Origin of the sequence: Desulfovibrio oxyclinae DSM 11498, assembly GCF_000375485.1 — a bacterium.
Lineage (GTDB): Bacteria > Desulfobacterota > Desulfovibrionia > Desulfovibrionales > Desulfovibrionaceae > Pseudodesulfovibrio > Pseudodesulfovibrio oxyclinae.
Window position 1 is genome coordinate 111910 of record NZ_AQXE01000008.1, and the last position, 57332, is coordinate 169241.

53 protein-coding genes, 1 tRNA gene and 1 pseudogene (2 of these 55 only partly in view) are annotated in these 57332 nt (G+C 60.0%); 21 read left to right on the plus strand and 34 right to left on the minus strand.

All coding sequences use genetic code 11. The annotated features are described in order from the left end of the window. Window positions 1-661: the 5' portion of a Bcr/CflA family efflux MFS transporter gene (locus B149_RS0110150; RefSeq protein WP_018125083.1), read on the minus strand. The gene continues 494 nt to the left of window position 1, outside the view; only the first 661 of its 1155 coding nucleotides appear in the window; the start codon lies at window positions 659-661; its stop codon lies off the left edge, out of view. A gap of 239 nt (window positions 662-900) precedes the next feature. On the opposite strand from B149_RS0110150, the gene B149_RS0110155 reads away from it, so the two are divergent. Further along, a tRNA-Arg gene (locus B149_RS0110155) sits at window positions 901-977 on the plus strand. An 85-nt stretch (window positions 978-1062) separates the two neighbouring features. Here the strand turns inward: B149_RS0110155 and B149_RS0110160 are convergent. The 3 genes from B149_RS0110160 to B149_RS18860 form a co-directional block, all read right to left on the minus strand. After that, window positions 1063-1515, minus strand: coding sequence for a hypothetical protein (locus B149_RS0110160; protein WP_156816800.1), 453 nt, complete (start codon window positions 1513-1515; stop codon window positions 1063-1065). 56 nt (window positions 1516-1571) lie between these two features. Continuing rightward, window positions 1572-2270, minus strand: coding sequence for a polymorphic toxin type 44 domain-containing protein (locus B149_RS17955; RefSeq protein WP_018125085.1), 699 nt, complete (start codon window positions 2268-2270; stop codon window positions 1572-1574). Window positions 2271-2948: 678 nt separating this feature from the next. After that, window positions 2949-4931, minus strand: a complete 1983-nt coding sequence (locus tag B149_RS18860) for a methyl-accepting chemotaxis protein (protein ID WP_018125086.1) — start codon at window positions 4929-4931, stop codon at window positions 2949-2951. A gap of 252 nt (window positions 4932-5183) precedes the next feature. Here B149_RS18860 and B149_RS16955 point away from each other — a divergent pair, with 252 nt between their 5' ends. Beyond that, window positions 5184-7139 carry a HAMP domain-containing methyl-accepting chemotaxis protein gene (locus B149_RS16955; protein WP_018125087.1) on the plus strand — a complete coding sequence of 652 codons (1956 nt, stop codon included), beginning with the start codon at window positions 5184-5186 and terminating at the stop codon, window positions 7137-7139. A 61-nt stretch (window positions 7140-7200) separates the two neighbouring features. Here the strand turns inward: B149_RS16955 and B149_RS17965 are convergent, their stop codons facing one another. Then, window positions 7201-7545: a hypothetical protein gene (locus B149_RS17965; protein ID WP_018125088.1), complete on the minus strand. Its 345-nt coding sequence runs from the start codon at window positions 7543-7545 to the stop codon at window positions 7201-7203. Between the two features lie 54 nt (window positions 7546-7599). After that, window positions 7600-8388: a substrate-binding periplasmic protein gene (locus B149_RS0110185; RefSeq protein ID WP_169332916.1), complete on the minus strand. Its 789-nt coding sequence runs from the start codon at window positions 8386-8388 to the stop codon at window positions 7600-7602. Between the two features lie 253 nt (window positions 8389-8641). Between B149_RS0110185 and B149_RS0110190 the strand changes: the two genes are divergently transcribed. The 7 genes from B149_RS0110190 to B149_RS0110220 all read left to right on the plus strand — a co-directional run bounded on the left by B149_RS0110190 (window position 8642) and on the right by B149_RS0110220 (window position 17272). Continuing rightward, entirely contained in the window at window positions 8642-10150 is a 1509-nt protein-coding gene (locus B149_RS0110190) for a sodium-dependent transporter (RefSeq protein WP_018125090.1), read from the plus strand. Between the two features lie 3 nt (window positions 10151-10153). Next, window positions 10154-10255, plus strand: coding sequence for a MetS family NSS transporter small subunit (locus tag B149_RS18555; protein ID WP_018125091.1), 102 nt, complete (start codon window positions 10154-10156; stop codon window positions 10253-10255). Between the two features lie 157 nt (window positions 10256-10412). Then, window positions 10413-11357: a phosphate/phosphite/phosphonate ABC transporter substrate-binding protein gene (locus B149_RS0110200; protein WP_018125092.1), complete on the plus strand. Its 945-nt coding sequence runs from the start codon at window positions 10413-10415 to the stop codon at window positions 11355-11357. Continuing rightward, complete coding sequence (locus B149_RS0110205; RefSeq protein ID WP_018125093.1) at window positions 11354-13366, plus strand: ATP-binding protein; 2013 nt, start codon at window positions 11354-11356, stop codon at window positions 13364-13366. Before B149_RS0110200 ends, B149_RS0110205 begins: the two co-directional genes overlap by 4 nt. Window positions 13367-13396: 30 nt before the next feature. Then, window positions 13397-13762 carry a response regulator gene (locus B149_RS0110210; RefSeq protein WP_018125094.1) on the plus strand — a complete coding sequence of 122 codons (366 nt, stop codon included), beginning with the start codon at window positions 13397-13399 and terminating at the stop codon, window positions 13760-13762. A 31-nt stretch (window positions 13763-13793) separates the two neighbouring features. Then, window positions 13794-16223: a PEP/pyruvate-binding domain-containing protein gene (locus tag B149_RS0110215; protein WP_018125095.1), complete on the plus strand. Its 2430-nt coding sequence runs from the start codon at window positions 13794-13796 to the stop codon at window positions 16221-16223. Window positions 16224-16225: 2 nt separating this feature from the next. After that, window positions 16226-17272 (plus strand): protein-tyrosine phosphatase family protein, encoded by a 1047-nt coding sequence (locus tag B149_RS0110220; protein ID WP_018125096.1) that lies wholly within the window; start codon window positions 16226-16228, stop codon window positions 17270-17272. 23 nt (window positions 17273-17295) lie between these two features. Here B149_RS0110220 and B149_RS0110225 read toward each other — a convergent pair whose 3' ends face one another. From B149_RS0110225 to B149_RS0110295, 16 genes and pseudogenes are all read right to left on the minus strand, one after another. Then, window positions 17296-17934, minus strand: a complete 639-nt coding sequence (locus B149_RS0110225) for a hypothetical protein (protein ID WP_018125097.1) — start codon at window positions 17932-17934, stop codon at window positions 17296-17298. A gap of 60 nt (window positions 17935-17994) precedes the next feature. Then, a complete protein-coding gene (locus B149_RS0110230; RefSeq protein WP_018125098.1) occupies window positions 17995-19119 on the minus strand; it encodes a sulfite exporter TauE/SafE family protein in 1125 nt (374 codons plus the stop codon). Window positions 19120-19143: 24 nt separating this feature from the next. Next, window positions 19144-19683, minus strand: a complete 540-nt coding sequence (locus B149_RS0110235; protein ID WP_018125099.1) for a 4Fe-4S dicluster domain-containing protein — start codon at window positions 19681-19683, stop codon at window positions 19144-19146. A gap of 49 nt (window positions 19684-19732) precedes the next feature. Next, on the minus strand, window positions 19733-21157 hold the full coding sequence (locus tag B149_RS0110240) for an NADH-quinone oxidoreductase subunit N (protein ID WP_018125100.1): 1425 nt from the start codon (window positions 21155-21157) through the stop codon (window positions 19733-19735). A 12-nt stretch (window positions 21158-21169) separates the two neighbouring features. Beyond that, complete coding sequence (locus B149_RS0110245; protein WP_018125101.1) at window positions 21170-22714, minus strand: complex I subunit 4 family protein; 1545 nt, start codon at window positions 22712-22714, stop codon at window positions 21170-21172. Window positions 22715-22727: 13 nt separating this feature from the next. After that, window positions 22728-24563: a Na(+)/H(+) antiporter subunit D gene (locus B149_RS0110250; RefSeq protein ID WP_018125102.1), complete on the minus strand. Its 1836-nt coding sequence runs from the start codon at window positions 24561-24563 to the stop codon at window positions 22728-22730. After that, window positions 24550-24813, minus strand: coding sequence for a PIN domain-containing protein (locus tag B149_RS0110255; RefSeq protein ID WP_018125103.1), 264 nt, complete (start codon window positions 24811-24813; stop codon window positions 24550-24552). Before B149_RS0110255 ends, B149_RS0110250 begins: the two co-directional genes overlap by 14 nt. Window position 24814: 1 nt before the next feature. Beyond that, window positions 24815-26299, minus strand: a complete 1485-nt coding sequence (locus B149_RS0110260) for a monovalent cation/H+ antiporter subunit D family protein (protein WP_018125104.1) — start codon at window positions 26297-26299, stop codon at window positions 24815-24817. A 4-nt stretch (window positions 26300-26303) separates the two neighbouring features. Further along, window positions 26304-26612, minus strand: a complete 309-nt coding sequence (nuoK, locus tag B149_RS0110265; protein ID WP_018125105.1) for an NADH-quinone oxidoreductase subunit NuoK — start codon at window positions 26610-26612, stop codon at window positions 26304-26306. Further along, entirely contained in the window at window positions 26609-27109 is a 501-nt protein-coding gene (locus B149_RS0110270; RefSeq protein WP_018125106.1) for an NADH-quinone oxidoreductase subunit J family protein, read from the minus strand. The genes nuoK and B149_RS0110270 overlap by 4 nt, the downstream gene beginning before the upstream one ends. After that, the gene (locus tag B149_RS16965) at window positions 27110-27724 is read right to left on the minus strand and encodes a 4Fe-4S binding protein (RefSeq protein ID WP_018125107.1); all 615 of its coding nucleotides are present in this window, start codon (window positions 27722-27724) and stop codon (window positions 27110-27112) included. An 8-nt stretch (window positions 27725-27732) separates the two neighbouring features. Then, complete coding sequence (nuoH, locus tag B149_RS0110280) at window positions 27733-28716, minus strand: NADH-quinone oxidoreductase subunit NuoH (protein ID WP_018125108.1); 984 nt, start codon at window positions 28714-28716, stop codon at window positions 27733-27735. Beyond that, a complete protein-coding gene (locus tag B149_RS18865) occupies window positions 28713-29858 on the minus strand; it encodes an NADH-quinone oxidoreductase subunit D (protein ID WP_026167563.1) in 1146 nt (381 codons plus the stop codon). Before B149_RS18865 ends, nuoH begins: the two co-directional genes overlap by 4 nt. A 183-nt stretch (window positions 29859-30041) precedes the next feature. Further along, window positions 30042-30491 (minus strand): annotated as a pseudogene (locus B149_RS18870) (NADH-quinone oxidoreductase subunit C); the annotation flags it as partial. After that, window positions 30452-30988: an NADH-quinone oxidoreductase subunit B gene (locus B149_RS0110290; protein ID WP_018125110.1), complete on the minus strand. Its 537-nt coding sequence runs from the start codon at window positions 30986-30988 to the stop codon at window positions 30452-30454. The pseudogene B149_RS18870 and the gene B149_RS0110290, both read right to left, overlap by 40 nt. Further along, window positions 30967-31344 carry an NADH-quinone oxidoreductase subunit A gene (locus B149_RS0110295; RefSeq protein ID WP_018125111.1) on the minus strand — a complete coding sequence of 126 codons (378 nt, stop codon included), beginning with the start codon at window positions 31342-31344 and terminating at the stop codon, window positions 30967-30969. The genes B149_RS0110290 and B149_RS0110295 overlap by 22 nt, the downstream gene beginning before the upstream one ends. Window positions 31345-31660: 316 nt before the next feature. Here B149_RS0110295 and B149_RS0110300 point away from each other — a divergent pair, with 316 nt between their 5' ends. Then, window positions 31661-33742 carry a molybdopterin-containing oxidoreductase family protein gene (locus B149_RS0110300; protein WP_018125112.1) on the plus strand — a complete coding sequence of 694 codons (2082 nt, stop codon included), beginning with the start codon at window positions 31661-31663 and terminating at the stop codon, window positions 33740-33742. A gap of 119 nt (window positions 33743-33861) precedes the next feature. Here the strand turns inward: B149_RS0110300 and tdh are convergent, their stop codons facing one another. Both tdh and B149_RS0110310 read right to left on the minus strand, forming a co-directional pair. After that, the gene (tdh, locus tag B149_RS0110305) at window positions 33862-34905 is read right to left on the minus strand and encodes an L-threonine 3-dehydrogenase (RefSeq protein WP_018125113.1); all 1044 of its coding nucleotides are present in this window, start codon (window positions 34903-34905) and stop codon (window positions 33862-33864) included. Window positions 34906-34926: 21 nt separating this feature from the next. Next, on the minus strand, window positions 34927-36117 hold the full coding sequence (locus B149_RS0110310) for a glycine C-acetyltransferase (protein ID WP_018125114.1): 1191 nt from the start codon (window positions 36115-36117) through the stop codon (window positions 34927-34929). A 207-nt stretch (window positions 36118-36324) separates the two neighbouring features. On the opposite strand from B149_RS0110310, the gene B149_RS0110315 reads away from it, so the two are divergent. Next, window positions 36325-36792: an Lrp/AsnC family transcriptional regulator gene (locus tag B149_RS0110315; protein WP_018125115.1), complete on the plus strand. Its 468-nt coding sequence runs from the start codon at window positions 36325-36327 to the stop codon at window positions 36790-36792. On the opposite strand, the gene B149_RS17970 is transcribed toward B149_RS0110315, so the two are convergent. Further along, window positions 36787-39654 carry a PAS domain-containing sensor histidine kinase gene (locus B149_RS17970; RefSeq protein WP_026167565.1) on the minus strand — a complete coding sequence of 956 codons (2868 nt, stop codon included), beginning with the start codon at window positions 39652-39654 and terminating at the stop codon, window positions 36787-36789. The genes B149_RS0110315 and B149_RS17970 overlap by 6 nt on opposite strands. A 143-nt stretch (window positions 39655-39797) precedes the next feature. Between B149_RS17970 and B149_RS0110325 the strand changes: the two genes are divergently transcribed. The 5 genes from B149_RS0110325 to B149_RS16975 all read left to right on the plus strand — a co-directional run bounded on the left by B149_RS0110325 (window position 39798) and on the right by B149_RS16975 (window position 44832). Beyond that, the gene (locus B149_RS0110325) at window positions 39798-40646 is read left to right on the plus strand and encodes a tetratricopeptide repeat protein (protein ID WP_018125116.1); all 849 of its coding nucleotides are present in this window, start codon (window positions 39798-39800) and stop codon (window positions 40644-40646) included. A 215-nt stretch (window positions 40647-40861) separates the two neighbouring features. After that, window positions 40862-41605: a glutamine ABC transporter substrate-binding protein GlnH gene (glnH, locus tag B149_RS0110330; protein ID WP_018125117.1), complete on the plus strand. Its 744-nt coding sequence runs from the start codon at window positions 40862-40864 to the stop codon at window positions 41603-41605. Between the two features lie 82 nt (window positions 41606-41687). Beyond that, complete coding sequence (locus tag B149_RS0110335) at window positions 41688-42359, plus strand: amino acid ABC transporter permease (RefSeq protein ID WP_018125118.1); 672 nt, start codon at window positions 41688-41690, stop codon at window positions 42357-42359. Window positions 42360-42369: 10 nt separating this feature from the next. Then, window positions 42370-43098 (plus strand): amino acid ABC transporter ATP-binding protein, encoded by a 729-nt coding sequence (locus B149_RS0110340; RefSeq protein WP_018125119.1) that lies wholly within the window; start codon window positions 42370-42372, stop codon window positions 43096-43098. A gap of 141 nt (window positions 43099-43239) precedes the next feature. Then, window positions 43240-44832: a methyl-accepting chemotaxis protein gene (locus tag B149_RS16975; RefSeq protein WP_018125120.1), complete on the plus strand. Its 1593-nt coding sequence runs from the start codon at window positions 43240-43242 to the stop codon at window positions 44830-44832. 210 nt (window positions 44833-45042) lie between these two features. On the opposite strand, the gene B149_RS16980 is transcribed toward B149_RS16975, so the two are convergent. The 8 genes from B149_RS16980 to potA all read right to left on the minus strand — a co-directional run bounded on the left by B149_RS16980 (window position 45043) and on the right by potA (window position 52580). Then, entirely contained in the window at window positions 45043-46650 is a 1608-nt protein-coding gene (locus tag B149_RS16980; protein WP_018125121.1) for a methyl-accepting chemotaxis protein, read from the minus strand. Window positions 46651-46881: 231 nt separating this feature from the next. Next, the gene (locus B149_RS16985; protein ID WP_040372589.1) at window positions 46882-47328 is read right to left on the minus strand and encodes an RrF2 family transcriptional regulator; all 447 of its coding nucleotides are present in this window, start codon (window positions 47326-47328) and stop codon (window positions 46882-46884) included. Window positions 47329-47468: 140 nt separating this feature from the next. Further along, window positions 47469-48050, minus strand: coding sequence for an Ig-like domain-containing protein (locus tag B149_RS0110360; RefSeq protein WP_018125123.1), 582 nt, complete (start codon window positions 48048-48050; stop codon window positions 47469-47471). An 8-nt stretch (window positions 48051-48058) separates the two neighbouring features. After that, window positions 48059-48664, minus strand: a complete 606-nt coding sequence (gene cbiM / locus B149_RS0110365) for a cobalt transporter CbiM (protein WP_018125124.1) — start codon at window positions 48662-48664, stop codon at window positions 48059-48061. 158 nt (window positions 48665-48822) lie between these two features. After that, on the minus strand, window positions 48823-49866 hold the full coding sequence (locus tag B149_RS0110370) for an ABC transporter substrate-binding protein (protein ID WP_018125125.1): 1044 nt from the start codon (window positions 49864-49866) through the stop codon (window positions 48823-48825). After that, window positions 49863-50630 (minus strand): spermidine/putrescine ABC transporter permease PotC, encoded by a 768-nt coding sequence (gene potC, locus B149_RS0110375; RefSeq protein ID WP_018125126.1) that lies wholly within the window; start codon window positions 50628-50630, stop codon window positions 49863-49865. The genes B149_RS0110370 and potC overlap by 4 nt, the downstream gene beginning before the upstream one ends. Then, on the minus strand, window positions 50627-51493 hold the full coding sequence (gene potB, locus B149_RS0110380) for a spermidine/putrescine ABC transporter permease PotB (RefSeq protein ID WP_018125127.1): 867 nt from the start codon (window positions 51491-51493) through the stop codon (window positions 50627-50629). The genes potC and potB overlap by 4 nt, the downstream gene beginning before the upstream one ends. Continuing rightward, window positions 51465-52580, minus strand: coding sequence for a spermidine/putrescine ABC transporter ATP-binding protein PotA (potA, locus tag B149_RS0110385; RefSeq protein ID WP_018125128.1), 1116 nt, complete (start codon window positions 52578-52580; stop codon window positions 51465-51467). The genes potB and potA overlap by 29 nt, the downstream gene beginning before the upstream one ends. A 342-nt stretch (window positions 52581-52922) precedes the next feature. Between potA and B149_RS18560 the strand changes: the two genes are divergently transcribed. Then, the gene (locus B149_RS18560; protein WP_018125129.1) at window positions 52923-53066 is read left to right on the plus strand and encodes a hypothetical protein; all 144 of its coding nucleotides are present in this window, start codon (window positions 52923-52925) and stop codon (window positions 53064-53066) included. 65 nt (window positions 53067-53131) lie between these two features. On the opposite strand, the gene B149_RS0110395 is transcribed toward B149_RS18560, so the two are convergent. Then, a complete protein-coding gene (locus B149_RS0110395) occupies window positions 53132-53632 on the minus strand; it encodes a hypothetical protein (protein ID WP_018125130.1) in 501 nt (166 codons plus the stop codon). Between the two features lie 305 nt (window positions 53633-53937). Here B149_RS0110395 and B149_RS0110405 point away from each other — a divergent pair, with 305 nt between their 5' ends. From B149_RS0110405 to B149_RS0110420, 4 genes are all read left to right on the plus strand, one after another. Beyond that, window positions 53938-54291 (plus strand): FmdB family zinc ribbon protein, encoded by a 354-nt coding sequence (locus B149_RS0110405; protein WP_018125132.1) that lies wholly within the window; start codon window positions 53938-53940, stop codon window positions 54289-54291. Window positions 54292-54367: 76 nt separating this feature from the next. Further along, window positions 54368-55663 carry an adenylosuccinate lyase gene (gene purB / locus B149_RS0110410; protein WP_018125133.1) on the plus strand — a complete coding sequence of 432 codons (1296 nt, stop codon included), beginning with the start codon at window positions 54368-54370 and terminating at the stop codon, window positions 55661-55663. Between the two features lie 3 nt (window positions 55664-55666). Continuing rightward, window positions 55667-56230, plus strand: a complete 564-nt coding sequence (gene pyrE, locus B149_RS0110415) for an orotate phosphoribosyltransferase (protein ID WP_018125134.1) — start codon at window positions 55667-55669, stop codon at window positions 56228-56230. Between the two features lie 9 nt (window positions 56231-56239). Then, on the plus strand, window positions 56240-57332 hold the 5' portion of the coding sequence (locus tag B149_RS0110420; RefSeq protein WP_018125135.1) for a L,D-transpeptidase family protein. The gene runs 158 nt beyond the window's last position; only the first 1093 of its 1251 coding nucleotides appear in the window; its start codon is at window positions 56240-56242; the stop codon falls past the right edge of the window.

A 57332-nucleotide genomic window follows, 5' to 3' on the forward strand; every position in this document is an offset into this window, starting at 1 on the left:
AGCAGAAGAAGGCGAATCCGGCCATGGAAAAGGCAATGGAGTAGCCCATGAACGCGCCGTTGCGCGCGAGCCTGCCGTATCGCCGCATGGCTTCTCCCACGCCGCCGGTGCCCATTTCCTCCAGCGGTTCCTTGAGCCGGAGCGAGCCGATGAGCGCGGGAAGGGCCAGTATGGACTGGGAAATGAATATACCGCGCCATGAAACGAATTCCAGCAACAGGGCGCCGAGTGTCGGGGCCACCATGGGGCACAGGGGCACGATGACGCCGATATAGGCCAGCAGCTTCTTGCGCTTATCGCCTTCGTACAGATCCTTGACCAGCGCCAGCGCCACCGAGGAGGCGGCGGCCGCGCCCATGGCCTGCACCGCGCGGGCGAGCACGAGTATCGTGATTCCGGGTGAGACTGCGCACAACAGGCTGCCCCCTATATAAAGGGATATGCCTCCGAGCAACACCGGGCGCCGGCCGTGGCGGTCGGAGAGCGGGCCGTGGATGAGCAGGAACAGGCTGAATGTCACGAAGAACGAGACCAGTGACAGGTTCGCCTGCGCAGGCGAAATGCCCCACGTGTCGCACAGTGTGGGCAATGCGGGCAGATACATGTCCGTGGAGAGCGCGGGAAAAGCCGCGAGAAGCATGATGAGAATAAAATGGTGCATAATCTGTTTTTCGCTGAACTGAGCTATCGACCCGATCCGGGCCTTGGGAAGCCGTTTGGCCTCAAGATGGTTGAGAGCGCAACTTGTATGCCTCTGCGTCGGCATCGTCAACCGGCAAGACGTGAATTGCGGGAATCTGTTGGGTGACGGGCTCTGGCAGGCAGCGACATTGTATCGCTTTCATTCGGGAAAAGGCTTGACCATGGAAACGAGCATGTATATCAAAACCCACACCACGTGCCCCCGTAGCTCAGTAGGATAGAGCACAGGATTCCTAATCCTGGTGCCGCGTGTTCGAATCGCGCCGGGGGCACCACAATGAAGACAACCCGCTTTCCCTTGGAGAGCGGGTTTTTCGCTTTGTGTGTCAGTTTAAACGTAAAAGCCGGTTTACCGGCTTTTTAGGTACTGGTGGTTTCGCCGTGTTTTTCTGTCGATGCAGCGAGAATAATGCTGCATAACATTATTTGGATAATACATAATTTCGGATGATCATATTGAAAGTCGAGGCCATGCTTGTGCCAGAAGAGAATGATGCCAATGAGTGAAGTCAGAATGTTGAAAGCGGCAATTCCTGCTATTCTTTTTGATACGTGCCTCCTTTTTCTGAGTATGAAGAGCCATGCATACAATGATAAAGCTATGAAGCTGAGTGGTTCGAAAATGTAATACATATCAAGCCAGAATGGGTGCTCATCCCCAAACGGCAAGCCTACAAGCCCATGCCAGAGAGATAATAGGAAATACACTAGGGATACAGATCCCTTGATGGCGAAGTAGGTAAGAATAAGCAGGCGGGCAACGAGTGATGATGTCGGCATGGGGTGTTGATTGTTGGTTGCTGGCTCCGTCATATTTTGCGTCATCGTTAGTTTGGTATTGAGCGCAGGGTGACCCGCGCTCAATTTTTTTATTTGAACGGAGATTGGTGGCCCTTGCGGATCATTTCATTGTCCCGGGGATCATCGAACCATGTTCGGTACCATTTTATTTTGTACGTACCTGCTGCCAATTGTGCCGCTCCTGCTGCCGCCTGAGCAATATTTATGCTTATACCCATTGCTTGGGTGTAGAGTCCGTAATGGTAGTTGCCAAAGTCTTCATATTCCTTACCGCGTTGCTTGAAATCGTACCTGGCACCATTCTTAAAGTTCCTGTATATCCAAAGACATTTGTTGAGGAAAGTCAATTCATCAATACAGGTCCTCCGAATGCTCGCGATGGCGTTAATCCCATTGATGTTTATTCTTGACAGAAAGTCGTCCACTTCCTTTGTGGCTTGTTGTTCACATTCCTTAGCTTTTTGCTTAGCTTCAGTAATATTGGTTGTGATATCAACCCCAGGCGGCACAAGTACTCCGTCAGCTCTGCCGGTTGCTTTGATAGCTTTGAACTCTTCGATTTCGCACTTGCAGTTCGGGTGCACAGGCCCAGGATTATCATCGAACCATAGCCCTTTCATTGCCTGGCATTTGTCGCACGCTTGCGGCTTCGGATGATAACGCCAGTATGTTGCCTCGTTTCCACTTCCGGCAACCGCACTCATGTGTTTTGGCATCCCGTATACAAGCTGATCATCACCAATGTGTTGATTCCAATGTCCACTCATTCCAATGCTCCTCTTATAAGTTTTGTTGCGGGCAACACCCCATGTGTCGCGTTATTACCAACGTATCACGGGGTCTTGAGGAAAATTGCGCTATGCGCGGAGCATGTCGGTAAAATACACCGCCGTGTCGGTTGAATACACGCTGATTTTGGTGAAATGCTATTTGGGGGGCGGTCGATTTTGCTTGACGGGTTTTGGAGAATGGTCCGACAAAACCGGGGCGTTAGGCTGCAATGGAATCGTACATTTGTGCCAACCCATGCCAACCAAGAACCCAGAAAGTGGTTGATTTAGTTCGTTTTTAATTTTAAAAATTCAATTATATCAATATATTATATGCAAGCACCCGGATTCCTAACCCTGGTGCCGCGTGTTCGAATCGCGCCGGGGGCACCATGAATCTTGAAGGGCTTGGCTGTTTAGGCCAGGCCCTTTTTCCGTGTCTTCGGGCTGCTGCCAACCGGTTTTTTCATGGAAGGGATATGGGAGAATGTCATGATAAAACATATGGCAATCTGCCACGAGGATATCCCGATACTCCCCCAGAAGGTGTTGGATCATAGACCAGAGGAGCGGTAGCTGCTCATCGCCACAGCCGCTTCGAGAGGGCACTACCGGTACGACAAAGGCCCCGCAACGTACGTTGCGGGGCCTTTTGTCGTTTGTGACTGGCTCGAATCAGAAGCGTTCGAACTCGTCGTCGGCCATGTTCAATTCAGCACCGCTGCCGGAGGACTTCGGCTTGGGAGAGTCTGAGGGCTTTTGTTTTTCCGGGCGGGACCGCTTCTGCGCGCCGGGGAGAGCTTTGGCGGGTTGCTCCCTACGCGCCGTGGCCTGCTTGCGTTCGCGTTTGTCCCTGCCGATACGGAAAAACGATATGACGTCTTCCAGCCGTTGCGCCTTGCCGAGCAGGGCATCGGATGTGGCGGAGATTTCCTCCGATGACGAAGCCGTCTGCTGAATCACCTTGTCCAACTCCTGAATGGCCTTGTTCACTTCTTCGGCCCCGGAACTCTGTTCGATGCTGGCAGTGGATATCTCCTGCACGAGTTCCGCAGTGCGGCGGATTTCGGGGACCGTTCGTTCCAGCATTTCCCCCGCCTTGCGCGCGGTCTCCGTGCTGGTTCTTGAAAGCTCTACGATCTCGCCCGCCGCGTTGCCGGAGCGTTCCGCCAGCTTACGGACTTCGGCCGCGACCACCGCGAAACCCTTGCCGTGCTCCCCGGCCCGGGCCGCCTCGATGGCCGCGTTGAGAGCGAGGAGGTTCGTCTGCCGGGCGATCTCTTCGATGATGGTGATGCGCTCGGCAATGCTCTCCATGGAGTCCACCGCATCGGACACGGCCTTGGCTCCGTCCTCGATATCTCTGGCGGCGTTGGTGGCCACCTCTTCTGTTTGCTTGGCGTTTTCGGCGTTGCTGTGGATGTTGGAGGTCATCTCTTCCATGGAAGAGGAAACTTCCTCGACAGATGCGGCCTGTTCCGTGGCGCCCTGAGAGAGTGCGGTGGAGGAGTCGGAAAGCTCTCTCCCGCCGTCTTCCACGTCCGAGGCCGAGTCCTGAACCGCCGCAACAACTTCCCGCAGCCTGCCGACCATGCCCGACATGGCAGTTTGAAGCCTGCCGAGTTCGTCTTTGCGGCCTGTGTCCGGCGATACGTTCAGATCGCCCGAAGCAATGCTTTCCGCATAGCCAACGCAACGGGAGAGTGCGCCAGTGATGGTTCTCACGAAGAAATAGGTCACCACAACGCCGGTTCCCAGCAGAAGCAGAGCGATGCCTACGGTCACGTACAGAGCGTCGTTGACGCTCGACAGCAGTTCCGCCCGGTTGGCTTCGGTGACGAGATACCAGCCAAGGTCGGGCAGAAAGCGGGACATGACGTACCAGCTTTCCCCGTCGCCATCGGTATAATGGAATTGGTACTGCTCGCGCGAGAGCATTCTGGACGCGTTTTCTCCGATTCCCTCAAAATTGCTGACTCGTTTTTGATTGATGAAGTCACGGTTTCGGTGCAGGCGGACCATGCCGCTTTTGTCCACCATGTACGTTTCGCCCTTTTTCCCGATGGTCAGGGAAGTGACTTCCCTGACGAAGCTGTCGAGGCCGATGGCGGTGGAAATGATGCCGAGGTATTCGCCATTTTTGTCGATGCGGCGGTTGATGAACGCTGTGGAACCGAAATCCGGGTCATCCACATAGACGTTGATCAGCACGTCCTGTCCCAGCTCGTCGAAGTCCTTGAACCAACTGTCCTGCGGGCCGAGATCCCTGATTGTGCGTTCGCCGCCGCTCACGCCGTAATAGAGCTTGGAACGGTTGGAAACGAAGTTGCATCCGTTGGTGTCGAACTGACTGGTGATGTTGCGGAGCTGGCCGAAAAGATTGTCCAGTCCGGATTCGGGTTCGCCCAGTTCAATCCATTCGCGGAAGAACGGATCATCTACAGCCACGCCAAGCCCTGCGGCTGGTTTGACGAGTTCTTTTTCGACGATGCCAATGATATTATCCAACTTGGATGGGAGCATGTCCTCGGAAAGCTGAGTTTCGAGACTGTCTCTCGCAACATAGTAGTTCAGCCCCGTGATGACGGAACTCGTCACGAGCAGGAGCAGTATGATGATAAGGTTGAGGCGTGTGCCTATGCTGGAAAGTATTCGCATTGTTCCCTCCGGGTAAAATTCTCTATTTCAAGAATAGCGCGAACCATGGTCGCTGGGAATTAGAATTTGAAAAATTTACAGTATAGGTAGTGGGTTATGTGTGGTGTGAAGTGTGTGGAGCAGATTTATGAATGAATATTTTAGCATTGTTATAAATACCACCTAACCCATCATATACAATTGACCGTCCCTAACTGCTTGATACTGTTACATCGGAAAAGCTGCCTTAATTTTCACGCATGGGGGTTCCTGATGAAGCTTTCCGCTAAGTTGATCATCGGTTTCGGTATGGTTTTGGTGCTTCTTATGGTGGTCTCAGGGGTATCGTATTTCGCTTTGGAAAATTCCACCAACGGATTCGAGGTGTACAGAGGGCTTGCCAGAGACACCAACATGGCTGGAAGGCTTCAGGCCAATATGCTTTCGGCCCGGATGGCAGTGAAGGACTTTGTCATCAGCGCGGAGGAGGAAGACCTTCAGAAATTCGAAGCCGAGTTCGCGGAAGTGAAGAAGTTTATGGAAAAGGCGCAAGCCGAGATCACGCAGCCGGACAGGGCCGCGATGGTTTCGTCGGCAGCCGACCGTCTGGGAGCTTACAATTCCGCTTTCGACAGAGTGGTTGAGTTGCAGCGCAGGCGCCGTGAGATAGTGAACGAAGTTTTGAACAAGAACGGGCCCTTGATTGAAGAGCGCATGACGCAGATTCTGCGCAGCGCCGAGCAGGCCGGCGACACAAACGCAGCCACGACCACCGCAAACGCGCTCCGATCCCTGCTTCTTGCACGGCTCTATGTGGTCAAGTTTCTTGAAAACAATGTTGCGACGTTCTCCCAGAGAGTGGAGCAGGAAATGGTCGATTTGGACCAGCAGTTCGAGCGGATGCGCGGCACCCTCACGAGCCGGGACCGGCTTGGCCTGCTTGATCAGATTATCCCGTTGCAGGATAGCTATCAGGATGCTTTCGAGGAACTTGTGCAGGTCATCGGAGAGCGCAACCGTTTGATAAACGACAGGCTCGACGTTCTGGGACCCGAGATCGCCTCGGATATGGAAGATGTGAAGCTTTCCGTCATGCAGGAGCAGAACGAACTTGGCCCAAGGCTTCAGGCGGCGAACAACCGTGCCGTGTACATGGTCATCGGCCTGAGCGCCGGTGCGTTGCTCTTCGGCATCCTTACGGCCATGTTCATCGTGCGCAGCGTTCTCGGCCAGCTTGGCAAGGATCCGTCCGAAATTGCCAAGATCACCAAGGAAATAGCGGCGGGTAACCTCGGCGTCCAGTTCGATGACGGTCACCTTGAAGGCGTGTACGGCGATATGAAGAACATGGTGGACAAGATCGGCGGCGTGGTTGCCGAGGTCCGCGGCAGCTCGGAAAATGTCGCCAGCGGCAGCCAGCAGCTCTCCGGTTCGTCGCAGGGCGTGTCTCAGGGGGCGACCGAGCAGGCCGCGTCCGTGGAAGAGGTCTCTTCCAGTGTCGAACAGATGGCTTCCAACATCGCCCAGACCACGGACAACGCGCAGGGTACCGAACAGTTGGCGTACAAGGCCGCACAGGACGCCGAAGAGAGCGGCAAGGCCGTGCGCGAATCGGTGGTGGCCATGAAGGAGATCGCCGAGAAGATTTCCATCATCGAGGAGATCGCGCGGCAGACGAACCTTCTTGCTCTCAACGCGGCCATCGAGGCGGCCCGGGCCGGGGAGCACGGCAAGGGGTTCGCAGTGGTCGCGGCCGAAGTCCGCAAGCTGGCGGAACGAAGCGGCGAGGCTGCCGGAGAAATCAGCGAGCTGTCCGTTTCCAGCGTGGACGTGGCAGACAGGGCCGGCAACATGCTCGAAGAGCTGGTCCCGAATATCCGCAAGACCGCGGAGCTGGTGCAGGAAATCACTGCCGCAAGCCGCGAGCAGAGTGCGGGAGCGGAGCAGATCAATACGGCCATCAGCCAGTTGGATGCCGTCATTCAGCAGAACGCATCCGCCTCGGAGGAAATGGCCTCAACCAGTGAGGAACTGGCGGGACAGAGCAAGGCGTTGCTGGATGTGGTGGGCTTCTTCCGATTTGATGGTCAGGGCGGTGGCAGGCCGACGGTCCGGGCGTACTCCGCTCCTACACCCAAGGCAAAGCCGCTGCCTGAAGCCAATCAGGATTACGAGCCGTATCAAGCTTCGGGCGATAGCGACTCGGAGGACGAATTCGAGCGCTTCTAAGGTAGCTTCCCTCATGCAAGACAATGGCCCGCGTCACATGACGCGGGCCATTTCTTTCCTGTCAGACCCTTACGCTGAGCCCTGCCCGGGCAAAGGAATACTGGCCTGCCTGAAGCAGCGAGAGTTCGTTCCTCGCTGCCTCAAGCAGCCTTGCCTTTACCTCGGGTGAGTAAGGCGAGGACCGTACTTGTGCGATCTCCTGCCTGACGGCATTGATTCTTTGCTGCATGCTCTCCAGACTATATCCGCGGCCGGGATAATCCCGGTCCGGGGCATTGTCCTTGAAGAGCGGCTCCCTGTTGCTCGCCTCGCGGTCCCGGAACAGGTCAAGAACCGGGTCGGATGCCGGGCGCGTGAAAGCGAACCCGGGCGTTCCGGAAAGAGGCCAATCCGTGGCTGTTAACATGGCAACGCTCCTTGTCGCCGTTTGCAGCCTTATCGGACGGATTCGGGGGAAGATTTAGGGGGCGGGGATGGAGGAGCGTGCGGGCAGGCTCCATTCTTCGCGCAGGTGGTCGATCCAACCACTGTCGAACATCTTGAACATCTGCTCGTTGAGCACGCTGAGGAAGTGTTCTGAATTGGGAGCGTTTTTGAGGGCAATGGCATATTCCGAGGTATTCTCGAAAACCGGCAGCTTGCGTACCTGTCTGCGGATTCCCAGCTGCTGTACGGCGAAGTCCCAATTGGCTTCGTAGCCAGCAAAGGCGTCTACGCGCCCGGCGAGAAGCATGTCGAAACCCTGCCGGATGCTGTCCACGGGCTTTTTGCGAACATGCCCCGGGGGCAGGTTTTCCCAGCGGTCACCATAGTTGAAGCCGCGTTGGACGGCTACGGTGATGGGGGGGAGGCCCTGAAGACCATTCCAGTCAATGAGACTTTCGGTGCGTACGTAAAGCCTGCATCGGACATCGTTTATGGGAATGCGTCCAAAGGCGAAGCGTTTCTTGCGTTCGCTGCTTGGTGAGGCGGGGAAAAGCAGATCAAATTCGCCGTTGCTTATGGCGACCAGCGAGCGTTTCCACGGCATGACGGTCAGCTCAATCTCGTAACCGGCGTTATGAAACGCGGTGCGGACAATATCCCAGCTGTATCCGCGCAGGGTGGCAGAGTGCGAACCCGCAGGAATGTGCTCCGAAATGACATTGGTCTCCGGGGGAACCGTAAAACAATAAGGGGCATAGCCGTAGAGCGTGACGATTCTCACGGTCCTGCGAATCGGTGATTCGGCAAAGATCGTGGTTGCCAATACAAGGACCAGTGTCGTGGCCAAAAGGGCAGGAAGACTCTTTCGGAGCATGTCGCTTAATAGCCTATTGTGCGCGTCAAGTCCATAGGAGGCCATAATCACTTGCAAAAACCTGTCGATAGACAATTGCGCGAATGTGTTCTAATTGTTTGCCGCCGCCCGCAATACGCAGTTTGGCGGCAATTTTTTGTGCAAAACGTGGTTCGACTTGCGAGAGCAAGCCGCTTATCGGCAAGAATCAAGGAGAGAGGAAATGCAGAAAAGGGAGACGTGGGGCTCTCGCGGCGGCTTTATCATGGCCGCGGTCGGCTCCGCCATCGGATTGGGGAATATCTGGCGATTCCCCTACATGGCTTATGAAAACGGCGGCGGAGCGTTCCTGCTGCCCTACTTTGTGGCAATGCTTTTCGCGGGCATTCCGTTCATCATTCTGGAATACGGGCTGGGCCACCGCTTCAAGGGCTCCGCACCGAGAATTTTCGCATCCATTTCCCGTCGCTGGGAATGGCTTGGCTGGTGGCAGGTCCTCGTGGCCTTCGTCATCGCCACATATTACGTGGTGGTCATAGCATGGGCCATGGACTATTTCCTCATGTCCTTCGACCTCGGATGGGGGAGTGATCCGAAGGGCTTCTTCTTTGGCGAATATTTGGGCCTCACCGACTCGCCCATGAACCTCGGCGATATCCAGTGGACCATCTTCACCGCCACCTGCGTGGCCTGGGCCGTGGCCTTCATTGCCGTGTTCACGGGCATCCGCGGCGGCGTGGAGCGGCTCAACAAGATATTCATGCCCGTGCTGTTCCTGCTGGTGCTGGTCTTCATCGGCCGCGGCATCATGCTGCCGGGCGCCGTGGACGGCCTCAACTGGCTGTTCAGGCCCGACTTCTCCGCGCTGCTTGACGCCAAGGTCTGGTCCGACGCCTTCGGACAGATCTTCTACAGCATCTCCGTCGGCTTCGCGATCATGCTGGCCTACTCCAGCTATCTCCCCGATGACTCGGACATCAACAACAACGGCTGCATGACCGTGTTCATCAACTGCGGATTCAGCATGCTCTCCGGCGTGATGATCTTCAGTGTGCTCGGGTACATGGCCGGTCAGCAGGGCGTGCCCATCAGCGAAGTCGCCGGCGCGGGTGTCGGTCTGGCCTTCGTGACCCTGCCCACCGCTGTGAACCTGATGCCCATGCCCATGTTCTTCGGCGCGCTGTTCTTCCTTGCGCTGGTGGTGGCCGGGCTTTCCTCGCTCATCTCCATCACCGAGGCCGTGGTCTCCTCGCTCATCGACAAGCTGGGCATGTCCCGCAAAAAGGCCGCGACGCTGGTTTGCGCCGTCGGCTTCATGATCAGCTGCCTGTACACCACGGGCGGCGGCCTCTACCTGCTGGACATCGTTGACCACTTCATCAACAACTTCGGCGTGCTGCTCGGCGGCCTGCTGGAGATCGTGTTCATCGCATGGTTCTGCGACCTCGAAGGCATGCACCGTTACATCAACAAGATGTCCGACTTTGCGGTCGGCGGCATCTGGGTGGTCTGCCTGCGCATCATCGCCCCGCTTATGCTGGGCTCCATGGTGCTGATGAACATGTACACCGACCTGAGCGCCAACTACGGAGACTATTCCACCACCGCCGTGGTCATGTTCGGCTGGCTGGTGCTGCTGGGCATTCTTGCGCTTTCCTGGGTGTTCCCCTGCCGCGAGTGCGCCTTCAGCAATCACGTGGCCATCAACAACAACTTCCGCAAGAGGAGCTAGCCCATGGAAACCGGTGCACTCATCATGATGATCTTCGGACTGGGCCTGACCTGGGGCGGCGCGTTCCTGTGCCTGCGCCTGGCCGTCAAGGGCCGCAAGAAGTAGCCGACGGCACGACTCGTCAAAACGGGGCCGGACTTTGCGCAAAGTCCGGCCCTTTTTCTTTGCATGCGCTCGAAGCATTCCCCAGCGGCACGGTGGGACTTGGAAAAAACGGCATACCCGCTTTTCTCCGGACGGGGGGTGTGCTAACGGAGAATGAATGAAGAACGTTTTCAGGATGCTGCTGGCCCTGTTGCTTCCGATCCTGCTGGTCGGCTGCTCGGGCGAAGAAGACACAATCTACGTGGACTTCTCCAAGCGCAAGGAAGTGCTGCTGCCGGTGCAGAAAGATGCCATCACCTACGCCTACCTGCCGCAGTATTCCCACGCCGTCTCCTACGGGCGTCATCATCTGCTCATCGAATATCTAGGCCGTGCCACCGGCATGACCTTCCGACAGGTGTTTCCGGACACCTTCGACGAGCACGTCAAGATGGTGCAGCGCGGCGAAATCGACATCTCGTTCTCCAACCCCATGATCTACGTGCGCCTCGCCCGCAGCGGTGCCCGGGCCTTTGCACGCGTCATCGAGCCGTCCGGCAGACCGAGCTTCAGAGGGCAGGTCATCTGCCGCGACGACAACCGTTTCATCCGGACTCTTGATGACTGCCGCGGCGCCCGCTGGATCGCCGTGGACCATTCTTCGGCGGGCGGTTATCTCTTCCCGCTGGGCATGTTCGTCGAAAACGGCATCACGCAGGACGACTTCCGGCGCATCGACTTCGCTCCCGGTCCCGGCGGCAAGCAGGAGAAAGTCGTGCTGGCCGTGTACGCCGGAGCCTATGACATCGGCTCCATCCGTGAAGGCACCCTCGACATCCTCAAGGACAAGATCGACATTTCACAGATCCGCGTGGTGAAGAGTACCCGATCCTATCCCGGCTGGGTCTATGCCGCGCGTCGAAACATGCCCAAGGAGCAGGTCGCGAGGATCGCCGAGGCCATGTTCGCGCTTGATCTCAACAGCCCCGACGGGGCGGTCATTCTCAACGCGGCAGGCATACGGGGCATCATCCCGGCTTCCGACGGAGACTATGCACCCATGCGCAAGCTCATGTCCGACCTGGGGCTCGACGCGCCCGGGGCTGGAGGACTGCCGCAGTGAAGGCTTTCGACCGTCTTCGTTTCAGCACCAAGATCGGCATGGGCACGAGCATGATCGTGCTGCTGGCCGCGGTGCTGCTGGCGCTGACCTTCAGCACGCTGGCCACGCGCGTTCTGGTGGAAGAGAACAAGAAGCACGGGCTTGTGCTGGCGGAGAACCTTTCCCTGCGTGCCCTCGACCCGATTTTTTCCGCGGATTTTCTTCAGTTGAAAGACCTCGTGGACGGCGTGCGCGAGGTGGGTGAGAACGTGGTCTACGCCTTCATACTCGATCATCGCGGCAACGTGCTGGCACACACCTTCACCGGCGGAATGCCCGTGGGACTGCCGGAAGCCAACGAGCTGCCTCTGTCGCAGGACAGCTCCATCGCGCTCATTGATACGGGCAGAAATTTTGTCTTCGACTTCGCCGTGCCGGTGGACATCGACCGAAACCGTTTCGGCACCGTGCGCATCGGCATGTCGCGCTCCAAGATTCAGGGGGTCATCAACGACCTGCTGCATCCGGTCATGGCCGTCTCCTTCGGGACGCTCCTTGTGGCGGTCTTTCTCGGTTCGCTCTTCGCAAACAAGGTTACCAGCCGCATCAACCAACTTCGGCGCCATGCCGAGGCTCTGGTGACGGGCGACCTCGGAGCCCAGTCCGGCCCCCGGCTCACCCGCAACTGCTGGGAGCTGCGCAATTGCAAGGTCACGCAGTGTCCGGCCTATGGTGATTCCGAGCGACGCTGCTGGTATCTGGCCGGAACACTGGCCGACGATCGGCCCGGTGCGCCCGAGTCCTGCCGGGAGTGCATCGTCTACCGCGAAAACGCGGGCGACGAGATTCAGGATCTTGCCGAAACCTTTGATTATCTGGCGCATACCCTCAAGATGCACCTCGATGAACTGCATGAGGCAGAGCGGACCATGGCACGGCAGCAGCAGCTTTTGCGCACCGTGCTGGACTCCACGCCCGACTGGGTCACGCTTCAGGACCGCGAGGGGGCGTATCTCGCCGTGAACCGTGCCTATGCCGATTCGCTGGGCATGAACCCGGAAAAGGTGGTGGGACGCAAGGAGTCCGACTTTCTGACAGGCGGCGAGGCCCGCATCGCCGCCGCCAAGCTGTCGCGCGTATTTGCCACGGGCGAGGGCGACGAAGAGGAAGTCCGGCAGCTCGATACCGAAGGCGTCAGCTGGATTCACGTCATCCGTGTTCCGGTTTACGGCCACGACGGCCGTGTTACGGCGGTGCTGCGCACGGCCCGCGACGTCACCGAGATCAAAAGCTATCAGGAGCAGCTCATTCAGGCCCAGAAGATGGAATCGTTGGGCAAGCTCGCAGGCGGTGTGGCCCACGAGATCAATACGCCGCTGGGCATCATTCTGGGCTATGCGCAGCTGCTCAAGGAAGACGCCGAAGACGCGAGCGTGCGCGAGGAACTGGGCATCGTGGAGGAACAGGCCAAGGTCTGCCGAAAGATCGTGGCGGACCTGTTGGGTTTCTCGCGACGGTCTGTCAGTGAGAAGCAGGAGATGTGCTTCAACAACTCGGTCATGGAGGCGGTGACGCTGGTGCGTCATACCTTCAAGATGGAGCGCGTCAAAATCGTCACGGCACTCGACGAACGCATGCCCATCATTTACGGTGACCCGGAGAAGCTCAAGCAGGTTTGGATCAACCTGCTCAACAACGCACGCGACGCCATGTCCGACGGCGGCATCATCAAGGTGTCCACCGAACTGGATACTTCGCGACGCACCATCCGCGCCCGGTTCGCGGACAGCGGTCCCGGCATTGATCAGGACCATCTCAAGAAGGTTTTCGACCCGTTTTTCAGCACCAAGGGAGTGGGCAAGGGCACCGGACTCGGTCTGTCCGTCTCCTTCGGCATCATCGAGGATCACGAGGGCAGCATCCATGTGGAAAGCCCCGTGCCCCCGGAATGGCGACCCGACGAGGACGGGGATTACCCCTCGGGGCCCGGAGCCCTGTTCATAGTGGAACTGCCGCTGGACAATTCCTGACGCGGACGAGAAATGGAGTGACACACAGCCATGGCTAACATCATCGTACTGGACGACGTTTACGACTCCGGCCTGCTCATCAAGCGCATCCTGACCCGCAAGGGCCATGTGGTGACGCCCTTCACCGAAGAGGAAGAGGCGCTCACCTATGCGGAAAAGCACAAACCCGATCTGGCGATTCTCGACATCAAACTCAAGAAGATGACCGGAGTGGAAGTGCTGGAGGAAATCCGCAAGGTCAGCCCCGATACACGCATCATCATGCTCACCGGATATCCCACGCTGGAGACCGCAAGGGAGTCCGTACGACTTGGCGCGTCGGAATACTGCGTCAAGCCCATCGACAAGGACGAACTCGAAAGCAAGGTTCAGGGCGTTCTGGAGGGCCAGGACTGAGAACGACGCCACGAAACCGACGGGAGAGGCCATGCTCATTACCGAACTGCTGCGCCGCTGGACCTACAGCGTATTCGCCCCCGGAGCACTGCTGAGGAAACGATACGGAGCCTTCCGGACGTTGCTCGAACATGATGTCCGGGCATTGGAGCGACTTGCGGACCTTGAGGAAGTTCAGGCCGGGGTCGAGGTGGTGGATTACAGCCGGGTCATGCAACTCGAACAGGAGCTTGAGGACGAGGTGGGGGCCATGGTGGAGAGCCTCAAGGAGCTCTCGCCCACCGCCGCCATGGGGCTGGAGGAATATTTCCGCAAGGCCGCGTTCTACGTTCGCATGGGGCTCGACGTCGGTCAGCCCGCCCTTGAGCCGCCCTATGTGCTCCCGCTTGCAGAAGTGAGAAGCCCGGAAACCGGAGGAGGCAAGGCCGCCGCTCTGGCCCGCGTCATGCGCGAGACCGATCTGTCCGTCCCGGACGGCTTCGTGGTCACCGCGAGTGCGTTTCATTATTTTCTTGAAGTCAACAACCTGCGCGAAACGCTGGACGAAATGCTCAGCACCCTGCGTCTGGACGATCATGCGGGCATTGAAGAAACCTGCCGCGCCATGCGTCACATGGTGCTGGAGGCACCGGTGCCCGACGAGGTGGCAAATCCGCTCATGGAGGCCGCTGCCGAGTTGGGGGACGTGTCCTTTGCGGTCCGCTCCAGCGCGGTGGCGGAGGATGGTCGCTTCTCCTTTGCCGGGCAGTACGATTCCGTGCTTGGCGTATCCCGTGATGAACTGGTGGATGCCTATCGCAAGGTCCTTGCGGGAAAGTACTCCGCCAAGGCCGTGACCTACCGCATTCTCAAAGGCCTTGCCGACGACGAGACCCACATGGCCGTGCTTTTTCAGCCCATGGTCCCGGCTGCCGTTTCGGGCATCATGTACACCGCCGACGCCGATGCGACACAGTGCGTGGACGGGGTCACGGCAGTGTACGCCGTGGAAGGGCTGGGAGAGGGACTCGTCAGCGGCAGGCGCGAGCCGCAGGTTTATTGCCTGACCCGCGAGGACGAGCCGGTTATCCTGCAAAAGCCCGCGCATCACGAAAAGCCCGGTGCGGGAATGCTGCTTGAACTGGCCCGCAGCGGGCACCGTCTGGAAGAAGTGCTCGGCGGCGCTCAGGACGTGGAGTGGGTTGCCGACACGAAAGGCGGACTCCATATTTTACAGTCGAGGCCCATGCAGCGCGAAACCATGACCGGGATGCACCGTGAAGAGCCTGAGGGGGCCGAGGTGTTGCTTTCCGGCGGCACGCGCATTTCGTCGGGCATCGGCTACGGGCGCGTGGTGCATGCGGTGGGCGTTCCGGATAACGTTCCCGAAGGGGCGGTTCTTGTGGCCCGCTCGCTCACACCCGACCTCGTGGGCGTTATGGATCGCCTTACGGCCGTGGTCGCGGTGGCCGGAAGCAGGGCCGGGCATTTCGCTTCCGTCGCCCGCGAGTTCGGCCTGCCGGTGATGGCCTCTCCCTATGCTTCGGAACTGGCCGAGGGACGGATGATCACCGTGGATGCCGATACGGGCACGGTCTATGCGGGCAAGCTTCCCGGCTTCTCGGAAAAACGCACGCCGGAAAAGAGCGTGCTTGCCAAACGGCTCGAAGACATCATGCCGAATCTTTCGGTGCTGTATCTCACAGACCCCGAGGACGATCGCTTCGCGCCCGAGGGGTGCCGCTCCGTGCATGACGTGATCCGGTTTGCGCATGAGACCGCCGTGCGCGAGATGTTTTCGCTGGTGGGGCGCGGCGGCAAGGGACTTGGTCGGGTCAAGCGTCTCAAGACGCGCCTGCCCATCGCCATGTATCTGCTCGACCTGGGGGGCGGACTGTTTGCCCATGCGCGCGAACGCAACATCGTTGCTCCCGAGGACGTGACCAGTTCTCCCATGTGGGCCCTCTGGTGGGGGCTCTCCCGCAGCGGCGTGGAGTGGAACGAGAACATGCCGGTCATCGACTGGGAGGAATTCGACCGCCTGAGCGCCGGGATCATGACCAAGGACTCCCGGGCGCTGGCGAGCTACGCGGTGGTGGCCTCGGACTATGCGCATTTCATGTTCCGGTTTGGATACCATTTTGCCGTGGTGGACGCGGTCTGCGGCTCGGAAGCCACCGGGAACCATATCAATCTTCGCTTCAAGGGTGGCGGCGGACACTGGGAGCAGCGTCTGCGTCGGCTGGAGTACATCCGTGCGGTGCTCGAAGCCCGCGATTTCGAGGTGAGCATCCGGGGCGACATGTTGGATGCACGCTGTGCAAGGATGGGCGAGAACGACACGAGACGCCGACTGGTGCTTGTGGGACGACTGCTTGCCCAGAGTCGGCTTCTGGACATTCGGCTGGACGGCGATGTGGACACCGACGAAATGGCCCGGAAGTTTCTTGAAGAGGCGGAAGCGCCCGCTTCGGAGTACTGATCATGTTTGGCCGCAAGGAACCCGTCGCATGGGTCACGGACTATCTGGCCGCCGGACCTGCGCCGGCATCCGCCACCGCCCTGAAGTGGCTGCGTGATCAGGGCATCTCGGCGATACTGAATCTTTGCGGCGAGTTTCCCGATCTCAAGGGCATCGAGGAAAAGTACGGCTTTGAAGTCTACTACCTGCCGGTTCCCGACGAAGAGGCTCCTGCCCTCAAGGAACTGGAAAAGGCGCTGGCATGGCTCGACGAGGCGCTCTATCTCGGCAAGAAGGTCTACATCCACTGTCGTCACGGCGTGGGGCGCACCGGGACCGTGCTCAACTCCTACCTCTTGCGGCGCGGACTCGGCCACAAGCTGGCGGGACGACGGCTCAAGGGCGTTCACGGCGGTCCGGCCAACTTCACTCAGTGGCGCGCCGTGCGAAATTACGGCAAGGAAACTGGGCAACTCACCTGCCGCGAACCCTCGCTGGAGTTCAGCCGGACCGTGGACCTTGGCCCGTTTATCAAGGATTATCTGGAACTGGTCGCGCAGATCGAGCAGACCGTGGAGGAAGCCGGAATCAGCCGTTGCGGCAAGGATCACGACGGCTGTTCCAGCATTCCCATTCATCTTTGTTTCGTGGAGGCGGTGGCCCTTGCCAGAGCTCGGAACACCGTGCTCTCAAGCGCCACACGGCTTGAGCTGATCGACCGAGCGGTGGAGGTCTCGCGCAAGGAGCGTTCGGCCCTCAGGCGGCAGCGCGGGGCAAAGGTCTGCATGGCGGATGTGGGGGCCAAGTGTCCGTTGTGGGGCGAGCAGGGCTGTCGCCTGTATGAACACAGACCCGTGCTGTGTCGCGTCTACGGACTGGAAGGCGAAGCCAGCGAACGGCTCTGGGAAAAGATTCAGCCGAGGCTCAACGAGCTCTCGGCCGACATCTGGTTCGCCCTTACCGGCGAATTTTTGGAGACGCAGCCCGAATTTCCTCTCTCCGAGGTCATCTCGGGCAAATACATCGAGCGGTTCTTCACGCTCATGATGGGCTCCACCGGCTGCGTCTAGCAGTCAGGCAGAGCCCTCAAGCACTATCCCGTCACTTCGGCTTCTTCGTTTTTCTTTGAGTCGGTTACCCGTGCGTTCATGGCCTGGGCTTCCTGTTCCATTTCCTTGAAGCCCATGAGTTCTTCATCGGTTTCCTCGTTTTCAGCAACCTTGCGGGCGATGCTGCGGAACAGGGGGATGCGCTTCTTGTTCTTTTCGAACAGGATGCGGGTCACGATGTAGGCGGGCACGAAGAAGAAACCCGGTCCCACAAGACCGACCCACGGGACGGTGAAGTCCACTTCGGCGAAGCGGAAGTCGAGCCAGCCCATGATGAAGAAGGCGGGCCAGAGCGATGCGCCGAACAGTGCGATGCGGGAAAAGAAGTTTTTGCCGAACTCGTCGTTGGCGCGCTTGTTGAGCGCTTTGAAGCCTTCCTTGTTCTTCACGAGCAGGGAGCGCAGCGACATGTTGTTGTGCCGCACCATTTCGCGGTTGTGCTCTGCGAAATGCTCCTTGTTGAAGAAGTAGATTCCGGCCATGGACAGCTCGCCGATGACCGTGGTCAGCAGGCAGAGGAAGGCCACGCCCAGGGCGAACCCGATCCACGGAGTCTCCGGCAGGCGGAAGATCCAGATGAAATACGGGTCCAGAAAAATATTGAGGGATTCGAAGATTCCCATTGTCGCTCCGTTCTTGGTCGGGGGCCGCCGAGGCGGCCCCCGTTTTTGTTCAGTTCAGGCTTACGGCCACAGGGCGATGTCGAAGAAGCCCTTGAGGGTGTAGCGCATGCCGACGTAGACGGCCAGCACCACGAACAGGCGCTTCAGCCACACGTCCGGGATGTACTTGGAGGTACGGGGGCCGATGAGGGAGCCGATCACGATACCCACGAGCTCGGCGCCGATCAGGGACCATTCCACCGGAGTGCCGCGCAGCAGCATGTAGGAGGCGATGGAGTTGATCATGCCGATGAACACGGCCGCGGCGGAGGTGCCTGCGACGAGGTACATGGGCAGGCCTGCCACGGAGGTCAGGAACGGCACCAGCAGGAAGCCGCCGCCGACACCGAGGAAGGAGGCCAGGGCCGCGATGACGAAGCCACCGACAACCGGGATGAGCGGGTTGAAGGAGAATTCGACGCCGAAGAAGGTGAAGATGCACTTGGTCGGGGTGAAGGTCTGAACCTTGACGCCCATGTCCGCGGTGGCTTCACCGGAGGCGACGGAATCCTGAAACTTCTTGGCAGCTTCTTTGGCGGCCTTCTTGCTGGCCTGTCCCGCCGGAGTGGTTTCGTAGAACAGGTAGCAGCCCAGGAAGAGCACGAACAGGCCGAAGTAGCCGATGTAGGCCTTCAGGCTGATCTTGCCGGCGGTCAGCGCCGGGACGAGCCAGGAACCGGCCACGGAGCCGATGGCGAGCGCGATGCCCAGCGGCAGCACGAGGCGGCCCATCTTCCAGTAGTTGAAGGAGGACAGACCGGCGGAGCAGCCGACGAGCCACTGGTTGGATACGCGGATGGAGTCGGTGACCACCTTGTTGATCTTCATGGTCTTGCCGAAGCTCTTGGCGTAGTCGCCCAGACCGTAGATGGTGATGTGACCGACACCGGCCATGATGCCGCCGAACGCGCCGACGGTGGAGAAAATCCAGCCTACCCAGATTGCCCAGATGAGGCCCCACCACCAGGTGAGTTCCGGAGCGCCGGGGATGCCGAGGTAGCCTTTGTCGGCGCCTGCGTCCATGGACCCGGAGGCCACGGCTTCGTTGATCGCCTCACCAAGACGTGCGGCAAGGGCCGACTCCTGGATCAGCAGTACCGCTGCGAAAGCAGCGAGCACAATGAGTACATTGCGGTGTTTGGACATGAGTTCCCTCCTCTCAAAAGGTTGTTAGGCTTTTCTTGCAGCGGCAAATACCGCGTGCGGGTCATTCGTTTTCAAAAGCGCCTTTTCCGCATAGGACCGCCTGGCGTCGGCCGATGCGTCGTTGGCTTCCTTGAACTCCAGCGCGTGGCCGCAACAGGCATCCACGCAAGCGGGCTTCTGGCCGCGATCTATGCGGTCGCGGCAGTAGTCGCACTTGACCACCTTTCCCTGCAGCGAATCCCACTGGGGAATGCGCCACGGACAGGCCTGGATGCATGCCTTGCATCCCACGCAAAGATCCTGATCCACGTATACGATGCCGTCTTCGCGACGCATCATGGCACCCGTGGGGCACGCGCCCACGCACCACGGCTGCGCACAGTGGAAACAGGTCATGTACATGTTGAGAATGCGGGGCTTGCCGCCCCGGTTCACAGGACCCACGGAAATAAGCTGGCCCAGACGCGCGCCCTCGGGCACGTGATTCTTGGCCTTGCAGTGGGTCTCGCAGGCGTAGCAGTTTATGCAACGGTCCTGATTGAAGGTTATTACGAAGTCAGCCATTGGTTATCCTCCTGAATACCGGCCGGTAGAGACCGACCCGGCCTAATTGTTAGGGCAGCAGGCCGGTCCCGGCTTCGACTGCCATGCTGTACAGTCCGCCGGGCAACGCGCCCAGCACGAGGATGGCCGCAGCCATGGCCGTGCCGGCGACGACACCCATCCAGCTCCTGTCGCGAAGCGGCGTACTGTCGGCGGATTCCGCCGTGTACGCATGTCGGAACAGGCCGAGGTAGTAGTAGATGGCCAGTGCGGTGTTCACCACCGCTACGATGACCAGCCACGCGTACCCGTGGTTCCACGCGCTCGTGAGCAGGAAAAGCTTGCCCATGAAGCCTGCCGTGGGAGGTAGCCCCACCAGCGCAAAAGCGGATACGGCAAGGACCAGTGCCATCGCCGGGGCGCGTCGGCTCAGGCCGTCCAGATCCGCGTAGACCGGGTTGCGCCCGTCGCAGCGCAGGTGGCAGACCACCCAGAAGCAGGCCATGTTCATGAGCAGATAGACAACGGCATAGAAGCTCATGGCTCCGAGACCTTCGGCGGTGCCCGCAGCCAGCCCGATGACCAGGTAGCCGGCGTGGGCGATGCCGGAGTATCCGAGCATTCGCTTGAGGTCCTTCTGCACCAGCGCCGAGAGGTTGCCGAGTGTCATGGACACGGCGGCGAACAGCGCCAGCAGGAAGGTTATCTCCATATCGGGTTTCAGCAGGGCGGCCAGTCGCACCAGCACGGCGGCGGCGCCCAGCTTGGGGAGAGTTGCGGCAAAGGCCGCAGTTTCGTTTCCGGTACCCTCGTACACGTCCGGAGCCCAGAAGTGGAACGGGAACAGCGCCAGCTTGAACAGCACGCCGCACAGGAACAGGATCAGTCCGATCATGGCGGTGGGGTTCCCGGCAAAGCTCCAGTCCAGTCCCGCAAGCTGCGAGATGTAGGCGGTTCCGTGTGCCGCGAGGATGTATGAATATCCGAACAGGGCCAGCGCCGTGGCCATGGCCCCGAACATGATGTACTTGATGCCGGACTCGGCGGCGTTGCGGTTTCCGGCCCGCAGGGGAATGACGGCGTACAGGCTGTAGGAGGAAATCTCCATGGCCACATACAGCGTCATCAGCTCGGCGGCGGACGAAAGAAGCATCAGCCCCCAGGCCGAGAAGGCAAGGAACATCAGATAGTCATCGCGTTTGTCTTCATCCACGCCGCGTGCTTCGGGAGTGAAGAGCGAGGTGATGAGGAAGCCCGCCGCAATGGCTGCCTTGAACAGCTGGGAAAGCCCGTCCACCACGTAGGTGCCGTGGAACATCTCGCCGCGTGCGCCGAGCGAGAACAGGCTCACCGCCAGCACCGCAATCGAGGCGGTCGGGAGCCAACCGGCTCTGGGAGACGTGGAGGCCGGGGCCGCGATGGAGCGGACGAACAGCGCCGCCGCAACCAGAAGCAGCGCCAGTTCCGGCAGTACAAGCATGATGTCGAAATTCATCTCGTTCCCCCGTTATTGTTCTGCGCCGGACAGCGTGTTTGCCGCGACCGTGGCAGGTGCTTCATGTTCCGGCGTTTCCGCGACAACGGTCGTGCGCGCGTGGAAATCGTCGATCATCTTGCCGGTGGAGGGGCTGATGACGCTCAGCGTCAGTCCCGGAGCGAGCCCGATGTAGACCACGAGCACCGCCAGCGGCAGCAGGTAGGCCCATTCGCGGGTGTTGAGGTCGCTCCAGCCCTTATCCCTGGGCGATGCCGGACGGCCCCAGGCCATCTTGATGCCCAGCCGCAGCATGTAGGCCGCCGCGAGCATGGCGCCGGGAATCGCCAGCATGCCGATGGAGACCTTGGCCTCGAATGCCCCGATGAGCACCAGCGCCTCGCCCACGAAGCTGTTCAGCCCCGGGAACCCGAAGGACGAGACCGCGAACAGCCCGAACAGGCCCATGTATGCGGGCAGGTATTTGCCCATGCCGAGATGGTCGGAGAGTTCGCGGCTGTGGCTGCGTTCGTAGATGGCGCCGATCATCATGAAGAGCGCCCCGGTCACGATGCCGTGGTTCAGCATGACCATGACCGCGCCCTCGGCCCCGCGTGCGTTGAAAAGGAAGATTCCAAGCGTCACGAAGCCCATGTGGGCCACGGACGAATAGGCGATGAGCTTCTTGATGTCGGTCTGCCCGAGCGCAACGAGCCCGCCGTAGATGATGGAGGCCAGTGAAAGGGCGATCATCATGGGCGCAAAGTACAGCGACGCGTCGGGGCACATGGGCAGGCAGAAGCGAAGGAATCCGTAGGTCCCCATCTTCAGCAGCACCGATGCCAGCAGCACGGAACCGGCCGAAGGGGCCTGCACGTGCGCGGCCGGAAGCCACGTATGGAACGGGAACATGGGCACCTTGATGGCGAATGCCAGCGCCATGAACAGGAAGACCCACGTCTGGAAGCCCATGGGGAAGTCGGTCTGCATGAGCTGCGGAATGCTGAAGGTGCCGCCCTGATGGAACAGGCCCACCACGGCCGCCAGCAGCAGCGTGGAGCCCGCAAGTGTGTACAGGAAGAACTTGATGGACGCGTAACGCCGTTCCGGACCGCCCCAGACCGCGATGAGCAGGTACATGGGGATGAGCATGGCTTCCCAGAAGATGTAGAAGAGCACCAGATCCATGGCCGTGAACACGCCCACGCAGGCCGTGGTCATGAGCAGCAGGCAGATGTGGAACTCTTTGAGCCGCTTGCCCACGTAGGTCCACGAGCAGAGCACGCACAGCGGTAGCAGGGCCACGCTCAGGATGACCATGAGCAGGCTGATGCCGTCCACCGCCAGCGAATATGCCAGATCCCACTGGGGTACCCAGACGGCTTTTTCGGCAAACTGGAACCCGGCTTCGCCGAGCTGGAATCCCGTGAGCAGCGGCAGGGCCAGCAGGCACTCCGCGATGCCCACCGCGAAGGTGTAGCGGCGCACGGCGTCTTCGGTCAGCGGCAGCACCATGAGCAGGAACGCCGCCGCCAGCGGGAAGAAGATCAGAACGCTCAGGACAGGGTAGTGCATCATCTCGTTCTCCTTCCTATTTCACCAGTACGAAGGCCAGTGCGCCGATGACGAACGCGGCCACGAGCGCGGCCGATGCGTACGACTGGAGCCTTCCGGTCTGGATTCGGGTCAGTGCCGAGCCGATTCCCGCCACGCCGCGCGCCGTGCCGTCCACGGCGCCGTCGATGCCGACACGGTCGAACTTTGCGGAGCCGTCCGCCGTCCCCACGAGGCCGCGCAGGCCCAGGGTGCGGTAGACTTCGCTCCAACGGCTGTCGATCCATGCGAAAGTGCGGGAGAAGATGGCCAGAAACGCCTTGCCGCCGAGGATATAGAACCATTCAAAGTCCACGTTGCGCTGAGCGTGGGGGACCACGATGCGGCGCATGGCCCAGAAGCCGAGGCCCGTGAAGCCGAGGATCATGAAGGCCTGCAGCACATGCCAGGTGGTGTAGGGCACGTACGGATGCTCGATGGCTTCGGCCACGTGGGTGATGTAGGGGCTGTATGCGGCGATGCCTTCCTGAATCGGCAGCAGGTTGTACAGAAAGTCCGGGTAGATGCCGGTAAAGAAGCAGAGCACCGAGCCGATGCCCATGGCCACGTACATGTTCACGGGAATGGGCTTGAGTTCACGCTGCGGGTTGTCGTCCTTGGAGAAGAACGCGAAGTACGGCAGCTTCAGTCCCACCGAGAGGAACGTACCCACTGCGGCCAGTTCCATGCCGAGCGCCAGCCAGGTGCGGTGTGCTTCTGCCGCGCCGGTGATGGTCATGGTCTTGGATACGAAGCCGTTGAAGAAGGGCATTCCCGAAATGGAGACCGCGGCCACCATGTAGAAAACGAAGACCAGCGGCAGCCGCTTTACGAGGCCGCCCAGTTCCGTGAGTTTGGCAGTCCCTGCGGAATAGAGCAGGCAGCCTGCGCCCATGAACAGCAGCCCCTTGTAGAGGATGTGCGCATAGGCGTGGGCGCTGGCCCCGTTGACCGTCATGGCCGTGCCGATGCCGATGCCCGCCACCATGTATCCCACCTGCGAGACGATGTGATAACCGAGGATGCGGCGGGCGTTGTTCTCGATGGTCGCGTAAAAGACGCCGTAGACGCACATGACCGTTCCGGCGATGGCCAGCACCTCGAACCCGGCGAAGGCCCGGGCCAGAACGTACACCGCGGTCTTGGTGGTGTAGGCGCTCATGAAGACCGCGCCGGTGACCGTGGCTTCGGGGTAGGCGTCGGGCAGCCATGCATGCAGGGGCACCACGGCCGCGTTGACGCAGAAGCCGATCATGATCAGCCAGTCGTAATACATGGCTCCGGTGGGATCCACGGGCGTGAAGGCCAGCGTGCCGAGATGGCCCCAGCGCAGGAGCAGGCCGGCCAGCATGAACAGCCCGCCGAGGGTGTGGAACATGAAGTAGCGGAAGCCCGCGCGCACCGAACGGTCGGAACGGTTGAGCCACACCAGCATGGTGGATGCGACGGACATGATTTCCCAGAAAATGAAGAGCGTCAGATAGTCGCCCGCGAACAGGCAGCCGAACCCGCCGCCCACGTAGGCCAGCGCGGCCATGTGCTGACCCTTGTCCTTGATGTGCATGGCGAAGATCAGCGCGATGACGCCCTGAATGGCGAAGACATGCGCGAAGACCACGGAAAGCTGGTCCACGCGGAACAGGGTCAGGTCGGTGTCCAGCCACTGGAACACGCCGCTGGTGCCGTGGTCGAGGCCGATCACGGAGAGGACGGCCAGCACGGCGGGCAACGGCAGCAGCCACTTGAGCAGCCTGCCCGGAATGAAGGGCACCGCGAACGAGGCCAGCAGGAAGTAGAGCGCCGGGTGGGCGAGAAAGCTGTTAGTCGCGGTCATAGCAGTCCTCCTCCCTTGCCAGCAGCGGTGCGACGAATTTCTTGAGTACGAAGACCATGATCACCGCGCCGCCGAATCCGAAGATGGCCCAGAATCCGGGGTAGGCGTCCAGCCCGAAGTGCGGATGGTGCGGCCTCACGAAGACGTTGCCCAGCACCAGAAAGCCGAGGAATGCCAGCAGCGCCCAGAACCAGCCGTCCGACTTGTTGCGCTGCGTGTAGAGCCATTTGCCGAGTGATTCCCTGAACATGCTAGAACCCCTTGAAGGTGTGGATGAAGTTCAGGAACGTCTCGGGATACAGCCCGAGAAGTACCGAGATGGCGGAGGTGATCATGAGGGGGATCACCATGATGGCCGGGGCTTCGGAATACTGCTCCATGTTCGCGCCGGGATCGGGTGCCCGGAAGAACGCCCGCAGGATGATGGGACCGAAGTATCCGGCGTTGAGAATCGTGGAGGCCAGCAGCGCGCCGAGCAGCCACCAGTGGTGAATGGTGACCGCGCCCTGCGCCATGTACCACTTGCTCACGAACCCGCAGACCGGCGGCACGCCGATCATGCTCAGGCTTGCCACCGCGAAGGCGCCGAAGGTCCACGGCATGCGGCGGCCCAGCCCGTTCATGAGGCTGATCTTCTTGATGTGCGCGGCCACGTAGATGGCGCCCGCGCCCATGAAGAGGGTGATCTTGCTGAAGGCGTGGTGAGCGATGTGCATCAGCCCGCCCTGCACTGCGGCCGGGGTCAGCATGGCCACGCCGATGATGATGTAGGAGAGCTGGCTCACCGTGGAGTATGCCAGCCGCGCCTTGATGTCGTCTTTGGTCAGCGCGATGATCGAGGCCGCCACAATGGTGAAGGCCGCGAGGTATGCCGTCGGGATGCCGAGGAACAGGCGGTCCAGTGTTTCCACGCCGAAGAGCGAGAGCATGATGCGGCTCATGGAGAACACGCCCGCCTTGACCACCGCCACCGCGTGCAGCAGTGCGGAGACCGGAGTGGGCGCGACCATGGCCGAGGGCAGCCAGTTGTGCAGCGGCATGATGGCCGCCTTGGCGAGTCCCGCCACGTAGAGCACGTAGGTCAGGGTCACGAGGGTCGGATTCGCGTCCGCCGGGAACACGCCGTTCACGAGGCCGCCGAGGTTGAAGTCCAGCGTTCCGGCCAGCACGTAGGTCAGCACCATGGCGGGCAGCAGGAACAGCTTGGAGGTACCCATGAGGTAGACGAAGTACTTGCGCGCTCCGGCGAAGGCCTCGTCGTCCTCGTGGTGGGCGACCAGCGGGTAGGTGAAGAGCGAGATGATCTCGTAGAAGAGATAGAGCGTGAACACGTTGGCCGCGGTGGCCACGCCGAGGGCGCCGAAGATGGCGACGGCGAAGCAGAAGTAGTACCGGGTCTGCGCGTGCTCGTCGAGGCTGCGCATGTAGCCGATGTTGTAGGCGGTGACCAGGAACCACAGGAACGGGGCGATAAGTCCGAAGATCATCGCCAGCCCGTCGAAGGTGAACTTGACCGTGATGCCCGGCAGGATGGTGAACAGCGTGTACACGTAGATGTTGCCGTCCAGCACGCCCGGGGCAAAGGAAAGCACGGACAGGAACGCCGAAGCCGCAGCGGCAAAGCTCACTGCCTCGCGCTTGTTCTGGTCGTGCCTGAGCAGCCAGACGAGAAGCGGCGCCACAAAGGTCACGGCGAGCGGGATCAGGACGCTGGGAGTGTTGATGAACTGCATCATGCCGTTACCCCTTCAGTTCCGTGACGTCTTCCGTGCCGCTGGAGCCGAAGCGTTTGGCGACCACCAGAATGATGGCGAGCGCCAGCGTGGCTTCCGCGGCCGCCAGCCCCATGACCAGCAGGGAAGAGAGTTGAGCCATCGCGGCATCCGCGTCCGTGAGCTGGCCGGATGCCGCGATGGAAAGGCCTGCGCCGTTGAGCATCAGCTCCACGCTGATAAGCATCCCCACGAGGCTTTTCCGACGTACGAAGCCGAAGACGCCGAAGGCCAAAAGAACCAGGGCCACAAGATGATATGCGGTGAGGGCGCTCATCTGGGCCTCCTTTTTTCGAATCCGAGTACTACCGCGCCCGCCATGGCCACGAAGAGCACCACCGAGATGAGCTCGAAGGCCAGCACGTATTCGTTCATGAGCACGGTACCCACGGTGGAAAGGGGCAGCTCCACGGGAACCGCCGTGGTCTGCAGGGTGGACTNACTGATGACCGTAGCGATGATCGCCGTGGGCAGCACTGCCGCGCCGAGGCCCATGGGCAGCCCCACTCCGGGTGAGCCCGCGTCGTCGCCACGGGTGAGCATGATGGCGAAGAAAATCAGGACCGCCACGGCGCCCACGTAGATGAGCACCTGCATCATGGCCAGGAAGGGGGCGTTCATGAGCAGATACATGCCGGCCACGCCGAACAGCGTCATGATCAGTCCGATCATGGCCCTGACGAGGCTTGCCGATGAAACCGCCAGCGCGCTTCCGGCGAGGATCACCAGCGCGTAGAGGCCGAAGAGGACTTTTGCCGCGATGTCAGCCGTCATCTAGCTTTCCTCCTTTGCCTCGGCCTGCCTGTGCATGCGGTCGAGGAGGTCGAGAGTGAAATCCTTGCGCTCGAATCCGGCCCAGTAAACGTGCTTGGAATGCCGCAGCGAGCTCGCGGGGCAGGTCTGCACGCACAGGCCGCAGAGGCTGCATAGCGAGTAGTCGAGCTGGAACTTGGTCAGTTCGCGCTTGCCCTTGCCCGGGCGGGGAACCGACTGCTTGGGAAGCGGCTGCAGACCCCCGTTGTGATGGGTGTTGGGGTCCGGGTCCTGCTCCTTGTGTTCGACATGCTCGATCTTTTTGGATTTGATGGTGATGCAGCCCGAAGGGCAGACCTTGACGCAGCGCATGCACATGATGCAGCGCGCGGTGTGCGGGTCTTCGTCCTTGGAGACGAGCTCGATGTGTCCCCGGTAGCCTTCAAGGGCGGTTTCGGGGACGGTGACGCGCGGGTAGTGGACGGTGTCCTGCTTCTGCGTGAACACGCGCCCGGTGACGCCGAGGCCCACCACGAGGCTCCAGAGCCCCTTGGCCGTTTCCTTCAGGCGGCCCGCGAGCCCTTCAGGCGGTGCGGGCATCCGTTTGGCTTGCTGCATGTGTGTCCGGTCGTTCACGGTGCCTCCTAGAAAACCTTGACCACTACGGCGGTGACGAACAGGTTCGCCAGGGCCAGCGGGATGAACCATTTCCAACAGATGTTGAGCACCTGGTCGAAGCGCACGCGGGGGTAGGTCCAGCGGAACCACATCATGACCAGCAGGAGCGCGTACATCTTGAGCAGGAACCACCACGGTCCGGGCGCGAACGGTCCCTGCCAGCCGCCGAGGAACAGCGCGGTCGCCACGGAGCAGACCACGATCATCTCGGCGTACTCGGCGAGGAAGAACAGGCCGAAGCCCATGCCCGAATACTCGGTGTGGAAGCCGGCGGTGAGCTCGGACTCGGCCTCCGGCATGTCGAAGGGGGCGCGGTTGGTCTCGGCCACCGCGCAGGTAAAGAAGATCACGAATGCCAGCGGCTGCACTGCGGCGTTCCACTGCCACGGCCACGGTCCCTGCGAGGATACGAGCTGGCCCATGTCCAGCGAGCCGGACATGAAGACCACCGCCAGTACCGTCAACAGCAGAGGAATCTCGTAAGCGACGGACTGGGCCACGGCGCGCGCGGCGCCCAGCAGCGACCACTTGTTGTTGGAACCCCAGCCCGCCAGACACAGCGCCAGCACGTTGAATCCAGCGAAGGCGAGGATCAGCAGCAGCCCGAGGTCGAACTTGAGGGCGTAGAGCCCCGGTCCGAACTCGATGGGCAGGAACAGCAGGAAGATCGGCGCAAAAGACAGGATCGGGGCCGTCCAGAAAAGGAGGCGGTCCGAACCGCTCGGGCTGGTGAGCTGTTTGCCCACGAGCTTGAGCGCGTCGCACACGGGAGTGAGGATGCCGTGCGGGCCGACCTCGAACGGTCCGGGCCGCCGCTGAATGTGGCCAGCCACCTTTCTTTCGAGATACACGAGCACCAGCGCATTCAGGGCGATGAAGCTCGCGAAGACCATCAGGCCGAGAGCGAGTCTCAGCGCCGGTTCCGGTATGGATTGCATTACGGCGTTCATCGGTCGATCTCCGGGATGACGAGGTCAAGGCTGCCCAGTATGGACACGGCGTCGGCCAGGAGCACGCCCGAGGCGCACTCGGCAAAAAGGCTTAGGTTGCTGAAACTCGGCGCGCGCAGCTTCACCCGGTAGGGGGTGTTGGTACCGTCGCTGGCAACGTAGACGCCGATGCGCCCGCGTCCGCCCTCCACGCAGCCGTAAGCTTCGCCGGTCGGGGGCTTGAAGCCCGGCTTGGGAGCCTTTTTCATTATATGGCCGTCGTCGCACCCCGGGAGCATGTCCAGGGCCTGTTCCACGATGTGAATGCTCTGTTCGATCTCGTCCATGCGCACCAGATAGCGTGCGAAGGCGTCCTGTCCGCCGTATGCCGGAACCTCGAAGTCCAACTCGGGGTAGACGGAGTACGGGTCGGACCGGCGCACGTCGCAGGCCACTCCGGAGCCGCGCAGGACCGGGCCGCTGGCCCCGTAGCGCAGGCACATGGAGTCGTCGATGATGCCGATGTCCTCCACGCGTTTGCGGAGGATGACGTTGTCCGTGACCAGCGCCTTGAACATGGGCAGCCGCTCACGAAGGATGTTGAGGATTTCCCGCGTTTCGGGGATGAGTTCGTTGGGAAAGTCGTGGCTGACGCCGCCGAAGCGGTAGTAGCAGTAGGTCAGGCGGGATCCGGTGACCTTCTGGAGCAGATCCATGATCCGTTCCCGGTCCTCGAAGCCGTACATGATGGGCGTGAACGCGCCGAGGTCCAGCAGATACGCGCCCCACCACAGCAGGTGGGAGGTGATGCGGTTGAGCTCGGAGGCGATGACGCGGATGACCTGCGCCCGGCGGGGCAGCTCCATGTCCGCGAGCTTTTCCACGGCCTGACAGTAGGCCTCGTTCCAGGCGAGGGCGTGCAGGTAGTCCACCCGGCCCATGTTGGGCAGATACTGGTGCCACTGCTTTATCTCGCCCATCTTCTCGTGCATGCGGTGGACGTAGCCGAGGACCGGTTCTGCGCGCATGACGTATTCGCCGTCGAGTTCGAGGACCACGCGAAGCACGCCGTGGGTGGACGGGTGCTGCGGCCCCATGTTCAGGATGAGGCGGTCTTCGGTGCCCTCTTCGAAGTTGCGGGTGTAGAAGTCGCCGTCTTCCACGTCGAGGCGTTTGGCCTCGGGGTGCGTCTCTTCACGAAACTCCGGGGCGCAGCGGATCTCTTCGGCCAGTTCGTCATAGCCGAGGTTCATGCCGCAGTTGCAGAGCAGGTGGTCGCCGTCGGTCTCAATGATCTTCTGACAGCAGACGATCTCGAAGAACGACTTGCGCTTGTCCTCCTTCTTTTCGAGGGGGAACTCTGTCTCCATGTCTTCGGGGAGCAGAAGCGGGGCCGGGTTGGGGTGGCCGTTGAACTGCACGGGGTAGAAGTCCATGGCTTCGCGCTCGTGCCAGTCGGCTCCCTGATAGATGTGGCTGATGGAGGGGAAGCAGGCATCCTCGTGCGGGGCGTGGGTACGCAGGGTGATGCGTCCCTTGTTGCCCCAGCGGGCGAAGTGGTACTGCGCCTGAAAGCCTTCCTTGAAGTCGGAGACCGTCACGTCCTCCAGAAGGTATTCCTCGGAGAGCATGGTCCGGGCCGCTTCGGTGAGCCGTTCCCGCGCGATGTGGACGGTGCATCCCTGACCGGATTTGCCGTCGTCGCTCACCGCGCGGTTTTCATTCTCGTATTCGAAAAGTATCTCGTCGCGCACGCCTACCTCCCGTGTTCCTCGTAGCCTTCGGGAACAGGCCACCAGCGTCTGCCGGTGATCTTTTCCTGCAACTGGAAGAGGCCCTCCAGCAGTCCTTCCGGACGCGGCGGGCAGCCGGGGACGTAGACGTCCACGGGAATGAGCTTGTCAACACCCTCGACAATGCCGTATTGACCCTTGAACGAAAACGGACCGCCCGAGATGGCGCAGTTTCCGAGAGCCATGACCCAGCGCGGGGCAGGCATCTGTTCGTAGAGCCTGACCACGGAGGGGGCCATCTTCTTTGACACCGTACCGGCCACGATCATGAGGTCGGACTGGCGAGGCGAAGGACGAAAGACTTCCGCTCCGAACCGGGAAATGTCGAAGCGCGACATGCCAACCGCCATCATCTCGATGGCGCAGCAGGCCAGCCCGAAGGTCATGGGCCACAGGGACATGGCCCGGCAGACGTCCACGATTTTCTGCACGGGTTCCGCCGAGATCATGGCGGAATCGACGGTGGTGACCGCCCTGTTTAGCGAATCCTGCGCGGCCATTCGAACACTCCCTTTTTGACGAAGTACAGGCAGCCCGCGGCAAGGGCGCCGAGGAAGACGGTGATCTTGACGAGCGGGGCGATTCCTTCTGCCTGCGGCCACGCCGCGGCGGCCGGAAAGAGGTAGAGCACGTCCACGTCAAAGGCCAGGAACAGCAGGGCATAGAAGAAGTAGTTGATCCCGAAGCGCATCCACGGCGTGCCGTGGGGGCGAATGCCGCATTCGTACGGCGTGGTCAGCTCACCGCCTCTGGCCTTGGGGGCAAGCAGCAGCGAACCTGCCATGGGCGCGGCGGCAAAGACCGCACCAAGGGCCAGAGCTGCAATGATCGCCACGTTGAGCCATGAAAAAACCATGATTCTCCATCCCCCTTTTCTGACGTTGTGACGTGAAAACAGATCATTCCACGTACTATTGGAGATTGCCGATAGTTGCCCCATCGTAAAGGAAAACATGCCCATGTTTTCATTTTCACAAAGTCGGAAGGTTTCCACCAGCGAGGCCGGGAAGAATTCCCTTTCGATAAGTGAAATCTTTCACAAGTACATAATGCAATTGCACTACCGTTCATGACGTTGCTACCCGAAGATCATAACGTGGTACTCTATAGGTCGTCCGTGCATGGTCCGGGCGGGGGATGCGTTTGGTCATATTTCAAGGAGAAAAGAGGTCATGGCGGAAAAAGTCTACAGCGTGTGCGGAATGTGCACCGTACGGTGTCCCATCGAGGTGGAAGTCGATAACGGGGAAGTTTCCTTCATCAAAGGCAATCCCCACGATCCGGGAATGGCCGGAGCGCTCTGCCCCAGAGGCGGCGCGGGCTACGCCCTGACGCTCGACGACGAGCGGCCGCAGTTTCCGATGATCCGCGACGGGGAACGCGGAGAGGGCAAGTGGCGGCGCGTTTCGTGGGACGAGGCGCTCGACTACGTGGCCGACAAGCTCAAGGGCATCATCGACGAACACGGCCCCGAGTCCGTGCTCTGGTCCGACCGCGGCGGCCCCTTCCGCGACCTGCACATGGCTTTCGTCCGGGGACTCGGCTCACCCAACTACTGCAACCACGACTCTTCCTGCGCCCGCAACGTGCAGCACGCCGCCAAGTCCGTCATGGGCATGGGCCGCAAGGACGTCTCCTACGACTACAAGAACTGCAAGCACCTCGTGCTGCAGACTCGCAACATCTTCGAGGCCATCAACGTCAAGGAAGTCAACGGCGTTCTGGATATGAAGGACAAGGGCGGCAAGCTCACCGTCATCGACATCCGGGCCAACATCTCCGCGAGCAAGGCGGACAACTTTTTCCTGATTCGTCCCGGCACCGACTACGCCTTCAACCTCGCCATGATTCACGAGCTGCTGGCATCGAACCTCTACAACAAGGAATTCGCGGCGAAGCATATACATGATCTCGACAAGCTGCGGACCTTCGTGAAGGAATACACTCCCGAATGGGCCGAGGAGGAGACCGGCATCAAGGCTTCCAGCATCAAGGCGCTGGCGCGCGAGCTGGCTCACGCGGCGCCGTCTGTGATCTGGCATCCCGGCTGGATGGTCGCCCGGTATTCCGATTCATTCTACGTCAGCCGCACCGCGTACCTCATCAACGCGCTGCTCGGCTCCCTCGGCGCAAAGGGCGGTCTGCCCATCACCAACAAGCCCGGCGACTTCGGACGCAAGGGTCTCAAAAAGTTCGTGGATCTTTTTCCCAAACCGGATAAACCCCGCGCGGACGGTTGCGGCTCCACCCTCAAGCACATTGACGGCGGGCCGGGGCTGATCCATCTCAACTATGACGTCATGGTTTCCGGCGACCCGTATCCCATCAAGGCATACATCGTACATCGCCATGACCCGCTCATGGCACTGCCCGATCCCGAAGCCATCAAGGAGAAATGGAAGAACCTCGACCTGCTGGTTGCCACCACCTTCAGCTGGTCCGATACGGCATGGCACGCCGATGTGGTGTTGCCCATGTCCCCGTATCTGGAGCGCGATTCCATCATCGCCTGCAAGAACGGCATCAAGTCATACTTCTTCTATCGCGACAGGGCTGTGAAACCGCGCTACGAGACCCGCGCGGACTGGGAAATCATCTGCGGCATCGCCGAGCGGCTGGGGCTGGAGGAACTCTCCGGCAAGTCGCTTGAAGATCTGCATGAGTATCAGCTCAAGGACACCGGCGTGACCCGCGAGGACTTCAAGGCCACCGGCGAAGTCTGGCTCACGGACAAGCCCAAGTATCGCACCATGGATGAAATCTCCTTCAAGACCCCATCGGGCAAGATCGAGGTCATCAATCCGGTCTGGGAGGACATGGATCTGCCGAGCCTGAAGCCCTACGAGTCCCCCGAGCGTCCGCCGGAAGGCCGCTTCCGCATCACCTTCGGGCGTTGCGCCCTGCATACGCAGGGGCATACCGTGAACAACCCGCTGCTCAACGAGCAGATGCCCGAAAACAAGCTGTGGATTCATACTTCCCGTGCCGAAGAACTGGGCATTGGTGATGGAGACTATGTGTCCGTGAACAACGAGGGCGCGGACGGCCGCATCCGGGCATATGTCACGGACTTCGTGCATCCGGACTGCGTGTTCATGGTGCACGGCTTCGGTCACAAGCTGCCCATTGAGTCGCGGGCCTACGGCAAGGGCGCTGCCGACCACGAGCTCATGAAGGGCGGGCTGGACAAGATGGACAAGGCCGGCGGCGGTCTCGCGCTGCAGGAACATTTCGTCACGGTGGCCAAGGCGTAGCCTCCCCGCAACGAAACAAGGTAGGGAAAGGGCCGCCCGCGCTGACGCGGACGGCCCTTTTCTTGTGTCATATGTCCGGTTCCCGTTCTGGGAGACCGGTACGGCGCGGCGGCGCGGAGCTAGCTCCAGTCGAGGATGACCTTGCCGGACTGGCCGGAGCGCATGACTTCGAAGCCTTTCTCGTAATCGTCGGCCTTGAAGCGGTGCGTGATGGCGGGCCCGATGTCAAGGCCGCTCTGGATCATGGCGGCCATCTTGTACCAGGTCTCGAACATTTCGCGACCATAGATGCCCTTGAGCACGAGGCCCTTGAACACGATCTGGTTCCAGTCCACCTGAGTCTCGCCGGGCATGATGCCCAGCAGGGCGACCTTGCCGCCGTGGTTCATCTTGTCGATCATCTCGTGGAACGCCGACGGGTTGCCGGACATTTCCAGTCCCACGTCGAACCCTTCGACCATACCGACCTCGTCCATCACGTCCTGAAGCTTTTCGTTCATGACGTTCACCGCACGGGTTGCGCCGAGCTGCTTGGCGAGTTCGAGGCGGTAGTCGTTGATGTCCGTGATGACGATGTGACGGGCTCCGGCGCGACGGCAGACGGCGGCGGCCATCACCCCGATGGGGCCGGCCCCGGTGATGAGTATGTCCTCGCCCACCAGATCGAAGGAAAGGGCCGTGTGAACGGCGTTGCCGAGCGGGTCGAGCACCGCGCCCTCGTCGTGCGAGAGGGCTTCGGGCAGCTTGAAGACGTTGACGGCGGGCACGCAGAGATATTCCGCGAAACAGCCGGGGCGGTTCACGCCCACGCCGGTGGTATTGCGGCACAGGTGCCGTTTTCCGGCGCGGCAGTTGCGGCAGTGGCCGCAGGTGATGTGTCCTTCGGCAGAGACTCGGTCGCCGGGTTCAAGCCCGGGTACCTCGCCGCCCACGGCCACCACTTCGCCGGAGAATTCATGCCCCACAACCATTGGCACCGGGATAGTCTGCTGCGACCATTGGTCCCAATTGTAGATGTGAACGTCGGTGCCGCAGATGGCGGTCTTTTTCACGCGAATAAGCGCGTCGTTGGGCCCGCATTCAGGGACGGGGACTTCCTCCATCCAGATGCCGGGTTCGGCCTTGCTCTTGACGAGCGCCTTCATGGTCTTGACGGTCTGCATTCTGTCGATCCTGAGAAGTTGCTAGTTGATGACGCCCAGTTCGCGGCCCACCTTGATGAAGGCGTCCACGCAGCGGTCCACCTGCTCGGGAGTGTGGCCCGCGGACATCTGTGTGCGGATGCGCGCCTGTCCGCGCGGTACCACCGGGAAGCTGAAGCCGATGACGTAAATGCCCTCGTCCAGCATTTTAGCGGCAAATTTCTGGGCAAGAGAGGCGTCGCCGAGCATAACCGGGATGATGGCGTGCTCGCCCGGCACCAGATCGAATCCGGCTTCGGTCATGCGCTCGCGGAAGCGGACGCTGTTGGCGTTCAGGCGGTCGCGCAGCTCGGAAGTGCTGTTGAGCATGTCCAAAACCGCAATGGAAGTAGCGGCGATGACGGGCGCCAGCGAGTTGGAGAAGAGGTACGGGCGGGAGCGCTGGCGCAGCCAGTCCACGATCTCCTTGCGCGCAGCGGTATAGCCGCCGGATGCGCCGCCGAGCGCCTTGCCGAGCGTGCCGGTGATGATGTCGATGCGGTCCATGACGCCGCAGTGCTCATGGGTGCCGCGACCGTTCTGGCCCACGAAGCCCACGGCGTGCGAATCGTCCACCATGGTCAGGGCGCCGTATTTTTCGGCCAGATCGCAGATGCCTTCAAGGTTGGCGATGATGCCGTCCATGGAGAATACTCCGTCGGTGACGATAAGCTTGTGGCGGCAGTCGGACGCGTCCTTGAGGCACTGCTCCAGCTCGTCCATGTCGTTGTTGGCGTAGCGGAAACGCTTGGCTTTGCACAGCCGGATGCCGTCGATGATGGACGCGTGGTTGAGCTGGTCGCTGATGATGGCGTCCTCGGGGCCGAGGATGGACTCGAAAAGCCCGCCGTTGGCGTCGAAGCAGGAAGAGTAGAGGATGGTGTCCTCCATTCCCAGAAACTCGGAGAGCTTGTCTTCGAGTTCCTTGTGGATGTCCTGCGTACCGCAGATGAAGCGCACCGAAGACAGGCCGAAGCCGTATTTGTCCAGCGCGTCCTTGGCGGTGGCCACGAGGTCCGGATGGTTGGACAGTCCGAGATAGTTGTTTGCGCAGAAGTTGAGCACCTCGTCGGCGTTTTTGACCTTGATGGCCGCTTGCTGGGGGGACGTGATGACTCTTTCCTCTTTGAAAAGGCCCTGTTCCCGGAGCTCCTCCAACTGGGCCGAAAGCTCGGCTAGCAACGGATGCCGCATGACACTCTCCTGCTGATCTTTTTTTTGAGTATTTCGTAAAAAAATAACTGCGCCGTTGCACGACGGGTTGTCAGAGGTGTAGAAAAAAAGGAGATACGAATCAAGAGGCATCTTGCACCATGGAGTTGACGCGGGCGATAAATGCCTACTATATAAACTAACCAGCTGAATTTCTCTACGATACGCCAACAACGGGAAGGAAGAGTTGTGAAAAGCAAATCACTCGTGCTCGACGACACCGACAAGGCCATTATTGCCGAATTGGAAAAAAACGGCAGGGAATCCTACAAAAACATAGCCAAAAAGCTCGGCGTGTCCGACGGAACCGTGCGTTTGCGCACGGAACGTATGGTCAAGAGCGGGTATCTGCGCATTTCGGCTTCCGTGAATCCGCTGTACTTCGGCGACTCCCTGCTGGCGCTGGTCGGCCTCAACCTCGCCAACCCGGCAAGCCGCGAGATCATGAGCAGAATCGCAGGGTTGCAGGGCGTTCAGTCCGTGGTCAACGTTTCCGGCCGTTTCGATCTGATGGTGGAAGTGTTCGTGAATTCGCGCGATGAGCTTCGCCGGTTCCTGATCGATGATCTTTCCGAAGTCGGGGGAATCACCTCCACGGAAAGTTTCGTGCTGCTCGACGGCGTCGGGAAATGGGCCGAGCAGAAAAACGGATTATAGCGTTTCCTTATGGGAAACGTCCTCTTTTTTCGGAAGAAAAACCGTAAAACGGCTTCCGCATCCCGGCTGTGATTCCAGACGGACCTCACCGCCGTAGTGTTCCACGATTTCCTTGCAGATGGAAAGGCCGAGCCCGGTACCGCCTCTGCCGGGGACCGTATCGCCGTCCCCTGCCTTGTGAAAGCGGTCGAAGACCTGCCGATGGTGTTCCGGGGCGATGCCGATGCCCGTATCCTCGACGCAGATGAACAGATTCTCGTCAGTCTCACCCGCCTGCACGCCTATCCGCCCCTGATCCGTGAACTTTGCCGCGTTGTTCAGCAGATTTATCATGACCTGCCGCAACCGGTCCTCGTCCATGACCACGCAGGGCAGCGTCTCCGGAACGTTCACCTCAAGCTGAACAGGCCGTCCGGCCAGCTGGCCCGCTATGGAGCGGCCGGTCTCGCGCAGTATCGAGCTTGGGTCGAACTCCATGTCGTTCCAGAAAGTCTTGCCCGACTCGATGCGGCTCAGGTCGAGGAAGTCGTTGATCAGTCTGGTCAGCCGCTCGCCTTCGCTTTCGATTATCGAAAGGTTGCCGATCATGCGATCGGTAAGCTGCTCCACGGAACTCTCTTCAAGCATGGGGCAGAGCTTGCGGGAGATGTCGCGCGCCACCAGTTTGGCAAAGCCGCGTATAGAAGTCAGTGGGGTCCGCAGTTCGTGGGATATCGAGGAGATAAGTGATGACTTGAGCTGGTCCAGTTCTCTCAGTCTGAGGTTGGCGGCTTCCAGTTCGGACGCCTTCCGCTCCAGCTCTGCCGTACGCTGGACGACCTTGCTCTCAAGGGTCTCGTTCAGGCGGATGATCCGTTCCTCGTTGCTCTTTCGTTCGATGGCGAGGGCGATCTGGTCGGAGACCGATTCCAGAAAGAGAACATCGCGGTCGGTGAACTGGTTCTGGTTTTCGTAGTCCTGCACCGCCATGGCGCCGATGGTCTTGTCGCGCATGATGAGCGGCACCCCGATCCAGACGGCGGGCATGGTCCCGCGAACCACTCGTCTGCCTTTGGCCATCTCGTGTTCAAGCTGGTCGCGCTTGAGAAACAGTGAGCGGCCTTCTCGGATGACATCCAGCGTCAGCCCCCTCGTTTCGGGGTTGCTGATGTCGAACAGGTCGTACATGTGGTCGCGCTCGTCCTGAAAATGAGAGAATGTGAGTCGGTTTTCATCAGGATAGACCCTGGCAATGTAAAAATTGTTGGCGCTGATCGCTTCCCGCAGCACCTGATGGATGGTCTGGTAGAGTTCCGTAAGGTCTGCGGTGGCGCTGACGGCTCGGGAAATGCGGTACAGGGCGGCCGAGATCAGTTCGTTGGTCTTGCGGGTGGTTATGTCCTGCGCAAAACCCTCGTAGTGCAGAAAGCGGCCGGATTGGTTCTTCTCAGCCCGCACCGACTGGGATATCCAGACGAGGGAGCCGTCGCGCTTTCGAACCTGTGTCTCAAAGTCCCTGACCTGACCGTGCAGGGCGAGCTCGCGCACGAAGCGTTCACGTTCGCTGCGGTTGATATAAATCTGTTTGCCGATGTCGGTGACTTCTTCCATGAGCTGTGCCGGGGACTCGTAGCCGAGCATGGTGGCGAGGGTGGAGTTGGCCGTGATGAACCGACCGTCCGGCGTACTCTGGTATATCCCTTCGAGTGCGTTTTCGAAGATTGTCCGGTAGCGTTCTTCCGCCTGTTTGCGGCGTGAAATGTCCCGGATGCTCAGGACCTGCGTCTGACGGCCCTGATAGCGAAAGCTGCGGCTGCGCAGTTCGGCGTGAAAGGTGTCTCCGTCGATTTTCTGGCCGGTGGTCTCGACGGCCTCGCCGCTGTCCTTTTGCAGATGGACTCGCACGAGGTTTTGCGAGTCAGGTGTCATCAGCGATGCGGGAGCCTTGCCGCTGAGTTCGGAGAGGCTGTGTCCGAAGAGACGGCGCGTGGCCTCGTTGGCTGCGACGATGACGCCGTTTTCGATGATGAGCACGGCCTCGAAACTTGCTCTGGAGAGGGCGCTGTGCAGTTCCTCGCTGGCGCGCAGGGCGGCCTCGGCGTTCTTGCTGCGGCTGATGTCGGTGTGGGTTCCCGCTAGCCGGATGACTTTTCCGGTCTCGTCGGAAAGGCCGGCCCCGCGTCCGAGAATCCACTTCCAGTTTCCGTCGCGGTGCAGCATCCGGAACTCCACCTCGAACTGGTCGGTCTCGCCGCGGATGCAGCGCATGTTGGCCTCAACGACCATATCCAGGTCATCAGGGTGGATGCGTCGCCGCCACTCGTCCGCGTGATTGGCGAACTCGTGCTCGGCGTATCCGATGATTTCCTTGTAGCGTGGAGAAAAGTAAACCTTGTCCGTGAGGATGTCCCAGTCCCATATGCCGTCGTTGGCTCCGCGGGAGACGAGAGCGTAGCGTTCATCGCTGGTGCGCAGCTGCTGTTCGGCTTCCACCATGGGGGAGATGTCCACAAAAAAGCCCCGCTGCACGACAAGTTCTTCATCTGTCCTGCACGGGGCCATGGAGCCGGATACGTGGATGATCGACCCGTCTGTCGGGGTCAGTCTGTATTCGTTTCTCCTGCTGGCCCGCTTGCCGGCGGACCAGAGTTCCTCAAGGAACCGTTTTCTGTCCTCGGGGTGCAGCAGGTCCACCGCAAAAGGGGGGAGCGCTTCATCCTCGCCGATGCCAAGCAGTTGCCTGCCCGCGGCGTTGATATAGAGAATGGCTCCGTCCTCGCGTACCTCGAATACCGGAAGGAACAGCGAGTCGATGAATTTGTCATCCCATTGCGAATGTTGTTCCCCGGTGGGAAGAGAGGAAAGCGGACTGTTTTGCACCATGGAGCAATGGTGCAGAAATACGGCTCCAAGTCAAGAATCTTGTTACAGGATAAGCCATTTTCGATTCTTTCCCGGTTTGTGCCCGAGCCGGTTTTCGGGCAGAATCACAGTCCGAAATAGAGCCGCAGGGCAAGGAGGACGCAGTGGCAGACAGGCAGGAATTGCTGGACATGGTGGAACAGTATCGCACCGGTTTGAAGCAGGTGAAGAAGACCAAGGACCCCCTCAAATGGGCGGACATCCAGAATAATCTTGCCGTTCGGTTGCGTCAGCTGGCGGAAGAGGGCGACAGGGAACTCTTCAGGGAGGCGGAGGTCGCCTGCCGCAAGGCATTGGGCATCTACAACCGGACCCGTAATCCCGCGCGCTGGGCGGACGCGTGGGTGAACATGGGCAACATCCTTTATGGCAAGGGACACATGGGCGACGACGAAGCCGCGCTCGCCAAGGCGTCCGAAGCCTATGAGCACGCGCTGGAAGTGTATACGCTTGAAAACGATCGCGACACGTGGTCCCGGCTCATGAGCAATGTCGCCATGGCGCGGGGGCGCCGGGCCGTCATGGTCGGAAGCGCCGAGGCGTACCTCGCCACCGCGAGAACATTGCGATCCATGCTCACGGTCATTACCCATGACGTGCAGCCGGATTGGTGGGCCTCGCTTAATTACAGCCTTGCGGATGCCCTGCTCATGTCGCAGCAGTTTGGCGGGTGCGATGTGGAATTGCTGGCCGAGGCCTCCGAAGCCCTTGAGAACTGTCTGAGTCTCTGGACGCGCGAGGAGTTGCCGCTCAACTGGGCGCAGGCGCGGCAGGCACAGGGCGGGGTGGCCCTTACCCTCGGGCAGGCCATGAACGATGCCGATCGGCTTCGGGAGGCCGAGCGAGCCTATGCGGATGCCTTGGAGGCCTATCGCACGGAAGATGTGCCGGGGGCGGACATGCAGGCCGAGCGCATGTTGAAACAGGTGCGTGAGCTTTTGGGAGCTTTCTGAAGTATCGAAGAATGCAGACGGAGTTTTTTCAATGATTGCGCAGAAAATCGTCCGCCATTCGTTAGACTTGAAAAAAATTTCATTATGGTGCAAAACAACCGGGCTTCAGATAAGGACGGAGAGAGCCGTCCTTCCGATTGCGCCATCCCGCCCGATCGCGGGGCCGTGAGCGGGAAACCTTCCCGCAAGAACCGCAACCAGAGAGAGAGGTAACCATGAAACGCATTCTGACCCTTCTGTGTGCCGTTGTCGTGACCGTCGCCATGTGCGCGCCCGCGTTTGCCGGCAAACTCGTCGTGGCCACCGACACCAACTTCCCCCCGTTTGAATTCAAGGATCCCGACACCGGCGAGCACACCGGTTTCGACGTGCAACTCTGGGATGCCATCGCCAAGGAAATCGGCGTGGAATACGAACTGCAGCCCATGGCTTTCAAGGGCATCGTCCCGGGCCTTCAGGCCGGTCAGCTGGACGCGGGCATTGCCGGCATGTCCATCACCGAAGAGCGCAAGAAGACCATCGATTTTTCCGACGGCTACTACAAGTCCGGCCTGCTGATCGCGGTTCCGAGCGATTCCGACATCAGCGGCATTGACGATCTCGACGGCAAGCTGGTGGCCACCAAGCAGGGCACCACTTCCGAGAAGTACCTCAAGGAAAACGCCAAACCCGAAGAACTCAAGCTGTTCCCCAACGATAACGCCATGTTCATGGAACTCATGACCGGCGGCGTGGACGCAGTGATGTTCGACAAGCCCGTTGTCGAGAACTTCATCGGCAAGCGTGGTCAGGGCAAGGTCAAGGTCGTCGGCGACCTGTACCAGGGCCAGCCCTACGGCATCGGCTTCCCCAAGGGTTCCGACCTCGTGGAGAAAGTCAACGCCGCCCTGAAGACGCTGCGTGAAAACGGCACCTACGCCAAGATCTACACCAAGTGGTTTGGAGTTGCTCCCGAGTAACTCGCCGCAATAGCAGAATAATGTTTACGGGGAGGCCTTGGGCCTCCCCGCACTTTTTTCATACCTTATCGGGAATTTAGCCATGGCCTTTGATTTCGAACCTTCCGTGATGATCGACTCGGTCCCCACCTTGATGTCGGGTGCTGGGATGACCATCGTCATCACCCTCGGCGGTCTGATGTTCGGCTTCGCCCTCGGAGCCGTGGCGGGATTGATGAAACTGTCCAGAAGCATGTTCGTGCGAAAGATAGCAGGCGTTTACGTCGAAGTCATACGCGGCACGCCCATGCTGGTTCAGGCCATGTTCCTGTATTTCGGCCTGCCCATGGCCCTCGGGATACGCATCTCCGCGCTGGCGGCAGGAATCATCATCATCGCCATCAACTCCGGAGCCTACATTGCGGAAATCGTGCGTGGCGCGGTGCAGTCCATAGATGTGGGGCAGATGGAGGCGGGACGGACAATCGGTCTGACCCGTGGGCAGACCATGCGCTACATCATCTGGCCGCAGGCCTTCAAACGCATGATTCCGCCGCTTGGCAACCAGTTCATCATCAGCCTCAAGGACACTTCCCTGCTCATGATCATCGGGGTGGGCGAGCTGCTTCGCACCGGAGACGAGATCGTGGCCGTGAACTTCCGCGCCTTCGAGGTCTATCTGACCGTCGGGTTGATGTATCTCGCCATGACCATGTCCATCGCCAAGGTGCTCAACATCGTGGAAAAACGACTGCACCTGAAGACCCAGCGCTAGGAGGCCGCCCGTGATCAAAATTGATAAACTTCATAAGAGTTTCGGGGACTTTCAGGTCCTCAAGGGCGTGGACCTGCACGTGAAGCAGGGTGAGGTGGTGGTCATCCTCGGACCTTCGGGCTCCGGCAAATCCACGGTGCTGCGCTGCATCAACAAGCTGGAGGAGCCCACCGACGGCACCATCATCGTTGACGGATTCGATATCATGGATCCCAAAACGGATATCAACTACGTGCGCACCGAAGCCACGATGGTCTTTCAGCAGTTCAACCTTTTTCCGCACATGTCGGTGTTGGACAACGTGACCCTCGGCCCCATCAAGGTGCGGGGCATGTCCCGCAACGAGGCCAACTCGCTGGGGCTCGACCTGCTTGCCAAGGTCGGTCTGGAAGACAAGGCGCACAATTTCCCGGATCAGCTGTCCGGCGGCCAAAAGCAGCGTGTGGCCATAGCGCGTTCGCTGGCTCTGCGCCCCAAGGTCATCCTTTTCGACGAACCAACGTCCGCACTGGACCCGGAACTGGTCGGCGAGGTGCTGGAAGTCATGAAGCGTCTGGCCCGCGAGGGCATGACCATGGTCGTGGTGACTCACGAGATGGGGTTTGCCAAGGAAGTGGCCGATCGCGTCATCTTCATAGACGAAGGCCGAATTCAGGAAGAGGCGGAGCCCGAGGAATTCTTCTCCAATCCCAAGCATCCCAGGCTGAAAGACTTCCTGAGCAAGGTGGTTGCCGAATAGTTTTGCAAGACACAGGTATAGAAAAAGGGCACCCTTGAGGGTGCCCTTTTTTAGTTTTGAGATAATAATTGATTATCAAAGACAACCCGCCAAAATTTTGGTAAATTTGTCTCTCAGTACCACAATTCCGAGGGGGATGACATGTTACGAAGGCTTTCCATCAACGCCCGTATGCTGGGACTGACCGGGCTCATGGCGGTATTTTCCGCTCTGTGCCTGTTCGTGTTTCTTCAGGGACTTGGCTCTGTTGCGGATATTGGTATTCAGAATTCCGTGGAGGCCATGACCAAGGGCGAACATCGCAAGCTTGAGGTCTCGACCCATTCGCTGGCACTGGCCCTTTCCGAAGCGGTTCGGGATGTCCCTGAAAGTGAGCGCGACGACATTATCCGCGAACTCATCAAGGACATTCGTTTCGAGGAAGACAAGTCAGGGTATTTCTTTGTCTACCGTGGCACAACGGTGGTCAGCGTACCGCCCAAGCCGGAACTGCGGGGGAAGGATCTTGGCGGCGCCGAGGACGTGAACGGCGTGCGTTTTGTGACAGAGCTCAGCAGGCAATCCGCATCCGGTGGCGGTTTCGTGAACTACGTATTCCCCAAGCCTGGCAAGGGCGATCAGCCCAAGGTCTCTTATGCGGAGATGATTCCCGGAACCGACATGTGGATCGGAACCGGCGTATACATGGACAATGTGACGGTAGAGCGTGAGGCGCTGGAGTCGCGAATCGACAGCGTTAGCGACACCTATACCTGGGGCGTCGGCGGCGCGGTGGCCGGATTTTTCATCATCATCATTCTCCCTCTTTGCATTTTCATCAACCGCAGCATCGTCAAGCCTCTCGAAGTCTCCGTCGAAGCCGCGGACATGGTGGCCAAGGGCGACCTGACCCGCGAGTTCGCCATTCAGTACAACGACCTTCCGGGCATGGTGAACAACACCCTCAAGAGCATGACGGAGAAGCTCAGCGGCATCGTGGGCGAAGTCAAGACCACGGCCGAAAACGTGGGCGACGGCAGCCACGAGGTGAGCAATTCCGCCAACGACCTTTCCACCGGAGCCAGTTCGCAGGCTGCGTCCGTCGAGCAGGTTTCCTCGTCGGTGGAAGAGATGCTCGGCAATATCGAGCGCAACTCGGAAAACGCGCGCGAGACAGAGCGCATTGCGGTCAAGTCTGCAAGGGATGCCGAGCGCGGCGGCGACAGCATGCTCGAAGCCGTGGAATCCATGAAGGACATTGCGCAGAAGATTTCCATCATCGAGGAAATCGCGCGTCAGACTAACTTGCTGGCTCTTAACGCGGCAATCGAGGCCGCACGCGCTGGCGAGGCCGGAAAGGGATTCGCCGTGGTTGCTGCGGAAGTCCGCAAGCTTGCGGAGCGAAGCGGCGGTGCCGCTGCCGAGATCGGCGAGCTTTCTTCCGCAACGCTCGGCAAGGCCGACGAAGCCGGAGAGCTCCTGCGCAACATGGTGCCGGACATCAAGCGTACAGCCGAACTGGTCAAGGAGATCGTGAGCGCAAGCGAAGAGCAGGGTGCCGGGGTCAAGGAAATTGCCACTGCCATCCGCGAGCTGGACGGGGTTGTTCAGAACAACGCGGCAGCCTCCGAAGAATTGGCTTCCACTGCCGAGGAACTCAGCGCACAGGCAGAACAGCTGCTTAGAGTCATGGGCTTCTTCAGCGTCAAGGAGCGCCATGCCGACAACGTCCGCCAGCCTCTGCCGCCAGCATAGCAGAGCACCGAACTGAAAGAATGAGGCCGCCCACAGGGCGGCCTTTTTTATGTTCCATGCTTTTGCTGATCACTTGGAAGGGAAACGGGTCGCGAAGGAGTCGTGCGTTTCTGACGGGCTTTTGTCTCTGCTCAAATTGCTGCCACTCGCAAAAGAAAGCGGATGCGAAAACAAAGCTTCCGCATCCGCAACCCAGCACCGGGGAGGAGGTTATTCCGGCAGCTGCTTCATATCGGGTGAAAGGTCATCGTCATAGTCGTCATCGGATTCATTCACCTGGAAAAACGCCGTGGTATCTTTGAGGTCGTCCGATTGGTCGGAGAGACCCTTGGCAGTGGAAGCGATCTGCTCCGCTGCCGCAGCATTTTGCTGGATGACATCATCCAAATCCTGAATGGCCGTGTTTATCTGTTCCGCGCCGGAGCTTTGCTCGTTACATGCTGAGGATATCTCCTGAACCAACTCGGCCGTGCGCTTGATGTCGGGCACGAGGTTCGCAAGTAGCCTTCCAGCGCGGTCCGCCACCTGAACGCTTGAATTGGAGAGCTCGCTGATTTCTCCGGCTGCATTGCCGCTTCGTTCCGCAAGTTTGCGGACTTCTGCGGCAACCACGGCAAAGCCTTTGCCCGCTTCACCGGCACGTGCTGCCTCAATTGCCGCGTTCAGGGCGAGCAGATTGGTCTGGCGGGCAATCTCTTCGATGATGGAGATTTTTTCGGCTATGTGCTTGAGCGCATCAAGGGCTTCACCGAGGGCGCTGCCGCACTCTTCCGCATCCTTGGCTGCCTTGTTGGCGATGGTTTCCGTGTTGTCCGAGTTCTCGGCGGTCTGGCCGATGCTGCTGGTTATCTCGGCTACGCTGGAGGCCACCTGTTCGATGTTCGCGGCCTGTTGCGAGGCGCCTGCCGACAGGCTGTTTGCCGCTCCTGAAAGCTCCTGACTCATGTCCGCAACACCGATCGTGACGTTTCTGACCCGCGCGATGACGCCGGAAAGCGAGCCTACCATCCTGTTCAGGGAACGGCTGACAAGGCCTATTTCATCGCGGGAATCAGTATCCAGACTTGTTGTGAAGTCCCCGGATGCCATGGATTCAGACAGCCCCTTGATATTGAAGAGCGGACGAATGACCGAGCTGCGCATCAGCATCCACACCGCCGCGGCAATGCCAAGGAGAATGAGCAAGGTCCAGCTGGTGGTGGAAATCGCGGCGGCCCGGACTTTTGCATTCGCTTCCTCAAGGGATGTTATGATTTCGAATGCTCCGTGTATCTCGCCTGATTTCCAGCCTTCCTTCGTTCCACCGACGGCATCGGGTTCACCTGCCGGGTAGCCGTGGCAGTAGAGGCAGTCTTCCGTCAGTCGAATTGCGCGAAAATACCGAATCTGGTCATCCTCGTGGATGATCTTTTCGGAAAGATCTTTGGATTTCATCTCGCGCAGGACTTCCCGCTCCAGGTCGGTTGGTTTGTTTTCCGGGTTGCGCGGATCTTCTTTTGGAACACGAAATTTGTATCCGGCCTTTTCCGCATTGGTTTCCGCCATGCGGATGGCCGTGATGACGGGAACCGCCTGAATGACCTTGTCTTCGGGAATCTGGTCGAACGGACGGATGATTCCCTGAGCGAGTTTGTCCGACATTTCGTTCCGGGCGGCTTCGGCCATGAGGACGATGGCTCTGCTTTTCTCCAGCAGCGACTCGTCGGCACCTGAGCGGATTGCCCGGACTTCCTGATACGCCATGATAAGGGCAACGATCACCGGTCCGGCAACCGCGATGCCAAGCGTTTTCCATTTCACGCTCATGTGTTTGAGCATTCCCCACTCCTGAAGTTTGGCTATCCCGTCCATACGGGGTAGTGCCTTTCCGAAGCTCCCCGGCAAAACCCGTCGCCAGTGGAGCAGAGGTAAGGCGATTCCGGCTATGGAAAACCGTATCAGATGTAACGCGTGGACGAATTATTATAATGTCATAAATCGAAGCGGGAAAGAAAAAGGCCGCCCCGTTCTGCACCAGGGCGGCCTTCGAAAAAGACGTGATATGGGGGATCAGAACAGCGGAGTGCCGATCTTCTCGGGTTCGGAACACTGGCCGGCATCACTGAGCAGTTCGGCCAGCGTGATGGAATTGAGCTTGTCATACATGGCTTCCGCGGCTTCCTGCCACAGGGAGCGAGTCAGGCAGGACTCCGCTCGCGAGCATACCGAGGGATCCCCGGTGCATTCCACGAGGCTGGTGCCGCCTTCCAAAACGCGAACTATTTCGCCCACCGTGATCTCGGTCGGTGACTTGGCGAGCATATGACCGCCACGGGGACCGCGTTTGCTCTTGATGAATCCGGCAGACTTGAGTTCCCGGATGAGTTTTTCGAGGTATTTGACGGATACTCCCTGCCGCTCGGCTATGTCGCCGATGCGAACCGGGGTCTCCTGGCCGTTCTGGGCGATGTCCAGAGCCATCCTTGTGCCGTATCTGCTTCGTGTCGTGAGTCTCATGATTTTCCCTACAAGGTGTGCGGATATATCAATTCGGGCGGTAAATCAATAACCGATTCTGCCAACCGTGCATTTCATTCCATTATGGTATGGAAAAAACGGGAAACTGGCAAGTCTCGATTTTCGAATCGGAAACCTGATCAGCCGCGCCGTGCTCGAGCGTAAGCCAGCAGGCCGCCGAGGCCGACAAGCCAGCCGATGCCGCCGAATATTTCCGTCAGTCCGGGGCCTTGTTCGTGCATTTGGGAAAGCATGGCTTTGACCGGTGCCAGCTCTTTCTTCAGCTCCTCCCGAACTACGCGGCGTACGTCTTCCCGAGCGGGAACGGTCTCTTGAGCCTGCGTGGGAGCCGCTTCAACGGTTTCCGTTTCAGTAGCGGCCTGAGCGGGTTGAGGGGCGATTTCCGAGGCGCGCACCGTCCAGTCGGCCTGATGCCCTTCTCCAGCGTGTATTACCAGTTTCAGGTCCATGCTGCCGTCACGGGCTTCTTCTGGAATGGGGAAGGCGAAATGTCCGGTTTCATCGGTGGTGCCGGAGAGCAGTTCCCGCCCGTCCGGAGCGTGTACGGTGACGGTCCCCTCGTTAACCCGTCTGCTATGGCTGTAGCCGCTGTCAGTGACGATGCGGTCGCCATCAACATAAGCGAAAATGTTAACCCCATGAGCACTGGAAAGGGTAGGGAAGCACAGAATGAGAGCGAGAATCAGACAGAACTGGCGCATGATATCTCCTAGGCGGCACTGCCGTGCAGGATTTCGGGTTTGACACGGGCGAGAAAGGTGTAGGCAAAGCCACTGACGATTCCTTCGATGATCATAACCGGCAGGTGAGCCAGCGCCAATGCCTTGGCGGGCGCCGCGAACGCTTCGCCGGAAAGGGCCAGCGAAGTCGCAGTGAGCAAAGTGCTCAACAGGACGGCCATGAAGCCACATGCGAACGCCCCCGCAAAGCTGCGACTGCCGCCGGAGCGAAGCATGGGACCGAAGAGGTACCAGCACAGCACGGCCGGTGCGGCCATGTTGAACGTGTTCAGGCACAGCACGGTGAGACCGCCGTACTGAAAAAGGACCGCTTGCAGAAGCAGGCCAGTGAGTATGGCCGGAAACGCGGCCCAGCCCAGAATGACGCCCAGCAGGCCGTTGAGGATGAGGTGTGCGTTGGCCGGGCCTATGGGGACATGGATCAGCGAGGCCACGAAGAACGCGGCGGACATGATGGCTGCGCCCATGACCTTGTCGTAGTCCATTTTTCCAAGGCCGATGGCGGTTCCGGCTGCACCGAGCAACCCTCCGCCGATGAGCACCTGTGCCGTGAGTACGCCTTCCGAGATGTGCATGAATTCTCCAGTGGGCCATGTTTCGTGTGAAGAATGATAAAGACGTATACGCCTCGACACGAGGGAAAGCAAGCTGCGCCGCAATTCGTGCGGCATGTTCAGAAAAAAGGCCGTCCCGAAGCTTCGGGACGGCCTTTGATGACGGTTGCGGAAGAGGGCTAGTTGCCGCTCTTGAGCAGGTTCCAGTATTTTTCGTAGGTTACCACGGCTTCGCCCACGTCGTCCTGGAAGTCGGACTTTTTCATGACTTCCGCAGGCGGGAAGATGACGGGGTTGTTGCGCAGTTCGTCAGGCAGAAGCTCCATGGCCGCCTTGTTCGGAGTGCCATACCCCCACTCGCGTACCATCTGGGCCGCCACTTCCGGGCGCAGGATGTAATTGATGAAGGCGTGGGCCTCCTCCACGTTCTCGGCGCCGGCGGGGATGGCCAGACAGTCCATCCACATGATGCCGCCTTCCTCGGGCCAGTTGAACTTGAGGGATTCGATTTCGCCCGAGGCGACATAGGCCTCGCCGTTCCAGATCATGCCGACGGAGACTTCTCCGTTGAGGAAGGGGGTCTTGGGCGTGTCGTTGTTGAAGGTGCGCACGGCCGGGAAGAGCTTCTTGAGCTTTTCGTAAGCTTCTTCAATGTGCGCGGGGTCGGTGTCGTTGATGGAGTAGCCAAGGGAAGCCAGTGCCATGCCGAAGACTTCGCGAACGTCGTTTTGCAGCTGGATCTGGCCCTTGTACTTTTCATTCCAGAGGTCGTCCCACGACATGGATTCGGGATTCTCGTACCATTCGGTGTTCAGCAGGATGCCGCTGCCGCCCCAGCTGTACGGGACCGCATAGGCGGCTTCGGGGTCGAAGCTTTTGCCCAGAAAGTCCTTGTCCAGGTTTTTCCAGTTGGGAATCATGGATTTGTCGAGCTTGCGGAGCAGGCCCTCGCGGCGCATCTTGCTCACGAAATAGGTGGAGGGCACGACGATGTCGAAGCCCTTGCCGTCCATGAGCTTGAGCTTGGCATACATGGCTTCGTTGCTGTCGTATGTGGAGTAGACAACCTCGATGCCGGTCTCCTCCGTGAACTGCTCCAGCACGCCCTCGGGGATGTATTCGGTCCAGTTGTACACGTACACTTTTCCGGAACCGGCAAAGGCCGTGGCCGCGGACAGCAGTGCCGCGGCGAGAAGCGCGGCGACGGTCACGAGTCGTTTCATTTCTTTTTCCTCATCAGCAGTTGCGAAGTGAAAACAAGGCATACGGTGATGCCGACCATGATCGCACTCAGGGCGTTGACGTCCGGTTTCACGCCCATCCTTACCATTGCATATATGCGCAGCGGAAGAATTTCAAAGTCGGGGCCCGTTACAAAAAAGCTGATGATCACGTCGTCCATGGACAGCGTGAACGAAAGCAGCCACCCGGCCAGCACGGCGGGCAGGCACATGGGCAGGATGATGTGCCTGAAGGTCTTGTACTCGCCCGCGTAGAGGTCTTCCGCCGCTTCGATCAAATGCGGGTCGAATCCGTTGAGCCGGGACATGACCGTGGCCGTGACAAAAGGCGTGCAGAAGGTCACGTGGGCGATGAGCAGGGGCCAGAATCCCGGCTCCATGCCCAGCAACATGAAGAGCAGCAGCAGGGAGACGCCCATGACGATGTCCGGGCTCATCATGATTACGAAAACACCCGCCTTTAGGATGTTCTTGCCATGGAACCGGTAGCGGTACAGGGCCACGGCCAGCAGCGTGCCGAGGCAGGTGGCCAGCGTGGCGGCCAACACCGCGATGGTTAGCGAGTTCAGGGCGGCGTCCAGTAGCTGATCGTTGCCCATGAGTTTGACGTACCACTTCCAGGTGAAGCCCTTCCATGCGGTGGAGTACTTGGAATCGTTGAAGGAAAAGATAACCAGCACGATGATGGGCAGGTACAGGAAAAGGTAGACCGGCAGGAGCCGGAGCGCGGTGGAGAATCGCCTCACAGTTTAGACCCTCCGTGCTGTCCCAGCTTGCGGGAGCTTCTTCCGTAGAGCCACATCAGGCCGAGCATGAGCAGCGTCAGCACCACGGAGGCGGCGGAGCCCACGGGCCAGTCGCGCGCGGTGAGGAACTGGTTCTTGATGAAGTTGCCCACGATGAGGTGCTTGCCGCCGCCGAGGATGTCCGGAATGAAGAACATGCCAAGGGCGGGCAGGAAGACCATCATGCATCCTGCGATGATGCCGGGCCGGGTCAGGGGCAGCACCACGTGAAAGAACGTGCGCATTCCGCTGGCGCCGAGATCCTTGGCGGCTTCGATCATGCGGCCGTCGAGTTTCTCGATGGAAGAGTAGAGCGGCAGGATCATGAACGGCAGCAGGGTGTAGGTCAGGCCCGCGAAGATGGCGAACTCGCTGTACATGAAGGAGACCGGCCGATCCGCGAAGCCGAGGCCGGTGAGCAGCATGGAGATGACCCCGCGCCCCTTGAGCACGAAGACCATGGCATAGGTGCGAATGAGCGAGTTGGTCCAGAAGGGGATCATGACCAGCAGGAGCAGCAACCCCTTATGCTTGGAGCGCAGCCGGGCCAGCGTCCACGCGAACGGGTAGGCGGCAAGCAGGCATATGAGCGTCGCGGTGCCTGCCAGATAGACGGACTTGAGCAGCACGTCCAGAAACAGCGGGCTCAGGATGGTGGAGTAGCCGTGCAGGGAAAAGTCGAAAGCCACGAACGTCGCTTCGTCCCGCTCCAGAAAGCTGGTGAGCAGGATGAGCAGGTTCGGAACCAGCACGAAGGCGGCCATCCAGATGACGGCCGAACCGAGGGATACGCGCCTAAACAGGCGGGGCGTCCTGATCTTCATCGGGCAGTATAACCTCCCATCCCTTGTACCAGCTGACCACGATGCGGTCGCCGGGCTTGTGCCAGATGCGGTCGTCGTCCTCGTTGAAAAACTCGGTCACGAGGATGTGCTTGCCGGAGTCGGTGGCGATGACCATGTCCCACGTGCTGCCCTTGTAGATGGTCTCGGTGACCGTTCCGGGCAGCCACAGGGCGTGCTGGGTGTCGCTCTTGAGTTCCACGAGGATGTCTTCCGGACGCAGGATGATCTTGATCGGCTGGCCCGGCTGGAAATCCTTGGAGGTCTTGAGCTCGCAGGGCAGCCCCTCCACCATGGCGTTCAGGGTTTCGCCTTCCTTGGAGACGACCTCGCCGTCGAGGATGCTCGTCTCTCCCACGAAGCGCGCCACGTAGAGGTTGACCGGTTCCTCGTACACCTCTTCGGGGGTGCCGATCTGCTCGATGCGGCCTTCGTTCATGACCACCACGCGATCGGACATGGCGAACGCCTCTTCCTGATCGTGGGTTACGAAGACAAAGGTCATACCCAGCTCCCGGCACATGCGCTTGAGGCGGACCTGCATGCGCTTGCGCAGCTTGGCGTCCAGTGCGGAGAGCGGCTCGTCCAACAGCAGGGCCAGCGGCTTGTTCACCACGGCGCGGGCAATGGCCACGCGCTGCTGCTGCCCTCCGGAAAGGCTGTCCGGCTTGCGGTTGGCCAGATAGGCGAGGTCCACGAGGTCCAGCGCCTCGTTCACGCGCTCGTCTATCTCGCGGGCCGAGACGCCGTGCATCTTCAGGCCGAAGGCGAGATTGTCGCGTACGCTCATGTGCGGGAACAGCGCGTAGCTTTGAAATACGGTATTGACGCGGCGGCTGTTGGCGGGCTTGTCGTTGATGCGCTCGCCGCCGAGATGGATGGAGCCCTCGTCGGGCGTTTCGAAGCCCGCGAGAAGCCGAAGGATAGTCGTCTTGCCGCAACCGCTCGGGCCGAGGATGGTCAGGAACTCGCCATCCCTGATGTCGAGGCTCACCCTGTCCAGAACGGTGGTGTCGTCGAACCTCTTCACGAGGTTGTCCAACCGAATGATCGGATCGGTGCCAGTCATTCCGGTCCCCCCATTACGCTAGTTTCCAGTCCGTCCGTGGACGGCGGGCCGCTCCGGCTCTGGCCGGACGTGGCGTAGTATATTTTTTTTGCTGAGAAGAAAACCGTAAATTTCATGTTTTGCCGAAGCGCCGCAAGAAAGTCCGGCCATGGAGAATCATGCGGTGGCCAATGCCGAGAGCAACCATTGCATATCCGGGCATTTTTTGCACCTTCGATGGCGAAAGGACGATTTTTCAGGGTTTCGGGAAGGGCCATGCCGGGTGCGAAAACCGGTATTTGCCGCAGGGCACGGGGTTTGCTATGGTTATGGAAGTACTAAGCCTCGCGCACAGGATGCATCATGGAAAGAAGACTTTTTTTACGTTGGCTGGCCGCGCTGCCCGCGGTGCTGATCGCGACGCCCGTTCAGGCGGGCAAGAAGAAAGTCGTGATCACCGGCAAGGGCGGCAAGGTCACGGACGTCAAGGAAGGGTCCGACAAATAGGGAAAAGGCGCGACATCCCCGTGTGGGAATGCCGCGCCCGTTGCGTGAATCGTTCGCGCAAAGTCCTACTGAACCGTTCCGCAGGAAGGGGATTCAGGGTCGGTGTTGTGAAGTTTGGCGAGGTATTCCTTGACCTCGTCCAGTTCCTTCCACTCGTTGAAGCTCTGTTCCCAGTCGGAGAAGAAGAGGCCTTCCTGCTCCAGAATGGACTCGTGCATCTTGACCCAGATGTTGAAGACGTACATGTCGATCTTGAACTGCGGAGCGTCGAACACTCTGGGGATCACAGAGGGGTCGTACTTCTCGCCGTCCAGATTGGATGCGATGTGGGCACACACTGCGTCATGGCTGGACTGCTGGGTGATGGAGTGCTCGTTCATCACCTCTGCCAGGCTGTGAAGGCGCGGATACTCCGACTTGATTCGCTGCATGACCTCTTCGGGGATTTCCACGAAAAGTGTTCCGTCTTCCTTTTCGACAATATAGTGGAAGCGGAGCCACTGGTCGAACTGGAAAACCTGGACCGCGTCGTTGATGGCGGCCTTGAGACTCAAGCTTTTGATCATCTGGGTTCTCCTTGGCGATTTTCGTTGCCCGGAAATATGGTCACGATTCGGGTTCGCGTCAAGTCCGACGATGCTCGCAGGGGGACTGGACAATCGGGGCGTGTTGGGGTATGCATCTCGGCTCGCAAGAATCAAATCGGCCCAAGGGCCGCATTCAAGGAGAATACCATGGCCAAACACAAGAAGCACGAACGCAAGAAGAAGCTCGACCGCAGGCGCCAGCGCCGCGCAAAGAACCTCAAGGCCCGCATCAAGGAAGCCAAGGCTGCTGCAGCCAAGTAGTTTCACCGGAGGTGAGGGCCGCCATGCCCATCTACGAATATCAATGCGAAAAGTGCGCCCACGTGTTCGAGGAGTGGCAGTCCGGGTTCGATGAACTGGACCAGGAGTGCCCCGAATGCGGAGCGGCGGGAAAGCGGCTGATCTCCAACACGTCCTTCATTCTCAAGGGTTCCGGATGGTATGTCACGGAATACGGCGGAAAAAAGGGCTCGGGTGGAGAGGCAGCCGCCGATTCGGGCGAGGGAAGCGGCGACGGCGCCGCCGATGCCTCGTCCGGAGATTCCGGGGACGCGGCTTCCGCCGCATCCGGAGGCAGTTCACCGAGCGACTCCGCCCAGAGCGCTTCGGGGAGTGCATCCACACAGGCCGACGCCTGACCGGATGCAATGAAGGCAGCCGAGGCTGCCTTTTTTTACGGCCTAAACAAACCGACAACGACTTCGGGAGAAGGGCATGATTGAACGGTATTCCCGTCCGGAAATGGCTGATCTCTGGACCCTTGAGAACAAGTTTCGCGTCTGGCTCGAAGTGGAGCTGGCGGTCTGCGAGGCATGGCACGAGCAGGGAAAGATTCCCGCCGACGCCATAAAGGATATCCGCGAAAAGGCGGACTTCGACCTCGACCGCATCCTTGAAATCGAGCAGACCACCAAGCACGACGTCATCGCCTTCCTGACCGCCGTGGAAGAGAAGGTCGGTCCGGCATCGCGCTACATCCATCTGGGATGCACCTCTTCGGACATCGTGGACACCGCCAACGGCGTGCTGCTGACCCGCGCCGCCAAGGTGGTGCTGGACAGCCTCGACAACCTGCTGGAAGTGCTGCGCCGCCGCGCCTTCGAGCACAAGGGGCTGCTCTGCATGGGCCGCACGCACGGCATCCACGCCGAGCCCACAACCTACGGACTCAAGTTCACCGGGTTCTACGCCGAGTTTGCGCGTCACCGCGAACGCCTGCTGGCGGCCATGGAAGGAATCCGCGTGGGCAAGCTCTCCGGAGCCGTCGGCACTTTTGCCCACCTCTCCCCGGAAATCGAGGAGCGCTCGCTGGAAATCCTTGGCCTGAAGCCGGACCCGCACTCCACCCAGATCGTGCAGCGCGACCGGTATGCGCACTTCTTTACCACGCTGGCCATGACTGCGGGCGGCATCGAACGTCTCGGCACCGAGCTGCGGCATCTGCAGCGCACGGAAGTGCTGGAAGTGGAAGAAGGGTTCACCAAGGGGCAGAAAGGGTCGTCGGCCATGCCGCACAAGAAGAACCCCATTTCCGCCGAGAACCTGTGCGGACTCTCCCGGCTGGTGCGCACCAATTCCGTCGCGTCCATGGAGAATCAGGCGCTGTGGCACGAGCGCGATATCAGCCACTCCTCGGTGGAGCGGGTCATCATGCCCGACAGTACAATTTTAATGGACTACATCCTGCGTCGCATGGCAGGAGTGATCGACAGGTTGGTGGTGAAGGAGGATAACATCCGCAGGAATCTCATGGGTTCCTACGGCCTCTTCTACTCCCAGCGGGTGCTCGGACAGCTCATCGCCGCCGGCCTCAAGCGTCAGCAGGCGTACGAAATGGTGCAGAAAGTCGCCATGCGCTGCTGGAACGGCGGGCTGCAGTTCGAAGACGAGATCCGCAAGGATGCCGACGTGGCCGGGCATCTGGAATCGAGCGCACTTGACGAAGCGTTCGACCCAACATATTACAAAAGATACGAAAACACGGTTTTCAGCCGTGTGTTTGGAGAATAACGAATGGAAGAGTTGAAAGTCCGGCTTGCCAAGCTGCTGATGCAGCTTTCCTACGTTGAAGGCGAAGTGACCCTCACTTCCGGCAAGAAGAGCGATTACTACTTCGACTGCAAGCAGACCGCGCTGCATCCCGAAGGCAGCTGGCTCATCGGCAAATGCTTTCTGGAAATGCTCAAGGGGCGTCCGGAAGTGCAGGCCGTGGGCGGCATGACCCTCGGGGCGGATCCGCTGGTTTCCTCCGTGACGGTTCTGTCCCACGTGGATGGGCATCCGCTCCCCGGCTTCATCATTCGCAAGAAGTCCAAGGGACACGGCACCAACCAGTATCTGGAAGGCCTCAAGAATCTTCCCGAGGGAGCCAAGGTCGCGCTGCTTGAGGACGTGGTGACCACCGGCGGCACACTGGTCACCGCCTGCGAACGGGTTCGCGACGCCGGGTTCGAGATCGTCTCCGTGCTCTCCGTTCTGGACCGCGAAGAGGGCGGTCGGGAAAACCTCGAACAGGCGGGGCTTTCCCTCGAATCCATCTTTACCCGCAGCCAACTGCTGGAAGCTGCGAAACGCTAACAGGAATCAATGCGCATACTACTGACGCTCATCATCCTCCTGTCAGCCGCCACCACGGCGCTGGCCGACGGCTGGCGGCCCAGGATCGTTGCCAATCCGGAGGGTCCCACCTCCATGCTGGCGATCGACAAGGGCGATCAGAGACTGCTGCTGCTTGAGCGCAAGAGTCCGCTCAAGGTGGTCAGCGAACTGCCCTGCACCACGGGGCAGGCGCTCGGCGACAAGCAGGTGCGGGGCGACCTGCGCACACCCGAAGGCGTCTACTTCCTCGGCCCGAGGATCAAACGCAACCTGAACTGGGAGCTTTACGGCGACCTTGCCTACTCCCTGAACTACCCCAATCCGGTGGACCGCCTGAAGGGCAAGACCGGGTCCGGGATATGGCTTCACGGGCGCGGCAAGCAGCTCGTGCCTCGCGACACGGCAGGCTGCGTGGCCCTCAAGGTGCCGGACCTGAAGACCCTCAACGGGGATTCCCGTTATGGAACACCCGTGGTCATCGGCGAGGACATTGAGTGGGATGCCGACGCGAATGAGCGTGAAGCCACGGCAATGACCGAGCGCGTCCGAGAATGGGCCCGTGCGTGGGAAAGCCGCTCGGATGCGTTTTTCGAGCTTTATGATGCGGAAAAGTTCACCAAGGCCGAACCCGGAAGCTTTGCAGGATTTCGGAATCACAAGGAAAGCATCTTCCGCAGCACGCCGTGGATTCACGTCATGGTGGACGGCGTCAAGGCCATGCGCGGCCCGGATTACTGGGTCACGTGGTTCGATCAGCTCTACCGTTCGCCGGTGTTGACCCAGACCGTGGGCAAACGACTGTATTGGCAGAAGAACGAGCAGGGCGAATGGGCCGTGGTGGGCAGGGAATACATCCCGGCCAGCCGCGATCTGGTACCCGAGTATCTGAGCGAGAAGGGCTCTCAGGCCAGAGAGTTCGTAAAACGCTGGGCCGATGCCTGGCGTCACGCCGACCCGGAGCGCTATGCGGCCATGTACGACGAGGATGCCGTATCCGGCAGCCACCGTGGTCTGGAGCGCATCGTGGACTATAAAAAGACATTGTGGGAAGAAAAACCACCTGTTAAGGTCGCTCTTGAAA

Coding starts and splice junctions, on each gene's coding strand:
- B149_RS0110160 (WP_156816800.1), bottom strand. CDS start 1,515: ATGACGGAGCCAGCAACCAACAATCAACACCCCATGCCGACATCATCA.
- B149_RS17955 (WP_018125085.1), bottom strand. CDS start 2,270: ATGAGTGGACATTGGAATCAACACATTGGTGATGATCAGCTTGTATAC.
- B149_RS18860 (WP_018125086.1), bottom strand. CDS start 4,931: ATGCGAATACTTTCCAGCATAGGCACACGCCTCAACCTTATCATCATA.
- B149_RS16955 (WP_018125087.1), top strand. CDS start 5,184: ATGAAGCTTTCCGCTAAGTTGATCATCGGTTTCGGTATGGTTTTGGTG.
- B149_RS17965 (WP_018125088.1), bottom strand. CDS start 7,545: ATGTTAACAGCCACGGATTGGCCTCTTTCCGGAACGCCCGGGTTCGCT.
- B149_RS0110190 (WP_018125090.1), top strand. CDS start 8,642: ATGCAGAAAAGGGAGACGTGGGGCTCTCGCGGCGGCTTTATCATGGCC.
- B149_RS18555 (WP_018125091.1), top strand. CDS start 10,154: ATGGAAACCGGTGCACTCATCATGATGATCTTCGGACTGGGCCTGACC.
- B149_RS0110200 (WP_018125092.1), top strand. CDS start 10,413: ATGAAGAACGTTTTCAGGATGCTGCTGGCCCTGTTGCTTCCGATCCTG.
- B149_RS0110210 (WP_018125094.1), top strand. CDS start 13,397: ATGGCTAACATCATCGTACTGGACGACGTTTACGACTCCGGCCTGCTC.
- B149_RS0110215 (WP_018125095.1), top strand. CDS start 13,794: ATGCTCATTACCGAACTGCTGCGCCGCTGGACCTACAGCGTATTCGCC.
- B149_RS0110220 (WP_018125096.1), top strand. CDS start 16,226: ATGTTTGGCCGCAAGGAACCCGTCGCATGGGTCACGGACTATCTGGCC.
- B149_RS0110225 (WP_018125097.1), bottom strand. CDS start 17,934: ATGGGAATCTTCGAATCCCTCAATATTTTTCTGGACCCGTATTTCATC.
- B149_RS0110230 (WP_018125098.1), bottom strand. CDS start 19,119: ATGTCCAAACACCGCAATGTACTCATTGTGCTCGCTGCTTTCGCAGCG.
- B149_RS0110235 (WP_018125099.1), bottom strand. CDS start 19,683: ATGGCTGACTTCGTAATAACCTTCAATCAGGACCGTTGCATAAACTGC.
- B149_RS0110240 (WP_018125100.1), bottom strand. CDS start 21,157: ATGAATTTCGACATCATGCTTGTACTGCCGGAACTGGCGCTGCTTCTG.
- B149_RS0110245 (WP_018125101.1), bottom strand. CDS start 22,714: ATGATGCACTACCCTGTCCTGAGCGTTCTGATCTTCTTCCCGCTGGCG.
- B149_RS0110250 (WP_018125102.1), bottom strand. CDS start 24,563: ATGACCGCGACTAACAGCTTTCTCGCCCACCCGGCGCTCTACTTCCTG.
- B149_RS0110255 (WP_018125103.1), bottom strand. CDS start 24,813: ATGTTCAGGGAATCACTCGGCAAATGGCTCTACACGCAGCGCAACAAG.
- B149_RS0110260 (WP_018125104.1), bottom strand. CDS start 26,299: ATGATGCAGTTCATCAACACTCCCAGCGTCCTGATCCCGCTCGCCGTG.
- nuoK (WP_018125105.1), bottom strand. CDS start 26,612: ATGAGCGCCCTCACCGCATATCATCTTGTGGCCCTGGTTCTTTTGGCC.
- nuoH (WP_018125108.1), bottom strand. CDS start 28,716: ATGAACGCCGTAATGCAATCCATACCGGAACCGGCGCTGAGACTCGCT.
- B149_RS0110290 (WP_018125110.1), bottom strand. CDS start 30,988: ATGGCCGCGCAGGATTCGCTAAACAGGGCGGTCACCACCGTCGATTCC.
- B149_RS0110295 (WP_018125111.1), bottom strand. CDS start 31,344: ATGGTTTTTTCATGGCTCAACGTGGCGATCATTGCAGCTCTGGCCCTT.
- B149_RS0110300 (WP_018125112.1), top strand. CDS start 31,661: ATGGCGGAAAAAGTCTACAGCGTGTGCGGAATGTGCACCGTACGGTGT.
- tdh (WP_018125113.1), bottom strand. CDS start 34,905: ATGCAGACCGTCAAGACCATGAAGGCGCTCGTCAAGAGCAAGGCCGAA.
- B149_RS0110310 (WP_018125114.1), bottom strand. CDS start 36,117: ATGCGGCATCCGTTGCTAGCCGAGCTTTCGGCCCAGTTGGAGGAGCTC.
- B149_RS17970 (WP_026167565.1), bottom strand. CDS start 39,654: ATGGTGCAAAACAGTCCGCTTTCCTCTCTTCCCACCGGGGAACAACAT.
- glnH (WP_018125117.1), top strand. CDS start 40,862: ATGAAACGCATTCTGACCCTTCTGTGTGCCGTTGTCGTGACCGTCGCC.
- B149_RS0110335 (WP_018125118.1), top strand. CDS start 41,688: ATGGCCTTTGATTTCGAACCTTCCGTGATGATCGACTCGGTCCCCACC.
- B149_RS16975 (WP_018125120.1), top strand. CDS start 43,240: ATGTTACGAAGGCTTTCCATCAACGCCCGTATGCTGGGACTGACCGGG.
- B149_RS16980 (WP_018125121.1), bottom strand. CDS start 46,650: ATGCTCAAACACATGAGCGTGAAATGGAAAACGCTTGGCATCGCGGTT.
- B149_RS16985 (WP_040372589.1), bottom strand. CDS start 47,328: ATGAGACTCACGACACGAAGCAGATACGGCACAAGGATGGCTCTGGAC.
- B149_RS0110360 (WP_018125123.1), bottom strand. CDS start 48,050: ATGCGCCAGTTCTGTCTGATTCTCGCTCTCATTCTGTGCTTCCCTACC.
- cbiM (WP_018125124.1), bottom strand. CDS start 48,664: ATGCACATCTCGGAAGGCGTACTCACGGCACAGGTGCTCATCGGCGGA.
- B149_RS0110370 (WP_018125125.1), bottom strand. CDS start 49,866: ATGAAACGACTCGTGACCGTCGCCGCGCTTCTCGCCGCGGCACTGCTG.
- potB (WP_018125127.1), bottom strand. CDS start 51,493: ATGAAGATCAGGACGCCCCGCCTGTTTAGGCGCGTATCCCTCGGTTCG.
- potA (WP_018125128.1), bottom strand. CDS start 52,580: ATGACTGGCACCGATCCGATCATTCGGTTGGACAACCTCGTGAAGAGG.
- B149_RS18560 (WP_018125129.1), top strand. CDS start 52,923: ATGGAAAGAAGACTTTTTTTACGTTGGCTGGCCGCGCTGCCCGCGGTG.
- B149_RS0110395 (WP_018125130.1), bottom strand. CDS start 53,632: ATGATCAAAAGCTTGAGTCTCAAGGCCGCCATCAACGACGCGGTCCAG.
- B149_RS0110405 (WP_018125132.1), top strand. CDS start 53,938: ATGCCCATCTACGAATATCAATGCGAAAAGTGCGCCCACGTGTTCGAG.
- purB (WP_018125133.1), top strand. CDS start 54,368: ATGATTGAACGGTATTCCCGTCCGGAAATGGCTGATCTCTGGACCCTT.
- pyrE (WP_018125134.1), top strand. CDS start 55,667: ATGGAAGAGTTGAAAGTCCGGCTTGCCAAGCTGCTGATGCAGCTTTCC.